General features: G+C 72.0%; 36 protein-coding genes and 1 pseudogene (1 of these 37 running past the window's edge). 26 read left to right on the forward strand and 11 right to left on the reverse strand.

Annotated elements, in window-relative coordinates; translation table 11 throughout:
• Positions 1 to 74 precede the first annotated feature (74 nt).
• The 12 genes and pseudogenes from FJ309_08295 to mtnA all read left to right on the forward strand — a co-directional run bounded on the left by FJ309_08295 (position 75) and on the right by mtnA (position 19,175).
• Positions 75 to 146, forward strand: a pseudogene (locus FJ309_08295) (single-stranded DNA-binding protein).
• Between the two features lie 806 nt (positions 147 to 952).
• Positions 953 to 2,608, forward strand: coding sequence for an L-aspartate oxidase (nadB, locus tag FJ309_08300; protein MBM3954598.1), 1,656 nt, complete (start codon positions 953 to 955; stop codon positions 2,606 to 2,608).
• A gap of 157 nt (positions 2,609 to 2,765) precedes the next feature.
• Positions 2,766 to 3,482: an ATP-binding cassette domain-containing protein gene (locus FJ309_08305; protein MBM3954599.1), complete on the forward strand. Its 717-nt coding sequence runs from the start codon at positions 2,766 to 2,768 to the stop codon at positions 3,480 to 3,482.
• Between the two features lie 112 nt (positions 3,483 to 3,594).
• A complete protein-coding gene (locus tag FJ309_08310; GenBank protein MBM3954600.1) occupies positions 3,595 to 6,336 on the forward strand; it encodes an ABC transporter permease in 2,742 nt (913 codons plus the stop codon).
• Between the two features lie 80 nt (positions 6,337 to 6,416).
• A complete protein-coding gene (locus tag FJ309_08315) occupies positions 6,417 to 8,366 on the forward strand; it encodes a DUF4340 domain-containing protein (GenBank protein ID MBM3954601.1) in 1,950 nt (649 codons plus the stop codon).
• A 180-nt stretch (positions 8,367 to 8,546) separates the two neighbouring features.
• On the forward strand, positions 8,547 to 9,542 hold the full coding sequence (locus FJ309_08320; GenBank protein ID MBM3954602.1) for a ketoacyl-ACP synthase III: 996 nt from the start codon (positions 8,547 to 8,549) through the stop codon (positions 9,540 to 9,542).
• A 64-nt stretch (positions 9,543 to 9,606) separates the two neighbouring features.
• A complete protein-coding gene (gene pepF, locus FJ309_08325) occupies positions 9,607 to 11,424 on the forward strand; it encodes an oligoendopeptidase F (protein ID MBM3954603.1) in 1,818 nt (605 codons plus the stop codon).
• 88 nt (positions 11,425 to 11,512) lie between these two features.
• Positions 11,513 to 14,074 (forward strand): hypothetical protein, encoded by a 2,562-nt coding sequence (locus tag FJ309_08330; GenBank protein ID MBM3954604.1) that lies wholly within the window; start codon positions 11,513 to 11,515, stop codon positions 14,072 to 14,074.
• Positions 14,016 to 15,455, forward strand: coding sequence for a ribosome biogenesis GTPase Der (gene der / locus FJ309_08335; GenBank protein MBM3954605.1), 1,440 nt, complete (start codon positions 14,016 to 14,018; stop codon positions 15,453 to 15,455). Before FJ309_08330 ends, der begins: the two co-directional genes overlap by 59 nt.
• A gap of 112 nt (positions 15,456 to 15,567) precedes the next feature.
• Positions 15,568 to 16,884, forward strand: a complete 1,317-nt coding sequence (locus FJ309_08340; GenBank protein ID MBM3954606.1) for a Gfo/Idh/MocA family oxidoreductase — start codon at positions 15,568 to 15,570, stop codon at positions 16,882 to 16,884.
• Between the two features lie 87 nt (positions 16,885 to 16,971).
• Positions 16,972 to 18,078 carry an alanine dehydrogenase gene (gene ald, locus FJ309_08345; GenBank protein MBM3954607.1) on the forward strand — a complete coding sequence of 369 codons (1,107 nt, stop codon included), beginning with the start codon at positions 16,972 to 16,974 and terminating at the stop codon, positions 18,076 to 18,078.
• Positions 18,079 to 18,113: 35 nt separating this feature from the next.
• Positions 18,114 to 19,175: an S-methyl-5-thioribose-1-phosphate isomerase gene (mtnA, locus tag FJ309_08350; protein ID MBM3954608.1), complete on the forward strand. Its 1,062-nt coding sequence runs from the start codon at positions 18,114 to 18,116 to the stop codon at positions 19,173 to 19,175.
• 1 nt (position 19,176) lies between these two features.
• Here the strand turns inward: mtnA and FJ309_08355 are convergent, their stop codons facing one another.
• Positions 19,177 to 20,682: a leucyl aminopeptidase gene (locus tag FJ309_08355; GenBank protein ID MBM3954609.1), complete on the reverse strand. Its 1,506-nt coding sequence runs from the start codon at positions 20,680 to 20,682 to the stop codon at positions 19,177 to 19,179.
• Entirely contained in the window at positions 20,682 to 23,036 is a 2,355-nt protein-coding gene (locus tag FJ309_08360) for a hypothetical protein (GenBank protein MBM3954610.1), read from the reverse strand. The genes FJ309_08355 and FJ309_08360 overlap by 1 nt, the downstream gene beginning before the upstream one ends.
• Before the next feature lie 365 nt (positions 23,037 to 23,401).
• On the opposite strand from FJ309_08360, the gene FJ309_08365 reads away from it, so the two are divergent.
• Complete coding sequence (locus FJ309_08365; protein MBM3954611.1) at positions 23,402 to 26,602, forward strand: hypothetical protein; 3,201 nt, start codon at positions 23,402 to 23,404, stop codon at positions 26,600 to 26,602.
• Between the two features lie 16 nt (positions 26,603 to 26,618).
• Here FJ309_08365 and FJ309_08370 read toward each other — a convergent pair whose 3' ends face one another.
• Both FJ309_08370 and FJ309_08375 read right to left on the reverse strand, forming a co-directional pair.
• Positions 26,619 to 27,992, reverse strand: coding sequence for a DUF1501 domain-containing protein (locus tag FJ309_08370; GenBank protein ID MBM3954612.1), 1,374 nt, complete (start codon positions 27,990 to 27,992; stop codon positions 26,619 to 26,621).
• A 39-nt stretch (positions 27,993 to 28,031) separates the two neighbouring features.
• The gene (locus tag FJ309_08375) at positions 28,032 to 30,815 is read right to left on the reverse strand and encodes a DUF1553 domain-containing protein (GenBank protein MBM3954613.1); all 2,784 of its coding nucleotides are present in this window, start codon (positions 30,813 to 30,815) and stop codon (positions 28,032 to 28,034) included.
• A 405-nt stretch (positions 30,816 to 31,220) separates the two neighbouring features.
• Here FJ309_08375 and FJ309_08380 point away from each other — a divergent pair, with 405 nt between their 5' ends.
• Together FJ309_08380 and FJ309_08385 are read left to right on the forward strand one after the other, a co-directional pair.
• The gene (locus FJ309_08380; GenBank protein MBM3954614.1) at positions 31,221 to 31,913 is read left to right on the forward strand and encodes an RNA polymerase sigma factor; all 693 of its coding nucleotides are present in this window, start codon (positions 31,221 to 31,223) and stop codon (positions 31,911 to 31,913) included.
• Positions 31,914 to 32,043: 130 nt separating this feature from the next.
• Positions 32,044 to 33,051 carry a hypothetical protein gene (locus FJ309_08385; GenBank protein MBM3954615.1) on the forward strand — a complete coding sequence of 336 codons (1,008 nt, stop codon included), beginning with the start codon at positions 32,044 to 32,046 and terminating at the stop codon, positions 33,049 to 33,051.
• Between the two features lie 49 nt (positions 33,052 to 33,100).
• Here the strand turns inward: FJ309_08385 and tkt are convergent, their stop codons facing one another.
• From tkt to FJ309_08410, 5 genes are all read right to left on the reverse strand, one after another.
• Positions 33,101 to 35,155 carry a transketolase gene (gene tkt, locus FJ309_08390; GenBank protein MBM3954616.1) on the reverse strand — a complete coding sequence of 685 codons (2,055 nt, stop codon included), beginning with the start codon at positions 35,153 to 35,155 and terminating at the stop codon, positions 33,101 to 33,103.
• 45 nt (positions 35,156 to 35,200) lie between these two features.
• Positions 35,201 to 36,754, reverse strand: coding sequence for a hypothetical protein (locus FJ309_08395; GenBank protein ID MBM3954617.1), 1,554 nt, complete (start codon positions 36,752 to 36,754; stop codon positions 35,201 to 35,203).
• Positions 36,754 to 37,755 carry a sugar phosphate isomerase/epimerase gene (locus FJ309_08400; GenBank protein MBM3954618.1) on the reverse strand — a complete coding sequence of 334 codons (1,002 nt, stop codon included), beginning with the start codon at positions 37,753 to 37,755 and terminating at the stop codon, positions 36,754 to 36,756. Before FJ309_08400 ends, FJ309_08395 begins: the two co-directional genes overlap by 1 nt.
• 86 nt (positions 37,756 to 37,841) lie before the next feature.
• Positions 37,842 to 39,026, reverse strand: a complete 1,185-nt coding sequence (locus tag FJ309_08405; protein MBM3954619.1) for a YjgP/YjgQ family permease — start codon at positions 39,024 to 39,026, stop codon at positions 37,842 to 37,844.
• Positions 39,023 to 40,381: a hypothetical protein gene (locus tag FJ309_08410; protein ID MBM3954620.1), complete on the reverse strand. Its 1,359-nt coding sequence runs from the start codon at positions 40,379 to 40,381 to the stop codon at positions 39,023 to 39,025. The genes FJ309_08405 and FJ309_08410 overlap by 4 nt, the downstream gene beginning before the upstream one ends.
• Positions 40,382 to 40,656: 275 nt before the next feature.
• Here FJ309_08410 and FJ309_08415 point away from each other — a divergent pair, with 275 nt between their 5' ends.
• From FJ309_08415 to FJ309_08440, 6 genes are all read left to right on the forward strand, one after another.
• Positions 40,657 to 41,292 carry a PEGA domain-containing protein gene (locus tag FJ309_08415; protein MBM3954621.1) on the forward strand — a complete coding sequence of 212 codons (636 nt, stop codon included), beginning with the start codon at positions 40,657 to 40,659 and terminating at the stop codon, positions 41,290 to 41,292.
• A 6-nt stretch (positions 41,293 to 41,298) separates the two neighbouring features.
• Complete coding sequence (locus tag FJ309_08420; protein ID MBM3954622.1) at positions 41,299 to 42,594, forward strand: phenylacetate--CoA ligase; 1,296 nt, start codon at positions 41,299 to 41,301, stop codon at positions 42,592 to 42,594.
• A 39-nt stretch (positions 42,595 to 42,633) separates the two neighbouring features.
• Entirely contained in the window at positions 42,634 to 42,987 is a 354-nt protein-coding gene (locus FJ309_08425) for a DUF971 domain-containing protein (GenBank protein MBM3954623.1), read from the forward strand.
• Between the two features lie 126 nt (positions 42,988 to 43,113).
• Positions 43,114 to 44,604: an HlyD family efflux transporter periplasmic adaptor subunit gene (locus FJ309_08430; protein ID MBM3954624.1), complete on the forward strand. Its 1,491-nt coding sequence runs from the start codon at positions 43,114 to 43,116 to the stop codon at positions 44,602 to 44,604.
• A gap of 32 nt (positions 44,605 to 44,636) precedes the next feature.
• Positions 44,637 to 45,866 carry a terpene cyclase/mutase family protein gene (locus FJ309_08435; protein MBM3954625.1) on the forward strand — a complete coding sequence of 410 codons (1,230 nt, stop codon included), beginning with the start codon at positions 44,637 to 44,639 and terminating at the stop codon, positions 45,864 to 45,866.
• 22 nt (positions 45,867 to 45,888) lie between these two features.
• On the forward strand, positions 45,889 to 47,322 hold the full coding sequence (locus tag FJ309_08440) for an MFS transporter (GenBank protein ID MBM3954626.1): 1,434 nt from the start codon (positions 45,889 to 45,891) through the stop codon (positions 47,320 to 47,322).
• Between the two features lie 25 nt (positions 47,323 to 47,347).
• On the opposite strand, the gene FJ309_08445 is transcribed toward FJ309_08440, so the two are convergent.
• A complete protein-coding gene (locus tag FJ309_08445; GenBank protein ID MBM3954627.1) occupies positions 47,348 to 47,914 on the reverse strand; it encodes an alkyl hydroperoxide reductase in 567 nt (188 codons plus the stop codon).
• Between the two features lie 104 nt (positions 47,915 to 48,018).
• Between FJ309_08445 and carB the strand changes: the two genes are divergently transcribed.
• Positions 48,019 to 51,285 (forward strand): carbamoyl-phosphate synthase large subunit, encoded by a 3,267-nt coding sequence (gene carB, locus FJ309_08450; GenBank protein ID MBM3954628.1) that lies wholly within the window; start codon positions 48,019 to 48,021, stop codon positions 51,283 to 51,285.
• 12 nt (positions 51,286 to 51,297) lie between these two features.
• On the forward strand, positions 51,298 to 52,224 hold the full coding sequence (locus FJ309_08455; GenBank protein MBM3954629.1) for a hypothetical protein: 927 nt from the start codon (positions 51,298 to 51,300) through the stop codon (positions 52,222 to 52,224).
• An 83-nt stretch (positions 52,225 to 52,307) separates the two neighbouring features.
• Here FJ309_08455 and FJ309_08460 read toward each other — a convergent pair whose 3' ends face one another.
• A complete protein-coding gene (locus tag FJ309_08460; GenBank protein MBM3954630.1) occupies positions 52,308 to 53,636 on the reverse strand; it encodes a DUF1080 domain-containing protein in 1,329 nt (442 codons plus the stop codon).
• On the opposite strand from FJ309_08460, the gene rlmKL reads away from it, so the two are divergent.
• From rlmKL to FJ309_08475, 3 genes are all read left to right on the forward strand, one after another.
• Positions 53,554 to 56,064, forward strand: a complete 2,511-nt coding sequence (gene rlmKL / locus FJ309_08465) for a bifunctional 23S rRNA (guanine(2069)-N(7))-methyltransferase RlmK/23S rRNA (guanine(2445)-N(2))-methyltransferase RlmL (GenBank protein MBM3954631.1) — start codon at positions 53,554 to 53,556, stop codon at positions 56,062 to 56,064. The two genes, FJ309_08460 and rlmKL, sit on opposite strands and share 83 nt — an antisense overlap.
• Positions 56,065 to 56,137: 73 nt before the next feature.
• The gene (locus FJ309_08470; GenBank protein MBM3954632.1) at positions 56,138 to 57,376 is read left to right on the forward strand and encodes a branched-chain amino acid ABC transporter substrate-binding protein; all 1,239 of its coding nucleotides are present in this window, start codon (positions 56,138 to 56,140) and stop codon (positions 57,374 to 57,376) included.
• Positions 57,252 to 57,671, forward strand: partial view of a branched-chain amino acid ABC transporter permease gene (locus FJ309_08475; GenBank protein ID MBM3954633.1) — the 5' end (the start) only. 639 nt of this gene lie beyond the right edge of the window; only the first 420 of its 1,059 coding nucleotides appear in the window; the start codon lies at positions 57,252 to 57,254; its stop codon lies beyond the right edge, outside the window. The genes FJ309_08470 and FJ309_08475 overlap by 125 nt, the downstream gene beginning before the upstream one ends.

Raw genomic sequence — 57,671 nt, forward strand, 5'->3', positions numbered from 1 at the left:
ACGGTCAACGCCGTGGCGACGATCGCCCCGGTCGGCAGCAGGGTGGTGGAGAGCAGCAAGGTGGTGGAGAGCAGCAAGGTGGTGGAGAGCAGCAAGGCGGCGGAGAGCAGCAAGGCGGTGGAGAGCAGCAGGGCGGTGGAGAGCAGCAGGGCGGTGGAGAGCAGCAGGGCGGTGGAGAGCAGCAAGGCGGTGGAGAGCAGCAGGGCGGTGGAGAGCAGCAGGGCGGTGGAGAGCAGCAAGGCGGTGGAGAGCAGCAAGGCGGTGGAGAGCAGCAAGGCGGCGGTCGAGATCCTGGTGGAGAAGGGGAGGGTGCGGGCGAACGCGAGGCGGGGCGTAAGCCCGATGAAAACGCAACGCAGCCCGGCCCCAGCGACGCGCCCGGCGGGAACCAGCAGGGACGTGACGGAGCAGCGGGTGGGAAGGCGGGCAATGGCGACCAACGTGACGGAGCCGGTTCACCGACCGACGCAGCGCCTCCCGGCGCCCCGCAGGCCTCCAAGTCGGGGGGGGGCGGTTGGATGCGGAGCGACGGACCGTCCGACCCACAGGGGGGCGCCCCGGAGGGATCCGCTCCCAACGCCGAAACCGAGTGGGGCCAGCAGGACACCTCCCATGCCCGCAATGCCGCCGACCTCGCCCTCGATCACCTCCGCCGGTCGCTCGCCAAGGGAGACGACAGCGTTCTCGACGCGCTGGGCTGGACCCCCGACGAGGCCCGCGCGTTCCTCGAGCGCTGGGAGGCGATGCGCCGTCGTGCGGCAGCGGGGGATCCGACGCAGAAGCGCGAGTTCGAGCGGGCCCTCCGTAGCCTCGGCCTCCGCGGCGGCACCGTCCGCAGCGCGCGTGACGTTCCCGCCGACGTGAAGGGGGGGCAGTCCGAGGGGCGGCGGACACGGCCCCCGAGCGAATACCGCGATCGGGTCAAGGCGTACTCCCAGGGAACCACTGGCGAATGAGCGGTTCCTTCCAGGGTCCGCGCTATCTGGTGCCGTTCGGTCCCAAACGGGTACCCCACTGCTTCACCGACGTGCTCGTCCTCGGCGGCGGTGTCGCCGGACTCCGGGCGGCACTGTCCGTCGATCCGCGGCTCCAGGTGACGGTGATCACCAAGACCGACCTGCGGGTGTCGAGCAGCCAGTGGGCCCAGGGGGGGATCGCCGGAGTCGTCGATCCGGAGGATCGGTTCGACAACCACGTCGCCGACACGCTCTCCGCCGGCTGCGGACTGTGCCATCCAGACGTCGTCACCGAGGTCGTCCACGAGGCTCCGGCGCGGATCGCCGAACTGATCGCCTGGGGCACCAATTTCGACGCCCGTGACGGGAGTCTCGAACTGGGGCGCGAGGGGGGCCACAGCCACCACCGCATCGTCCACGCCCTCGGCGACGCCACGGGGCGCGAGGTGATGCGGGCGGTGATCGAGCGGGCCCGCGGCTGCGAGAACGTCGAGTTCTGGCCGGAGACGTTCACCATCGACCTGCTCACCGACGACGGCGCCTGCCGCGGGGCCCTCGTCTGGAACAAGGGTCACGGCAAGACGCTCGTCTGGGCGCGGCGCACGATCCTCGCCACCGGCGGTGCCGGGCAACTGTATCGCGAATCGACCAATCCCGAGGGAACCAGCGGCGACGGCATGGCGCTGGCGTGGCGGGCCGGGGCAAAACTGCGCGACATGGAGTTCATGCAGTTCCATCCGACGGTGCTGTACATCGCCGGGGCGGCGCGGAGCCTGATCACCGAGGCGATCCGGGGGGCTGGTGCGCACCTGGTCGACAAGGACGGCAGGCGGTTCATGCCGGAGTTCGACGACCGGGCCGAGCTCGCCCCCCGCGACGTCGTCTCGCGGGCGATCACCGAGGTGATGCACCGCACCCACCATGCCAACGTCTACCTCGACCTGTCCCATCTCGATGCCGATACGGTCCGCACTCGGTTTCCCGGGATGGCGCGGATCTGTGCCGAGTTCGGGCTCGATCTTGCCCGTGACCGGATTCCGGTCCGCCCCGGGGCCCACTACATGATCGGCGGGGTGGCCATCGATCGCGAAGGGCGGACGAGTCTTCCCGGGCTGCTGGCCGCCGGTGAGGTCACATCGAGCGGTCTGCACGGCGCCAATCGCCTGGCGAGCAACAGTCTCCTCGAGGGGCTCGTGTACGGTGCCCGCTGCGGGGCCGTCGCCTCCGCCGAGGCGCTGTCGATGGGGGACCAGTTCCGCGTGCCCGAGTTGGCCCATCCGCGCGGCCGGGTGACGGGCGAGGGGCTCGACCTCGCCGACATTCGCAACTCGCTGCGCAGCCTGATGTGGCGCTCCGTCGGCGTCGAGCGGAGCGGTGCCGCGCTGGCCGAGGCCGCCGAGACGGTCGAGGCGTGGTGCCGCTACGTCCTCCCGCGCCAGTTCTCCGACCCCCAGGGATGGCAGCTGCAAAACATGCTCGAGGTCGCGCGGTTGATGGTCCGGGCCGCGATGGCCCGGCAGGAAACCCGCGGGGTCCACTGCCGCAGTGACCATCCCCGCCCCCTCGACCGGTGGCGGCGGCACATCGCCTGGCAGCGCGACCGTGACGAGGAGATCCCCGAGACGCTGCCGGGTGCGGCCGTTCCCGCCTGAGCCGCGCGTCGCGTGCGGTCGGCCGCCCCGCGGCGATCCGGCCGGGGATTGCCTGTTGTGGCGACGGGGCCTAACAATGGACAGTTTGCGTGCTCCCACCCCCCGCCCCCCTTTCGCACCACCCATGGCCCACGACCCCATTCCGGCCGGCGAGGCGATGATCGAGGCCGACGGGCTGACGAAGTACTACGGCCCGTTCATCGCCATCGAGAACGTCTCCTTCCGGATTCCCCGCGGGGAGGTCGTCGCCTTCCTCGGCCCGAACGGGGCCGGAAAGAGCACGACGATGAAGATCCTCACCGGCTACCTGGCGCCGACCGCCGGCACGGCACGGATCGCCGGCCACGACATGGCGACCGATCGGCTCGCCGGTGCGATGCGGCTGGGGTACCTGCCGGAAAACGGTCCTCTGTACCCCGACATGACCCCGCGCACGCTCCTCGAGTTCTTCGCTGACGCCCGCGGCATGCGCGGGGCGCGCCGCAAGGAGCGGATCGAGGCGGTCGTCCGCCAGTGCGAACTGGGCAGCGTGATCGGCAAGGCGATCGGCAAGCTCTCCAAAGGCTACCGCCAGCGGGTCGGGATGGCGCAGGTCCTGCTCCACGAGCCCGACGTGCTGATCCTCGACGAGCCGACCAGCGGACTCGATCCGAACCAGATCCGCGAGGTCCGCGAGACGATCCGCCGCCTCGGCAAGGACAAGACGATCCTCCTCTCGACCCACATTCTCCAGGAGGTCGAGGCCCTCGCCGACCGCGTGATCCTCGTGGCGGAGGGACGGCTGCGGTTCGACGGCACTCCCGCCGAGTTGCGGCGAAACGGCGGGAGCCTCGACGAACGGTTCCACGAGTTGACCAGGGCCGCCTCGGCCTGAAGGCGGTCGACGGAGGCTCCGGCCAGCCGAGGCCCACGGCGCCGGCGACTGCCGCGGCTGGCCGGGCCGCCGGTTCGGTCACGGGCGACGACACGACAACCCGATCGACAGGATGCCGACAGACATGAAATGGCACGTACTGGACGCGGTGTTCAAGCGAAACTTCGTCTCCTACTTCTCCAATCCGACCGGCTACGTCTTCATCTGCGTGTTCGTGCTGCTCGGGTCGCTGGCCGCGTTCTGGCCGCCGGAGTTCTTCAACTCCAACCTCGCCAACCTCGACCAGCTCAACCGCTACCTGCCCTACATCCTCCTCGTGTTCATCCCAGCGATCACGATGAGCGTCTGGGCCGACGAGCGCCGCCAGGGCACCGACGAGCTGCTGCTCACCATCCCCGCCAGTGACTGGGAGGTGGTGTTCGGGAAGTATCTCGCCACCGTCGGGATCTACACCGTGGCGCTGATGTTCTCCTGCATCTGCAACCTGATCATTCTCCTCCGCTGGGGCACCCCCGACGGCGGCCTGTTCTTCACCAACTACCTCGGCTACTGGTTCATGGGCCTGGCGATGCTCGCGGTCGGCATGGTGGCCAGCTTCCTGACGCCGAACCTGACGGTCGCCTTCATCCTCGGGCTGCTCCTCAACGCGCCGCTGGCCGTCGCCGACCAGGCCGGGGCGGTGATGGGACCACGCTGGGCGGAGCGGGTCCGCAGCTGGGGGCTGGCGGAGCAGTTCTCTGACTTCGGGCGGGGTGTCGTCAGCCTGTCGTCGATCGCCTACTTCCTCGGCGTCGTCGCCGTCTGCCTCTATCTGGCGATGGTCCTCATCGGCCGTCGCCACTGGACCGGTCGGCGCGACGGCCCGCGGATGGGCGTTCACTACCTGGCGCGGACCGCGGGGCTGGCGATGCTCGCCGCCGGGGCGGTCCTCGTGGCCCGGGCCACGGACGTCCGTCAGGATCTGTCCGAGGAACGGATCAGTTCGCTGGCCCCCGACACACGCCGCCTGCTGGCCGACCTCAAGCCCCAGCGGCCGATCGAGATCCGCGCGTACGTCAGCCCGACGGTGCCCGAGGACTACACGCAGACCCGCCTCAATCTCCTCAACACGCTCCGTCAGTTCCAACGCCTCGGCCGGGGCAAGGTGAAGGTCGAGGTCGTGCCGACCGAACCCAAGACCGATGCCGCCGCGCTCGCCCGGCAGCAATTCGGGATCGAGCCGGTCTCGGTACTGTCGCGGGTCCGCGGTGCGTACCGCGAGGAGGAGGTGTTCCTCGGGTGTGCGGTGACCAGCGGCCTGGAGAAAGTCGTGGTCCCGTTCTTCGACAAGGGGACGCCGGTGGAGTACGAGCTGATCCGTTCGATCGCCACGGCGGCTCAGGAGAAACGGCGCCGCCTCGGGGTCGTCACCACCGACGCCGACCTGTTCGGCGGCTTCGACATGATGACCGGCCAGCAGCGTCCGCGGCAGCCGCTGGTGGACGAGTTGGAGAAGCAGTACGACGTCGTCCAGGTCGACCCCTCGGCCCCGATCACCGAAACCTACGACGCGCTCCTCGCGGTGCAGCCCTCGAGCCTCGGTCCGGAGCAGCTCGGCAACTTCGTCGATGCCGTCCGCCGGGGGCAGCCGGTGGCGATTTTCGAGGACCCGCTCCCGGTCCTGATGACGGCCGTCCCTGGCACCGCCCAGCCGCGGCGCGGCCCCGGCGGTCCGATGGCGATGTTCCAGCAGCAGGGCCAGCCGAAGGGGGACATCGAACTGCTCTGGCAGACGCTCGGCCTCCGCCTCGGGGCCGGGGCCGCACGGCCGGCGATGGGGCAGATGGGATCGGCGCCGTTCGTGATCTTCCAGGATTACAACCCGCACCCCAAGCTCGAACTGCCGTCGGAGTTCGTCTTCGTCGACGCGAGCATGGATGCCAAGGACACCGGTTTCAACCAGGACGACCCGGTCACCAGCGGCCTGCAGGAAGTGCTGTTCCCGTTCCCGGGCAGCCTGTCGAAGGACGACGCGGCGGCGGTCGACTGGGTGCCGCTGGCGCGGACGACGCCGCGGTCGGGAACGATCGAGGTCGAGCGGATCCTCGCCAACCGCGACATGCGGATGCTGCGCAACTTCGAGAAGCCGGGGGATCAGTCGATGGTCCTCGCGGTCGCCGTCGAGCGCCAGCCGCCCGCCGCCGCCGACGGCCAGGCCGCCGCGCCCGCCAAGCCGATCCGTGCGGTCGTCGTCTCCGACATCGACCTCCTCGACGGCCGGATCTTCGGCCTCCGCAACCGCCCCGACGAGGTGTTCGGGCTCGACTTCGACAACGTCACGTTCGTGCTTAACATCCTCGATTCCCTCGCCGCGGACGATCGCTTCCTGCAGATCCGCAAGCGGAAGCCCCGGCACCGCACCCTGGAGCGGATCGAAGACGCGGTCGCCGACGCCCGTGAGCAGGCCGACGCCGAACGGCAGAAGTTCATCGACCAGTTCGACCAAGCCGAGAAGGAGGCCAACGAGTCGCTCCAGAAGGAGGTCGGCGACTTCGAGCGCAAGCTCAAGGACCTCGAGGCCAGCGGTCAGGCCGACCGGCAGGCGGCCATGCAGGCGATGCAACAACTTGCCAGCCGGCAGCGTCTCGCCCAACGGCGTCTCGACACGCGGATCGAGCAGCTGAAACGCACCCGGGATGCCGACGTCGAACGGGTCGAGCGCGATCTCGGCAAGAAAATCCGCGAGGAGCAGGACCGGCAGAAGTGGCTCGCCGTCCTTCTCCCGCCGATCCCGCCGCTCGTCGTGGCGTTCTTTGTCTATTTCCGGCGCCGGGCCCAGGAACGCGAGGGTGTGTCGCGGAACCGGTTGCGGTGATCGTGCTGCCGCCCCGCGGCACGGGTTCGGGATCGCGGTGGGGACGTGACGATCGATCGATTCGGAAGGAGCGTGAGGCGATGGCAGGCAGGGGTGAGCGAGTGAACGACGGCGGGCCACGCTCGTCGGGTTCCGGCCGGGGCGACGGCGGTGTGGCCGACGGCCGTTCGGGCCGCGGGTGGCAGGCACCGGACGGGACCGACAGGGCTGCCGAGCGCGGCGCCGGCCGGCCGGCGCCGGGGGCGCTGCTCAAGACCGGGGCATTCCTCGCCTGCGGCGCCGCCGCCCTGGCGGCCGGATTGTTCGCACAGCCTCGGTTCACCGCCAGCAGTGTCGCGCCGCGCGAGGAGCGGAAGCTGTTTCCTGAGCTCTCGGATGCCGCCAAGGCGACGAGCCTCGAGATCGTCCGCTACGACGAGGATTTGGCGACGCTCAAGCAGTTCAAGGTCGCCCAGACGGGCGGCGTGTGGGTGCTGCCCGCCTTCCAGAACTATCCGGCCGACGCCAAGGACCAGCTCGCCGCAGCGGCCACCGAACTGGTCGATCGTGAATACGTCGACATGGTCTCCGACAGCCCGGGCGACCATGCCAAGTTCGGCGTCGTCGAGCCCGATCCGGACAAGATCAAGCCGGGCGATACGGGCGTCGGCGAGCTGATCGATATCCGCGACGGCAACGGCGCCCGGCTGGCGCGGCTGATCGTCGGCAAGGAGTATGCGCGGGCCGGGGGAGCCAAACCGCTGCGCTACGTCCGTCGGGCGGGGCAGGATCCGGTGTACCTCGTCGAACTCGACATGTCGAAGTTCACGACATCGTTCGGCGATTGGATCGAGAAGGATCTGCTGAAGCTCTCGCCATGGGACGTCCGCAAGGTCGTGCTCGACGACTACAAGCTCGAGGCGGTCGACCAGGGAGGCCAGATCGGCGTCGAGCAGGTGCGCAAGGACCGGATCGAGCTGGCCTACGAGGACCGCGAGGCGAAGTGGAACCTCGTCGCCCTCGAGTCGTTCGCGGCGGGCAAACCCGAGCCGCAGCAGTTGGGGGAAAACGAGGAGCTCGCCAGCGCCCGCCTCAATGAATTGCGCAACGCCCTCGGCGACCTGAAGATCATCGACGTCGTCCGCAAGCCAGCGGGCCTGAGCGCCGAGCTCAAGGCCGAGGAATCGTTCACCGGCGACCGTGAGGCGATCCGATCGCTTCAGCAGCGCGGGTTCCTTCCCCTGCGCTCCGGTGAGATCCTCTCGACCGACGGCGAGACGATCGTGGGGATGCGCGACGGGGTCGAGTACGTGCTCCGGTTCGGGGCCGCGACCGCGGTCGGCGCTGCCGACGCCGCCGAGGAGGCTGGTGCCGCGGAAGGCCAACAGCAGCAGGACGGCCGGTATCTGCTCGTGATGGCCCGGTTCAACGAGGCGCTGCTGGAGAAGCCACGGCTCGATCCTGTTCCCGACGGTCCGATCGCGCCGGCGGCCGAGCCTGCAGCACCCGTCGCGCCGGCGACCGAGGCGGCACCCGCCGCGCCAGAAGCTCCGCCAGCGAACGATGCCCCTCCGGCAGCCGATGCACCGCCGGCGGCGGACCCCGCTCCACCGGCCGCGGATGCGGCCACGCCGCCGCCGGCGGCACCTGGCGAGCAAGGGGACCAGGGCGAGGCAGGGCAGAGCGGTGCGACCGCGGCGGAGCAGCCCGCCGCCCCTGCCGGCGAGGCGGCGACGGCTCCGGCCGCTCCCGGCGCCGCGAGTGCTGCCGACGCGCTCAAGGCCGCGGACGAAGCCGAGGCCAAGGCCCAGCAGCAACTCGAGGAGCGGCGCCGCATCGAGCGCGAAAATCGGCGCCGCCAGGACGAGTACGACGACAAGGTGAGGGGTGCGCAGAAGCGCGTGCGTGAGCTCAATGCCCGATTCGCCGATTGGTACTACGTCGTGCCGGCCAAGGAATACGCCCGCATCCACCTCGACCGCGTGGGGGTCATCCAGCCGAAGTCGAGCGCGCCGGCGGAGCCCGCTCCGCCCGGGATTCCGCCGCGGTGATCAATCGCGCGGCCCGGCCGGACCCTGTCCACTGGCTCCACCGGCGGCGGCCGAGACCGGTGGGAGGCCACGCGTTCTTCCGTGCGGCGGCGGAGGGCCGTACCATGGCCCGTCCCGCCGCGGTGGCCGCGTGAGAACCGCATGATCCCCGACATCCTCAGCACTCCACGTACCGCCCGGCTGGGCCGCGCCCTCGGCTTCCGTCTGCTCGGCACGGGCTCGTGGGTTCCTCCCGGCGTGGTGACCAACGCGGATCTGACGCGGCTCGGTTGCGATCCGGAGTGGATCGAGAGCCGGTCGGGGATCCTCGCCCGCCGCCACGCCGCCGCCGACACCGCGACCAGCGACATGGCGGTGGCGGCTGGCGCGGAGGTACTCCGCGCGACGAGAGTCGATCCGGCGGCGGTCGATCTGCTCGTCGTCGGGACGTTCACGCCGGACCACTCGCTTCCGTCGACGGCGTGCCTCGTTCAAGACCGTCTCGGCCTCACCGCCCCGGCGATGGACGTGACCGCGGCCTGCGCCGGGTTCGCCTACGCGTTGGTGACCGCCGCCCAGTTCATCGCCGCCGGCAATGCCCGTCTGGCGCTCGTCGTCGGTGCCGACACCAACACCCGATTCGTCGATCCGGAGGACGTCGGCACCTGGCCGCTGTTCGGCGACGGTGCCGGCGCCGTGATCCTCGAGCGCGTCGCCGACGGTTCCGGTCCGACCCCCGGCCTCCTCGCCCACGCCCTCGGCGCCGACGGCCGCGGTGCCGAGCTGCTCGTCTGCCCGATGGGGGGGTCGCGACAGCCGGTGTCCGTGCCGGGGATCGCCCGGCGTGAGCAATTCATGCGCATGGAGGGGAAAGCGGTCTTCAAGTGGGCGATCCGTCTGGTCGAGGACAGCGTCCGGCAGGTGGTCGCCCACGCCGGGCTCGGGCTCGACGACATCGACTGCTTCATCCTCCACCAGGCCAACGCGCGAATCATCGATGGCGCTCGCTCCGCGCTCGGCGTCACGGCCGACCGGTTCGTCGTCAACCTCGATCGCTATGGCAACACGTCGAGCGGATCGATCCCGCTGGCGCTCGACGAGGCGTTTCGCGCCGGCCGGGTCGGGCCGGGGAGCGTCGTGGTGGTGTGCGGCTTCGGTGGTGGCCTTGCCTGGGGCAGCGCCGTGTGGCGGCTGTGAAGCGGGGCGCGATCACCACGGCGGGGCGGACGAGCGCCGGAGAGGCGCGGAGGCGACGACAGCGATGACGGTTCGAAGCCTGCCCGAGCGGTGCGCCGTCGCCGCCGCCGACACATGGGACCTCGGCAGCCTGTTCCCCTCCGACGACGCCTGGGAGGCGGCGCTGGTGGCGTGGGAAGCACGGCTGCCGCAGTTCACCCCGTTCGCCGGCACGCTCGGGTCCGGTCCCGAGCGCCTCGCCGAGTGTCTGGCGTTCGACCTGGCGATCGACCGCGAGGGGGATCGCCTCGGGACCTATGCCCACCTCCGCGCCGCCGAGGACCAGACCGCAGGCACTGGCCAGCGGATGATGGGGCGCTTTCGCCACGTCGCCACCCGGGCCGGGGAGCTGGCGAGCTTCATCCGCCCCGAGATCGTCGCGCTGCCCGCGGAGACGCTCGGCGAGTGGCTGGCGACCGCGGCACTGGCGCCGTACCGGCTCCTCCTCGAACGGCTCGTCCGGACACGGCCCCACGTGCTCGGCGAGCGCGAGGAGCGGTTGCTGGCGATGCAGGGCACCTTCGCCGGGACTGCCGCCCGCGTGTTCCGGCAGTTGACCGACGCCGACATGCGGTTCGGCACCGTGACCGACGGCGCCGGCAACGAGGTCGAGCTCTCCAACGCGACGTTCGTCACCCTCCTCCACGACACCGAGCGGGCGGTGCGCCGCGACTCGTTCCACCGGTACTACGCCCAGTACCGGGCCCATGCCCACACGCTCGCCGCCACCCTCGCGGGGTCGGTCGAGCTCGACGTCTACCAGGCGCGCGTCCGCAATCATCCGTCGGCCGTCGCGGCAGCGCTGTTCACCGACAACATCCCGCTGGCGGTCTACGACGGCCTCGTGGCGGCGGTCCGCGCGCACCTGCCGACGGTGCACCGGGCCAACGAGCTGCGCCGCCGGTGGCTCCGGCTCGACGACCTCCACCACTACGACTGCTACGTGCCGCTCGTCCCGGAACTCGAGCGCCGGCACGGCTGGGAGGAGGCGGTCGGGTTGATCGTCGAGGCCCTCGCGCCGCTCGGGGACGCGTATTGCGATCGGCTCCGTCACGGATTGCTCGACGGACGGTGGTGCGACCGCTACCCCAACGTCGGCAAGCAGGCCGGGGCGTTCAGCTCGGGCACCTACGACTCGGCGCCCTACATCCTCATGAACTACCAGCCCGAGGCGATCGAGCACGTGTTCACCCTCGCCCACGAGGCGGGGCACTCGATGCACACGCGGCTCGCGGCCGAGGCCCAGCCCTACCAGTACGCCGGCTACACGATCTTCGTCGCCGAGGTCGCCAGCACCTTCAACGAGCAGCTCCTCGCCCGCCTCCTCCTCGAGCGCTGCCGCACGCCCCGCGAACGGGCCGCGATCCTCGTCCGCGAGGTCGATGCGATCCGGGCCACGATCGTCCGGCAGACGATGTTCGCCGAGTTCGAGCGCACGATCCACGCGGCGGCGGAGGCGGGGGAACCGCTGACGCTGGAACGGTTCCGCGCGTCGTACCGCGCCCTGCTCGAGGACTACTTCGGCCCGCGCTTCACCCTCGACGACGATCTCGAGCTGGAGTGCCTGCGGATCCCCCACTTCTACTCGGCGTTCTACGTCTACAAGTACGCCACCGGGCTGGCTGCGGCGATCACGCTTTCCGAGCGGGTCGCGGCGGGCCGACCGGGGGCGCTCGACGCCTACCTTGGCTTCCTCCGCGGCGGGTCGTCGAAATGGTCGCTCGACCTGTTGCGCGACGCCGGTGTCGACCTTGCGGGCGGCGAGCCGGTGGCGACCGCCCTGCGCCGCCTCGCCACGCTCGTCGACGAACTGGAGCGGCTCGAGCCGGAGGTCGTCGGCTGACTCCGCGCCCGGGGCGGCGCGCCGAAGGGTACAATCGCGGATCACCCCCGTCCGCCAGCCGAGTCGGCTTCCCCGAGCCGCAGCGCCGATGACCGAATCGACCCGCGTGCCGCCGTTGTTCGGCTACGCGGCCCCCCCCGGAGCGCACGACGAGTTTCTCGACGGCGCCGGCCATCCGCGGGCCCCGTGGAGCCGCGTCGCCGAGGTGATCGGCGGCTGGAGCCGCGAGGAGTTCGAGACGCGCTGGGAGCAGGCGCGGCGGTTGATCCGTGAGAACGGCGTCACCGCCAACGTCCACGATCCGGCGTCGGGCGAGCAGCGCCCGTGGGTCCTCGACCCGATTCCACTGGTGATCGCCGCCGACGATTGGGCGGTCGTCGAACGCGGCATCTCCCAGCGCCACCGGCTGCTCGACGCCCTGCTGGCCGACGTGTACGGCGCGCAGGCGATGGTCCGCGACGGCGTCGTGCCCGCCGAACTGGTCCTCGGGCATCCCGGCTACCTGCGCCCCTGCCACGGCATCGAGCCTCCGGGGGGGCGCTGGCTGCACCTCCACGCCACGATCGTCGCCCGCGGCCGGGACGGACGCTGGCTCGCGCTCGGCGACCGGACCGGCGTGCCCCGCGGCCTCGGCTACGCGCTGGAGAACCGGCTGGTCGTTTCGCGGCTGCTCCCCGAGGCCTTCCGGGACAGCCGCGTGGCGCGGCTGGCGCCGTTCTTCATCGCGCTGCGGGGGATGCTCCGCGGGCTCGTGCCGTCGCGCGACACGCCGCGGATCGCCCTGGCGAGCCCCGGCCCCGACAGCCCGACCTACTTCGAAGATGCCTCCCTGGCCCGCTACCTCGGCTACACGCTCGTCGAGGGGGGCGATCTCGCCATCCGCGAGGACCGTGTCAGCCTCAAGACGCTCGGGGGCCTGGTGCCGATCGACGTCCTCCTCCGCCGCGTCGACGATCGTGAATGCGACCCGCTCGAGCTCGACAGTGCCGCCCTGACGGGGACTCCTGGTCTGGTCCAGGCGGCGCGCGAGGGGCACGTGGCGGTGGCCAACGCGCTGGGCAGCGCCCTCGTCGAGTCCCCGGCGTTCGCCGAGTTTCTCCCGCAGCTCGCCCGGCGCCTGCTCGGCGAGGAACTGCTCCTGGAATCACCCCCGTCGTTCTGGTGCGGGATCCCCGGCAACCTGCAGCGGGTGCTCGACGGGCTCGACGGGATGGTGATCGAGCCGGTTGCACCGGACGGGGGGACGAAGCGTTTCGCCCCCGGGTTGCTCGACGGCGCGTCGCGCGCGCGGCTCGTCGCGCGGATCCGCCACCGGCCGGAGGGCTGGGTCGGGAGGCCGATGATCGAGCGCTCGGTCGCCCCCTGCTGGAACGGCAGCGCGATCGCGCCGGCGGCCGTCGTCATCCGCTGCTTCAGCGCCGCCGGTGCCGATGGTCCGACGGTGATGACGGGGGGGCTGGCGCGGATGAGCCTGGGCCGGTCGAGTGTCGAGGAATCGGTCCTCTTCGGCGACGGTTCCAAGGACGTCTGGGTCCTGTCGCCCGGCCCGGTGGCGGCGGTCAGCCTGCTCCGCGCACCGGGCCAGCCGGTGCCGCTGCGGCGCAGCGGGCATGATCTCCCCAGCCGGGTCGCCGACCATCTCCATTGGCTCGGCCGGCACGTCGAGCGCGCCGAGGGCACCGCCCGACTGCTCCGCGCCGCGGCGGTGCGGCTGTCGTCGGAGAGTAACCTCGACAGCGTCGGGGCCGTTGCCCACCTCCTGGCGACGTTCGGCGAACCACCGGTGCCGCGGCGCGAGTGGCTCGAGCCGGGACGGGCCGCCACCGCCGGCGAGATCGCCGTCGAGCTCGACGGTGCCGTCTCGGGAGCGGACCGCAGCGGGAGCGTGGCCTCGTCGATCGAGAGCCTGTGGCGAACCGCATCGGTCGTCCGGGACCGGCTGTCGATCGATTCCTGGAAGATTCTCGCCCGGGTCCGGCGGGAGGCCCTCGCTCGGTCGGCGGCGGAGTCGCCGGGGGCGCCCGGGCCCGGCCCGGACGTGCTCGCGCGCCTCGACGGCGTGATCATCGATCTGGCGGCCTTCGCCGGCATGGGCACCGAGAGCATGACGCGTGGTCCAGGCTGGCGCTTCCTCGACATGGGTCGGCGTCTGGAGCGCGCGGTGGGGCTGATCCGCCTTCTCCGTGCCACGCTGGTCAGCGCCGCCGCCGACGAGCCGCGGCTGCTGGAGATGCTGCTGGAGATCGCCGACAGCTCGATGACCTACCGCACGCGCTACCTTGGGGCCCTCGAGGCGGCACCGGTGATCGACCTGCTGGTGATCGACGAGACCAACCCGCGCTCGATCGGCTTCCAGGTCGCCGCCCTCGATGCCCATGCCGCCGCCCTGCCGGTCGACGAGGTCTCGCCGGTGCTGTCGGCCGAACGGCGCGCCACGATGGCGGCGCTGGCGGCGGTGCGGCTCGCCGACGTCGGCGAGCTCGCGCTGGTCGACGGCACCGGGAAGCGGGGGGCGCTCGGCCTCCTCCTCGGGCGGCTCGAGCACGATCTGCGTGCCTTCTCCGACGGGATCACCCACCATTACCTCGTCCATGCCGCGCCGCGCCGGCGCCTGGGCGACCCCCTGGATGCCGCCGATGTCCGCCTCTGACGCCATCGTGCCCCGGGTCGTCGTCGTCGGCCGCCCCAACGTCGGCAAGTCGAGCCTGTTCAACTGGCTCGTCGGCAAACGGATCGCGATCGAGGATCCGACGGCGGGGGTGACGCGCGACCGGCTCGTGCAGCGGATCGGTCTCGGTGGCCGGTTCATCGATCTGGTCGACACCGGCGGGATGGGGTTCGACGATCCCGACGGTCTGACCGGACAGATCGACGCCCAGATCACCGCCGGGCTGGCCGAGGCGGCGCTGGTGGTGATGGTCGTCGACGTCCGTGCCGGCCTGGTGGCCGACGATCGGATGGTGGCCGACCGCGTCCGCCGCACCGGGGCCACGGTGTTGCTGGTCGCCAACAAAGCCGACGACGCCGCGCTCGACGCCCATGCCGCGGAGTTCGCCGCCCTGGGATTCGGCACGCCGGTGGTGACCAGCGTCCGCGGCAACCGCGGGCGCGATCGGCTCGAGGAGGAGATCCTCGAGCGGATCCCCGAGGCGTGGCCGGAGGAGGCCGAAGCGGGGTCACTGCCGGAGATGAAGCTGGCGATCGTCGGCCGGCGCAACGTCGGCAAGAGCACGTTCGTCAACGCCCTGGCACGGGCCGAGCGGGTGATCACCAGCCCGGTGGCCGGCACCACCCGCGACAGCATCGACGTCCGCTTCGAGGTCGACGGCCACTCCTTCCTGGCGATCGACACCCCCGGGCTGCGCCGCGCCAAGAGCCGGACCAGCGACATCGACTTCTATTCCACCCACCGCGCCCAGCGCGGCATCCGCCGGGCCGACATCGTGCTGCTGTTCTTCGACGCCACCGAGCCGATCGGCAAGGTCGACAAGCAGCTCGCCGAGACGATCGTCGAGGAGGCCAAGCCGGTGGTGTTCGTCGTCAACAAGTGGGACCTGTACGCCGCCGACGTCCGGCGCCGCGAGTGGATCCAGTACCTGCGCGACACCTTCCGGACGATGCCCTGGGCACCGGTGGAGTTCGTCACGGCGACCGCCGCGCGGAACGTCAAGGCGACCGTCGACACCGCCCAGCGCCTGTTCCGGCAGGCCGGCACCCGCGTGCCGACGGGCCGGCTCAACGCCCTGATCCGCGAGGCGGTCACATCCAATCCGCCGCCGTCCGATCGGCGCGGCCGGCCGACGCGCGTGTACTACGCGACGCAGGTCGAAGTCCTCCCGCCGACGATCGTGCTGGCGACCAGCGGAACCGCCGGACTTCCCGAGACCTACCAGCGCTACCTGATCGGCGCCCTCCGGGAGCGGACGCCGTTCCGCGAGGTGCCGATCCGGCTGGTGGTCCGCGACCGGGGCGCGGCGGCTGCGGAGGGGGGGGCGTCGGCCGACGAATCCGTCGGGCCACGCGGGGAGTGAGCCCTGTGCGGCGCGGTCTGAAGCCGGGGGGAAGAGGGTGTTTTTCGACGCCGCGGTCGGGTAGTCTCTCCGCCGTCCACCGTCCCGCGTCGTCCCTTCCGGAGACTCCGAGATGCCCGCTCCCGTCATCGTGACTCCTGCCCTGTCGCGCCGTGATGCCCTCCGCGGAGCGGGGCTCGGGGCCGCTGGAAGCCTGGCCGGTGCGCTCGCCGCGGCCCGCGCCGTACACGCCCAGTCCCCGTCGACCGACACGATCCGCATCGGCCTGATCGGCGCCGGTGGCCGCGGCACCGGTGCCCTCCAGCAGGCCCTGTCGGTGCCCGGGTCGAACGTCAAGCTGACGGCGGTGGCCGACGCCTTCAAGGATCGGATCGAGGGGGCCCTCAAGGCCGTCGATTCGATGAAGGACAAGCTCGACTGCCCGGAGGACCGGCGTTTCGACGGCCTCGACGGCTACCAGAAGGTCCTCGACCACTGCGACCTGGTGATCCTGGCGACACCCCCCGGCTTCCGTCCGTTCCACTTCCAGAAGGCGGTCGAGGCCGGCAAGCACGTGTTCATGGAGAAGCCGGTGTGCGTCGACTCGTTCGGCGCGCGGCTGTGCCTCGAGGCGGCGAAGATGGCCGACGAGAAGAAGCTCAAGGTCGTCGTCGGTCTCCAGCGCCGCTACGAGCGGAAGTACCGCGAGACGGTGGCCCGGATCCGCGAGGGGCTCGCCGGCGACATCATCGGCGGCCAGGTCTACTGGAACGGCGCCGGCATTTGGTACCGCAACCGCCAGCCGAACCAGACCGAGATGCAGTTCCAGGTCAACAACTGGTATCACTTCAACTGGCTGTGCGGCGATCACATCTGCGAGCAGCACGTCCACAACATCGACGTCGCCAACTGGTTCCTCGACAAGCTCCCGGAGAGCGCCTACGGCACCGGCGGCAAGCAGAACCGCGTGCCCGGTCAGCCGAGCGAGATCTACGACCACCACGCGGTCAACTTCACCTACCCCGGTGGGATCCGGATCGCCAGCCAGTGCCGCCAGTTTCCCGGTGGTGACGGCCGCGTGAACGAGGAGTTCCAGGGCACCAAGGGCTACGTCAAGATCGGCGAGATCACCGACTACGCCGGCAAGGTGCTGTGGAAGTTCGAGGGGGAGAATCCCAACCCCTACCAGGTCGAGCACGACGAACTGCAGGACGCGATCCGCAACGACCGGCCGCTCAACAACGCCTACTACGGCACGACGTCGAGCTTCTCGTCGGTCCTCGGGCGGTTCGCGACCTACACCGGCAAGCAGTGGGGCTACAAGCAGGCCCTCGAGCTCAACTACCGGACGATGCCGGAGAACCTCTCGTGGGATGCCGAGCCGCCGGTGCAGCCGGACAAGGACGGCAACTACAAGATTCCGATGCCGGCCGACTACCGGATCGCCTGAGCGCGACGGTGGGCCACCACGCCCGGACGGCATCGTGACCGGGTGCGGCGGTGGGATCGTGATGGCCAGCCAGCAGGGAGGCAGCGGATGATCGTCGGCGTTCCCAAGGAGACGAAGCGCGACGAGTACCGGGTGGCGCTGCTCCCGGTCGGAGCCGAGGAGCTCGTCCGCGGCGGCCACCGCGTCCTCGTGCAGGCCGGTGCCGGGGCGGGCTCGGGGTTGGCCGACGAGGCCTACGCGGCCTGCGGGGCCACCGTCGTCGACGGTCCCGAAGAGGTCTTCTCCGCCGCCGAGTTGGTGGTCAAGGTCAAGGAGCCGCAGCCGGCCGAGCTCGGGCTGCTGCGCGCCGGCCAGGCGCTGTTCACCTATTTCCACTTCGCCGCCGACCGCGCGCTCACCGAGGGGTTCCTCGCCACCGGTGCCACCGCGGTGGCCTACGAGACCCTCCGTGACGACCGCGGCCGGCTGCCGCTGCTGGTGCCGATGAGCGAAGTCGCCGGCCGGATGAGCATCCAGGAGGGGGCGAAGTACCTCGAAAAGCCGCAGATGGGGCGCGGGATCCTCCTCGGCGGGGTGCCGGGGGTGGCGCCGGCGAGCGTGCTGGTGCTCGGGGCGGGAACGGTCGGGGCCAATGCCGCCAAGGTCGCCGCCGGCTTCGGCGCCAACATCGCCCTGCTCGACACCAACCTCGAGCGGCTCCGCTACCTCGACGACGTCACCGCCCCCAACGTCGACTGCCTGTACTCCGACCGGCACACGATCCGCGAGCATCTCGGCCGTGCCGATCTGGTGATCGGCAGCGTCCTCATCCCCGGGGCACGGGCGCCGCACCTCGTCGAGCGCGACGACCTGAAGCTGATGAAGCCGGGGGCCGTGATCATCGACGTGGCGATCGACCAGGGAGGGTGCGTGGCCACCAGCCGTCCGACCACGCACGCCGAGCCGACCTATCTCGTCGACGACATCGTCCATTACTGCGTCACCAACATGCCCGGCGCCGTGGGGCGGACGAGCACCTATGCGCTGTGCAACGCCACGCTCCCCTACGTCCTCGAGTTGGCTGCCGCCGGGGTCGACGAGGCGGCGCGGGCGAGCAGCGCGATCCGCTCGGCGATCAACGTCCACTGCGGTCGGCTCGTCCAGCCGGCGGTCGCCGCCGCTTTCGGGCTGCCCTGCGAGTGGTACCAGCCGTGAACGTCGGGGCATCCGCGCCGGGCGCGCCGGTCGCGATCCGCTGGGAGGGTGACGACGGCCCCGCCGGCCGGCTCCTCCTCCTCGACCAGACGCTCCTTCCCGGCCGGGCGGAATGGATCGCCTGCGGCGACGTCGCCGCGGTCGTCGAGGCGATCCGCAGCCTGCGGGTCCGCGGTGCGCCGGCGATCGGGATCGCCGGCGCCTACGGGATGGCGGTCGCCGCCGGTGAGGCGCTGGCGGAGGACCTCGAAGGCGTGGCCCTCCGCGACCATCTCGCGGCACGCGCCGAGGCCCTGGCCACGGCGCGCCCGACCGCGGTCAATCTCCGCTGGGCGGTCGAGCGCTGCACCGCGGCGCTCGCGGGGCTGGCCGCCGGCGCCACGGCGCGCGACTGCCGGGCGCGGCTCCTGGCGGTCGCCCGGGAGATCCACGACGAGGACCGCCGGCTGTGCGCGGCGATCGGACGGCACGGCGCCGCGATCCTCCCCGCCGGCGACATCCTCACCCACTGCAACACCGGCTGCCTCGCGACCGGCGGGGCGGGTACGGCGCTGGCGGTGATCACCTCGGCCTGGGACCTCGGCCGGCGGTTCACGGTCTTCGCCGACGAGACCCGGCCGCTGCTCCAGGGCGCGCGGCTGACCGCCTGGGAATTGGTGCAGCGCGGGATTCCGGTGACCGTGCTGGTCGATGCCGCCGCCGGCCATCTCCTCTCCACCGGCCGGATCGGCGCCTGCATCGTCGGTGCCGACCGGATCGCCGCCAACGGCGACACGGCCAACAAGATCGGCACCTACTCGCTGGCGCTCCTGGCGGCGGCACACGGCGTGCCGTTTTTCGTCGCCGCGCCGTCGAGCACGTTCGACCTGGCGCTGGCCGACGGCAGCGGGATCCCGATCGAGGAGCGGTCGGCGGCCGAGGTGCTCGCGCCGCTCGGGGTGCGGGCGGCCCCGGAGGGCGCCGCCGCCTACAACCCGGCGTTCGACGTCACCCCCGCGCGCCTGATCCGGGGGATCGTCACCGAACGGGGCGTGATCACGCCGGTGACCCGTCAGACCGTCGCCGCCACGCTCGGCGCGGGCTCATCGTCGCCGTGAATCAGCCGAGGCCGCGGGCGAGCTCGACGAACGCCCGGACCATCGCCCCGCTGCCCCCGCCGTCGGTCCAGGGACGCGGCTTCTCCGCGAATGCCGGACCAGCGATGTCGACATGGGTCCAGGGGATCGCGCCGACGAACCGCTCGAGGAACTTCGCCGCCGTGATCGCGCCCCCCCAGCGGCCGTCGCCGATGTTCTTGATGTCGGCGACCTCGCCCTTGATGAGGTCGTCGTAGATCTCCGGGTACATCGGCAGTTGCCAGACAGGCTCGCCGACCGCGCGGGCGGCGGTGGCGACGCGGTCGCACCAGGCCTGGTCGTTGGTGAACAGCCCGGCGACCTCGGTGCCGAGGGCCACGACGCACGCCCCGGTGAGCGTCGCGGCGTCGACGATCCCCGCCGGCGCCAAGCCGCGGACCACGTCGAGCACGTCGGCCAGCACGATCCGCCCCTCGGCGTCGGTGTTGTGGACCTCGATCGTCGTCCCGCTCCGCGCCCGGATCACGTCGCCGAGCTTGTAGGCCGCCGGACCGGTCATGTTCTCCGCCAGGCCGAGCGCCGCGACGAGACGGATCGGCAGTCCGAGCCGGGCGATCGTCGCCGCCGCGGCCAGCGTGGCGGCGGCGCCGGCCATGTCGCACTTCATCGTCAGCATCCCGTCGGGCGGCTTCAGCGACAGCCCCCCCGAGTCGAACGTCACCCCCTTGCCGACCAGCGCCAGATGGGGCGGTCCCTCGGGTACCCCGGGACCGCGATACGTGAGCAGGACGATCCGCGGCGCGCGGTGGCTCCCCTTGCCGACGGCGAGGATCGCCCGGCAGCCCTCGCGCACGAGCCTGGCCTCGTCCCAGATCTCGCAGCCGAGACCGGTGTCGGCGGCGACGGCGGCGGCGGTGGCCGCGAAGCTCGCGGGGTAGATGTCGTCCGGCGGCATGTTGACCAGCCGCCGCGCGAGGTTGACCCCGGTGCCGATCCGTGCGCCCCGTTCGACCGCGGCGGCGTCGGCCCCCAGCCAGACGACCGGAAACGGCGTGCGGCGCCGTTCGGCACGGAACAGATCCTGGCCGACCATGCCGACCGCGGCCCCGGCGACGGCCTGCTCGGTCTGCCGCGCCGTCCAGTCGGGATCGGCGACGAGCGCCACCGCCGTCCGCGGCTTGGCGGCGAGGTGGCGGGTGGCGGTCGCCGCGGCCCGGTAGAACGCTGCCGGATCGGACAACGACGCCGCGCCGGTACCGACGACGACCAACTGGCCGACCTGGAGGCCGGAAGGGGCGAGGAGCGCGAGGCACTCCCCCGGCTTGCCGTGCAGTTCACCGGCGGCCGCGAGACGGGTCAGCAGGCCGCCGGTGGCGGCGTCGATCGCCGCGGCCGGGCCGCGGCCGAGGTCGGCGCGCCCGTCGCGGCTGCCGACGAAGATCACCAGCGCGTCGGCGGTGACCGCGGCGACCTTCGTCGTGGCATCGACGGTGATCGGGGGCTGCGGGGGCATCGCGTCGGGGGTCATCACGGCGTCTCCGGGGTGGCGGGAGCGACAGTGTAGGGGGCGGGTGCCGGTCCGGAAACCGTGCCGCCGTCGGACGGCATCGACCGGGGCGGCGTGAGCCACGGCGCCACCAGCGCCAGGAGCACCGGGAGGACGACGAGGTTCCCGGCCAGTCCACCGGTCAGCGTCAGGCAGCAGAGGGCGCCGAACGACACGGTGGGGATGAACGAACTGGACAGCAGCGCGAGAAACCCGACGACGAGGGCCAGCGTCGCGAACACCATCGCCCGCCCGGCCGTCTCGTGGGCCACGCCGAGGGCCGCCTCGACGGCGCCGTCGAGGGCGAGCCGGCGACGGAAGGCGACGATGTAGTGGATCGAGCTGTCGACCGACAGCCCCATCGACACCGCCGCGATCATCGCCGTCCCCATGTTGACCGGTTCGCCGATCCAGCCCAGCAGGCCGAGCACGAGGAAGATCGGCAAGGCATTCGGCACCAGGGCCACCAGCGCCAACACCACGCTCCGCAGGCTGACGGCGAGGAGGAGGAGGATCCCCGCGGTGGCGACGAGAAACGCCGCCCACTGGTCGGCCAGCAGCCGGTCGACGAGCTGGGCCAGAAGCACGAAGAACCCGGTGACTTCGCCCCCCGGCCGATCCGGGGCGGCGGGAAACTCCTCGGCGACGATCCGGCGGACCCCGGCGATCACGGCGTGCTTCACCGCCGCCGGCTGCCGCTCCCGGGAGCGGAGCATGACCCGCAGCCACGCCGACCCGTCGGCGGGATCGCGGCCCCACAGCGCCGCGGTGAGCCGCGGCTCGCGCTGCCGCAGCAGCGCCAACGCCCCGCCCACCACCCACCCCCCGACCCGGCTCCTCTCCAGATCGGCGAGCTTCACCGGCGACAGGGCGTCGAGGAGATCGGCGAGGCTCATCACCTTCGTCAGCCCGGGCGCCGACCCGCCGTCGGCACCCGGCACGACGACCTCCTCGCGCAGCCGGCGCTCGAGGCGGGCCACGGCGGCGAGCGTCGCCGCGTCGGGGGGATCGGTGGAGGGCACGAGCACGTCCCACACCCCCGCGCCCCCGAGCCGCGTCTCGACCATCTCGTAGGAGCGGACGACCGCGCTGCCCCGGCGGAAGTTGCGGATGTAGTCGGTCTCCACCTCCAGCCAGCGCATCCCCGAGACCGCCACCGCGACGACGCCGGCGGTGACGGCGAGGATCGTCCACGGCTGGGCGACGATCCGCTTGACGAGCCGGTCGAGCCCGAGGTCGAGCAGCCCCTCGCCCCAGGCACGGCGCGGGTCGGAGGAAAACCGACCGGCGAGGGCGAGGAACGGCACCAGCGCCGCGGCGGCGAGGAGCACCATCACGGCGCCGATCGCGGTCATCAGCCCGAAGTCGTGGACCGGCCCCACCCGGCTGACCAGCAACGAGCCGAAGCCGATGCAATCGGTGGCGATCGCCCCGACGATCGGCCACATCAGGATCGACAGCGCCTCGCGCAGGGCCGCCTCGGGGGACAGCCCCAGCGACCGCTGCCGGCGGAACTCCACGATCAGGTGCACGACCGTGCCGATCGCCACCACCGTGACCATCGCCGAGAGCATCGTCGAGACCATCGTCAGCCGCAGGCCGAGCAGGGCCAGCACGCCGCGCGTCGTCCACAGGGCGAGGAGGACCACCGCCAGCGGCGCCACCAGCCAGCGGAGGCTGCGGAACGAGACGAGGAGGACGGCCGCCGCGAGCAGGCCGGCCGTCGTGCCGAGGAGGTCGCCGTCGCGTTCGAGCATCGCGAACCCGTCGCGGAGCATCACCGGCTCGCCGGCGACGGTGCCCTCGGGCAGGTCGGCGACCAGCGTGCGGAGCGTGTCGATCGTCGCCCCACGCCCCGACTGGGTCCCGTCGCCGGCCGCCGGGGCGAGGACGCAGACGACCGCTGCCGTCCGGCGGTCGGTGCCGACGACGTAGCCCTCGAGGAGCGTGACCAGCGACGCGGCGGCGGGATTGCCGGCGACGTCGACGATCCCGTCGCCGAGCGGAGTGGTCGCGAGGCTCGTGGCGGCGGCGATCCCCGGCAGCTTCGCGATCCGGTCGGTGAGCGTGCGGAGCCGGGCGATCCCGGCGGTGGAGAACAGGTCGGCGTCGTCGTAGGCGACGACGAGCACCTCGCCGGAGCCGAACGTGCGGGCGACCCGGTAGTAGGGCACGAGGGCCGGGTCGGTGCGATCGAACATCGCGTCGATCGACCGGGAGAACTCCAGATGCCGCGCCCGCTCGACGGCCACGACCCCGGCGAGCAGCGCCAGCCCGGCCAGCACGACGCGCCGGGCGATCAGCCACCCCGCGACCCGCTGGCTCAGCGTGGGCATCGGGCGGGGCTCTTCTGGCAAACGGGGCGGGCCGGGGCGACGGCGGACGGACGGTGGACCACGTCCTTCTCCGCTCCCGGGGCAGGCTGGGAAACGTCGTCATCGTAGCCGTCGGCCGACGCGGGTCACCAGTCCCACCCAATCGCCCGCGCGGGGAGCGCCGTGGCGAAGGTGACGCGAGGGCGCTCCCCGGGGACGCGACCTTCGAGCTGGCCACCGCGCGGCGGGATAACCCCAATCGCGACGCGGACTTGGGGGCCGTCGGCGGGGTCCGCGATGCCTTGACCCCCTGCGCGCGGCACTCCTATAACCCCGCGGATTTTTTCAAGTCCGTCCCCTCCCGCGCTTCCGCGCGGACTCCACGCGTGCGCTCACACGGCATCCCTCCACCGCTCCGCCGCCATCCCCGGTCCGCCCGCGGGAGCGCCCTCGCCGTCGCCTGTCTGGTGGTGATCGGGCTGCCGCGCGCCGGCGCCCAGACGGTGCCCGAGCCCGCGCCCACGGCCGGCGTACTCGCCGCGGTGCCGGCGCGAGGCCTGGCCGCTGCGATCGCCGAGGCAGGCAGGATCGAGGTACCGGCCGTCGATCCCGGCGAGGGGCTGTCGATCGGCGCGGGCCAGGCGGCGCGGTGGACCGAGGGCTCGTACGACGTCTGGCATCTCACCGGCGGCGTGCGGATCGAACAGGGCACGACACTGGCCACTGCCCACGAGGCCGTGGTCTGGATCGAGCAGGATCCCGGTGCACCGCCTCCCGACGCCGATCCCGGTGCCGATGGCCCGCCGCGGCCGCCGCTGCGCGGGGTGCTCGTGCGGATGGCCGGAGACGTGCGCGTCGCCTCCGGCGACGACACGGGGAACGCCACGGTCCGCGGCCCGCAGTGGACGGGGCGCTTCTGGACCTGCCGATCCCCGACGCTCGCCTTCACCAGCGTCGTGCCGGCGGCGGGCACGCCGGCGGTCTACGACCGGCCGCCCGAAGGCGCCCCGCCCCCGGTGACCGAGCGCGCGGGTGACGACGGTGCGGTGACGCTGGCGCAGTACAGCGAGTTCGGCGGCCGCGCTCCGCCCGCCGTGGCGGCCGTGCCGGGGCGGCGGCTCCGCGCTTTTCCGCGGTCGAGCGTGCCGCTCGCGATCCGCTGGTTCCCCAGCCCTGCCGGCGGTGAATGGGTGGCGGTGATCACGTCGGGGGTGAATCTCGTCGTCGACGGGGTCGACCCCGCCGGGCCGCTCGACATCTCTGCCGACCGGCTCGTGATCTGGACCCGGGGCGCGGGCCAACCCGACCTCGACGGCAGTGCCGCGCAGGCCGCCGACGTACCGCTCGAACTGTACATGGAGGGCAACGTCGTCTTCCGGCAGGGGCAACGCGTGGTCGAGGCCACGAGCATGTTCTACGACGTGCCGCGCAGCTCCGGCGTAATCACCGGCGCCACCGTACTGACGCCGGTCGACAACTACTCGGGCCTGGTGCGGTTGCGCGCCGATGTCCTCCGCCAGGTCGACCGGAGCCGGTTCGTGGCCGGCGGGACCGGGCTGACGAGCAGCCGCCTCGGGGTGCCGACCTGGGAGTTCCGCTCGCGGCAGATGGAGTTCACCGACGATCAGGTGCCGCTGGCCGGGCCCGACGGTGCCCCGGCGGTCAATCCGCTCACCGGCGAGCCCGCCGTCGAGCACCGCCAGTTCATCGTCAGCCGGGGGAACACCGTCACGCTCGGCGGGGTGCCGGTCCTGTGGTGGCCGATCCTCGCCTCCGACGCGCGCAAGCCGACCTTCTACATCAATAACGTCCAGGTCCGGAACGACCGGATCATGGGCGCGCAGGTGCTCACGAGCTTTGACCTGTTCCAGATCTTCGGCTGGCGGCAGCCCCCCGACGGCGTCGACTGGGATCTGAACATCGATTACCTCAGCTACCGCGGCCTCGGCTTCGGCACCGCGCTGCTCTACAACCGCCCTGACTTCCTCCGCATCGGCACCCCGGCCAACGGCGTGCTCGACGCCTGGTTCATCAACGACCACGGCATCGACAACCTCGGCCTCTACCGCCGCGACTTCACCTACCCCGACGACTTCCGCGGCCGGGCCTTCTGGCGTCACCGCCAGGATCTCGGTGGTGGCTGGCAGGCGCGGGGCGCCGCCGGATGGATCAGCGACATGAACTTCCTCGAGGAGTACTACGAGGCGGAGTGGGAGGAGGGCTACGAGCAGCGCACCTGGCTCGATCTCCGGCGGCCGATCGACAACCGTGAACTGCGGCTGCTGACCAGCGTCCGCGTCGATCCGTTCTTCACCCAGAGCGAGTGGTGGCCGCGGCTCGACCACTACACGATGGCGCAGCCGCTGCTCCGCGACGCCCTCTCGTGGTACGAGCACAGCGGCGCTTCCTACGTCCGCCAGGCGCTGCCGCAGACGCCGACGCCCGGGCAGGGGCTGCAGTACTGGACGACGCTCCCCTACGAGGCCGACGTGATCGGCGAGCGGCTGGCGACGCGCCACGAGATCGACCTGCCGTTCCAGGCCGGGCCGGTCAAGCTCGTGCCCTACGCGCTCGGTGAGCTGGCCCACTGGGGACAGGACCTGTCGCAGTCGCCCCTCGACCGCGCGTACGGTCAGGTCGGGATCCGTTCCAGCCTGCCGATGTGGACCGCCGACAACTCCGTCGAGAGCACGCTGTGGAACGTGCACGGGATCGCCCACAAGGTGGTCTTCGAGCTCGAGTATGCCTACGCGGATTCGACCCAGGACCTGTCCCAGCTCCCGCTCTACGACCAGATCGACGACGACACGATCAACCAATACCGGCGCAACATCCCGTATTGGGACTACGGGGCGATCCCCGGCCAGGCCACGCCGCTGCCGCCGGGGGTGGTGTTCGGCCCCGACGGCAAATACGACCCGCGCTCCTACGCCGTCCGGCGCGGCCTCGCCAGCTGGGTGACCGGGCCGACGGAGATCGCCAACGATCTGTCGGTGTTCCGGCTCGCCGCCCGGCAGCGCTGGCAGACGAAGCGCGGCCCGGCGGGCAACCGCCGGATCATCGACTGGATCACGCTCGACATCGACGGCGAGGTGTTTCCGGTGACCGGGCAGAACTTCGGCCAGCCGCTCGGACTGTGGCAGTACGACTTCCGCTGGCACGTCGGCGACCGGACCACGGTCCTGTCGAGCGCCGACGTGGATTTCTTCACCGGCGGCCAGCAGCTGTACACCGTCGGGGCGCTGCTCAACCGCACGCCGCGCGGGAGCTTCTACATCGGCTTCAACGAGTTCGGCGGACCGATCCAGGCCAGCGTCCTGACCGGGTCGTACACCTACCGGATGAGCCCCAAGTGGGCGAGCTCGTTCGGCACGGCGCTCAACCTCCGCGGGATGAACATCGGCCAGAACTTCCAGCTCGTGCGGATCGGTGAGTCGTTCCTGATGACCTTCGGGTTCAACGTCGACTACAGCCGCAACAACGTCGGCGTGACGTTCAACCTCGAGCCGCGTTTCCTGTCGCGGACGCAATTCGCCAGCCGTTCCGGGCTCGACGTGCCGATGGCCGGCGCCTACGGGCTCGAGTAGCCGGCGGGGCCGTGCTTCAGGCGAGGATCGGCTCGACCACCGTCCCTTCGAGGTCGGTGAGCCGGTAGTCGCGGCCGGCGTAGCGGTAGGTGAGCCGCGTGTGGTCGAAGCCGAGGAGCCGGAGCATCGTGGCATGGAGGTCGTGGACGCTGACGGGGTCGTGCACCGCCCGGAACCCGAAGTCGTCGGTAACGCCGTGGACCGTGCCCCCCTTCACGCCCCCTCCGGCGAGCCACAGGGAGAATCCCCAGTGGTTGTGGTCGCGGCCGAGTGACGCCCCGGAGCCGTTCTGCCCCAGCTCCACGCTCGGCGTCCGGCCGAACTCCCCGGTGCACAGCACGAGCGTGTCGGCGAGCATGCCGCGCGCCTTGAGGTCGGCCAGCAGCGCGCCGAGCCCCTGGTCGCACTCGCGGGCGACCCGGGAATGTTCGGCGCGGATGTTGGAGTGGCTGTCCCAGGGCTGGAGATTGCCATGCCAGGTCTGCACGAACCGGACCCCGCGTTCGACGAGGCGCCGGGCAATGAGCAGCTGGCGGTTCTGGAGCCCGTCGCCGTAGGCACGGATGACGTGCTCCGGCTCCTGGCGGACGTCGAAGGCCTCGGCCGCCTCGCGCTGCATCCCGTAGGCCAGTTCGAAGGACCGGATCCGCGCCTCGAGCGCCTCCTCGCCGGGGCGCTCGAGGGCGTGCCGCGCGTTGAGGGAGCGGAGGAGGGCGAACTGGGCCGCCTGGCGTTCGGCGGGGATCCGGCTGTTTCGCACGTGGTCGACCAGTTGCGAGGGGTCCGGTTTCGAGGTGTCGACGTGGGTCCCCTGGTAGGCGCCGGGAAGGAAGGCGCTGCGCCAGTTGCCGGCCCCGCCGACGGGCATCCCGCCGGGAACCAGCGCGACGAAGCCGGGGAGATTGTCGTTCTCCTGCCCCAGCCCCCACGTGAGCCACGACCCGAACGATGGCCGCACCTGCCGCATGTGGCCGGTGTTCATCAGCATCAGCGACATCTCGTGGTTCGGCAGCTCGACGTGCATCGAGCGGATCACCGCCAACTCGTCGGCGTGCCGGGCGAGGCAGGGAAAGATCTCGCTGATCGGGATCCCGGACTCGCCATGGCGTTGGAAGGTGAACGGCGAGGGGAGGGCGACCCCGGTCTTGCGTTCGGTCTGGAGGTTGTCGAAGGGGAGCATCTGCCCGCCGCGTGCCTGCAGCTCGGGTTTCGGGTCGAAGGTGTCGACCTGTGACATGCCGCCGTTCAAGAACACGTGGATCACCCGCTTGGCCCGCGGCGGGAAATGAGGCGTGGCGGCGGACGCCGATCGCCCCAGGAGCCCGGCCAGCGCCAGCGAGCCGAACCCCAGACCCGTCGAACGGAGGATCTGCCGGCGGGAGCGATTCATGGGGCCATCCATCATGCCGCGACCTCGCGCTCGGTCGGCTCAATCGACGAAGTGGAACTCGTTGCCCGCCAGCAGCACGTGGGCCAACCGCGCCCAGGGAATCTCCGCGCCGCCGCCGTCGGTGAGGGCGCCCTGCTCCGCGGCGAGGTAGCCGAGGGCGTCGGCGGTCTCGTCAGGCGCGGGATCGCGTGACACCACGCGCCGGAACAGCCACGCCACGCGCTCCGCCCCCCCCGCGGGCACGGCCCGCGCCGCCGCCACGGCCAGCGCCGCCGCCCGGTCCTGGACGAAGTCGGAGTTGAGGGCGAACAGGGCCTGCTGCGGCACCGTGGTTTCGGGGCGGACGGCGGTGCAGGCGGCCGGATTGCTGCCGTCGAACGTCGCCATCAGCGGGGCGACGACGTCGCGGTTGACGAACCCGTACACCGTCCGTCGCGGGATCGTCGGCACGGCGGCCAGATCGATCGGCGGGCCTCCGGGGGTGGTGTCGAGCTCCTCCGACACGGCGAGCATCGCGTCGCGCATCGCCTCGAGGTCGAGGCGCCTGCGCGGCATCCGCCACAGCGTCTCGTTGTCGGGATCGAGGGCGCGGGCTGCCGGGTCCTCGACCGGGGCGGCGCGGTAGGCGGCGCTCGACATGATCCGCCGGTGGAGGGCCTTGAGAGACCAGCCGTCGTCGCGGAACGCCTCGGCGAGCCAGTCGAGGAGCTCGGGGTGCGTCGGCGACCGGCCGCGCGTCCCGAAGTCGTCGGGGGTCCGCACGAGGCCGACGCCGAAATGATGCTGCCAGGCCCAGTTGACCAGCACGCGGCGGACGAGCGGGTTGTCGGCCGAGACCAGCGCCGTGGCGAGGTCGAGCCGGCGTTGGCCGGGCGTGAACGGTGCGGCATCGGGAGGGGCGAGGATCGTGGGAAAACGGGCGGCGACGGCTTCGCCGCGATCGAGCGGGTTGCCGCGCCGGAGGATCCTCGTCGGCGGGGCGTTGGCCCGCTCGACGAGCGTCATCGCCCGGGGGGGCGACCCGGGCGAGGAGAGGTGGAGATCGTGGATCGCCGCCGCCTTGCCGGCCAGCGCGTCCTGAACGGTGCGGTTGAGGAGTTGGCGGCCGAGGTCGGCGTCGAGGACGGTGGGCGTGCCGGGGGCGAAGAGGTGGTGGCGGAGCTGCCGGCGGATCGGGCTGTTGACCACCAGATGCCGCGGGTCCTCGTCGGTCACGACCCCGTCGCCGACCGCTTCCTCGGCCGCGAGCCGCTGGGCTTCGAGCCACTCGCGGTGAATGCTGCGGAACAGGTCGCCGTAGGCGTCGGCGACGTCGGACAGCGTGGCACACGAGCGGTCGGCGAGGGCGGTGAGAACGAGCGGATTGTGGCGCGGGGCGTCGTCGGACAGACCGTTGCGGGCGGCCGCGGCTGCCGCGTCGCCGTTTTCCGCCCCCAGGGCCGTCACGATCTCGGCGCAGCGCTCGCGGAAGCCGTCGGCCGGCAGGTCGCGGAGCCGGACCCAGGGGCCGAACACCGGATCGTCGGGGCCGATGGCGGCGAGGTACTCGCGCCACCGGTCGAGCAGATGGGGGCGCACGTCGTCGGTGCGGAACGAGAGGAAGGCGCTCGACAGATCCTGCTCGGGCGTGCCCTTGGCGAGCTCGCGGAGGTAGAGGCCGACCTGCATCCGCAGCCGCCCCTCGAGGACGGCGATCTGGTCGCGCGCCATGTCGTCGCGCACCGTCCGCCGCCGGTCGAGCTCGCGTTCGTAGTCGGCGAGTGCCGGGGAGGGGGGCGGCGTGCCGATGACGGGAGGCAGTTCGGGCGGCTTGCTCGGCGCGAACGTGGCGACGAGGGCGTGGTAGTCGGCGGTCGAGATCGGGTCGTACTTGTGGTCGTGGCAGCGGGCGCAGGCGACCGTCAGCCCCATCAGCCCGCGGGTGACGACGTCGACTTGGTCGTCGAGGAGGTCGAAGCGGTTGCGGAACTGCATGCCGACGGTGAGGAACCCGAGCCCCGCCAGCGCCGGGTCGTTGGCTGAAAGGTCCATCTGGTCGGCGGCGACCTGCTCGGTGACGAACCGATCCCAGGGAACGTCGTCGTTGAACGACCGGATCACGTAGTCGCGGTAGGTGAACGAGAAGGGGAACCGCGTGAAGCCGATCGCGCTGCCGCCCTGCGTGTCGGCGTAGCGCGCGATGTCGAGCCAGTGCCGGCCCCAACGTTCGCCGTAGCGGGGCGAGTCGAGGAGCCGGTCGACCACGCGGGCGAAGGCCTCGGCGTCGGGCGCCGGGTCGGCGACGAACGCCACCACCTCGTCCCAGGTCGGGGGGAGGCCGGTGAGGTCGAAGGTCGCCCGCCGGAGGAGCCGGCGGCGGTCGACGAGCGGAGGCTCGGGCAGCCCACGTGACTGCCGAGCGGCAGCGAGAAAGGCGTCGATCGCGGTCGCACCCGGCTGGTCGGTCGCCGGGGGATCGGAGCGGGCGATCGGGCGGAATGCCCAGTGTCCCTCGAACGTCGCACCGGCGGCGATCCAGCCCCGCAGTCGCTCCACCTCGGCGGCCGCGAGACCGGGGCCATGCTCCGGCGGCGGCATCCGCAGGTCCGGATCGGTGGCGGCGACCCGGCGGATCAATTCGCTGTCGTCGGGGCGGCCCGGGGCGATCACCGTGCCGTGGGTGTCGGCGGCGGTGTCGAGCCGCAGGTCGCCCTGCCGGGCCGCGGCATCGGGGCCGTGGCACCCGAGGCAATGCTCGGCGAGCAGGGGGCGGATGTCCCGGTCGTAGTGCGGCTCTGCGGCCGTGGCGGCGGCGAACGCCACCATCGTCGTGATGCCGGCCACCAGTGGGATGCGTTGCGTCTGGGCTCCACGGCACGGGTGCGGGCGAGCGTTCACGGGTCGTCGCCTGGAAGGGAGGGATTTAGTGTACCCTCCGGTCGAGGGCGTCCGGTTGGCGACGGCATCGGCCGAACGACGGTCCGGGACCGGATCTCACGAAGGCGAATCGGAGGCTCCGGAGCCGCGCTGCACAACTTCGCGGGGGCTGACGCGTTGCGTTTATACTCCCTGGCCTCACCGGTGGGGGGCCCGGGCCGAACCGACCACCGCTGGCTTGCGTAGCCACCGATGTCGAGTCACGATTCCCACGCCGCCGCCGACCACGGCCCCGGGCCCGCCCGAGGTCCGGTGCGCCGTCCGAGCGGTTCGGGGAAACGTGGCGAGCAGGCCCTGCCCGCCACCGGTCCGGTGGAGAACGGTGCCCAGCACGACGACGATGCGCCGGCCGCCGCCGGCCCTGGAGGGGACGGCGACGGCGGGCGTTCGTGGGCCGCTGATGACGGACCGGGGCGTCGCGATGGAGATGCGGACGAAGACCTGTTCCGGCGGTTCCGCACCAGCGCCGACGAGTCGGCCTTCGAGCGACTCGTCCACCGGTACGAAACGGAGTTGTTCGGGTACCTGAAGCGCTACCTCGGCAGTGCCGAGATGGCCGAGGACGTGTTTCAGGCGACCTTTCTCCAGGTCTATCTCAAGAAGGAGGGTTTCGACGAGGGCCGACGGTTCCGACCGTGGCTCTACACGATCGCCACGAATCAGGCCATCGACGCCCAGCGCCGCAATCGTCGGCACCGCATGGTCAGCCTCGACCAGCGGACCGGCGACGACGACGTCGGGGCGCTGGTGGAGATGCTTGCGGGGCGGGACGAGACGGCCGACGAGCGGCTCTCCGGGGAGGAGGCCAAGCAGTGGGTCCGCACGGCGGTCGAGGATCTTCCCGACACGCTCCGCGGGGCGCTGCTCTTGGTCTACCACCAGGGGTTGAAATACCGCGAAGCGGCCGACGTCCTCGGTGTGCCGGTGGGCACGGTGAAAAGCCGGCTCCATGCGGCGCTGCTCAAGCTCAACCGTTCGTGGCAGGACAGTGGCAACACTCCATGACCCGCCGTCGGCACCCGGGGCAGGACGAGCACGGTGATCGGGGAATCCCGATGACCGGGCCTCCGCCCCGGTGTTCCACGCCGGCGAACGGGACCGAAGAATCCGCGGCACCAGCTCATCGGACACCAGCATGCGAGACGAACTTGTCGGCTATCTCCTCGAAGCGCTTGACGACGACCAGCGGCAGCGGGTGGACGTGGCGCTCGCCGACGCCGTGACCGGTCCGCCCCTGCGGAAGGATCTCGACCGGCTGCGCCGCGCGGCGACGGTCCTCGAGGCCGACGCGGGCACGGAACGGCCTCCCGAGGGGCTCGCCCGGCGGACCCTGCGGTTCATCGAGAATCACCGTGAAGACGGCCGTCGCCTGAGGCCCCATGCACCTGCGGCGGGTGGCCCGCTGCCCCGGCCGCGGATCTTCAGCGAGGAGCGGGTGCCGCCGCGTGTCCGGTCGCCACGGGTTTGGATCGACCGGGCGATCCTCGCGGCGACCGCGATCGCCGCCAGCGTGTTGTTGATCCCGCTGGTGCTCGACGGGATCGACCAGTCGCGTTCGTTACGCACCCAGCGCAACGTGCAGTCGATCGCCGGCGGACTGGCAGGCTATTCCGAACACCACCGGCGCTTCCCCACTCCCCCCGACTCCGGACCACTGTCGCGTGCCGGCCTCTACGCGCCGACGCTCGTCTCCGAGCACCGCCTCCGCGCCGACGACGGCACGTTCCTCGTGCCCGGGTCCGACCTGGCCAAGCGGAGCCTCGTGATCCCGTCGCTCGACGAGGTGAAGCGCGCCGCGGCAGTGGGCGATGCCGAGGCATTCGATCGGATGGTCCGGTCGATGGGCGGGGATTTCGGCTACACGCTCGGCCATCGCGATCCCACCGGCCGGCTGCAGCCGTTGGTCAACCTGGGTCGCGCCCACCATCCGATCCTTGCCGATGCCCCCGACGACGACGGGCATTGGAGCGGCAACCATCCGCGGCGCACGCACCATGTCCTCTACGAGGACGGCCACGTCGAACGGATCGGTCCCCACGCCCTTCACATCGACGACCATCTGTATCGCAACCACCGTGGCGAGGTCCGCGCCGGTGTCGATGCCGAGGATGCGGTGATCGGCGATTCCCACCATCAGCCGTGATCATGGCGGCAGGCCGAGAGGGCGGCCGAGCCGCTCCGCGATCGTCGCGTCAGGTCAGTTGGGCACGGGCGGCGTCGGCCACTGCCGCGGCGGTGATCCCGAAGTGGGAATACAGTTTCGGGGCCGGAGCCGAGGCACCGAAGCCGTTCATGCCGACGAAGCGGCCGTGGCGTCCGAGCCACTTTTCCCAGCCGAACCCGGCGGCCGCCTCGCAGGCGACACGGGCGCCCACCGCCTCGGGCAGGACCGTCTCGCGGTAGGCCTCGTCTTGGGCCTCGAACAGGTCCCAGCAGGGCATGCTCACGACCCGCGCCCGGATGCCGTCGCGCTCGAGCATGGTCGCGGCCTCGAGGCAGATCCCGACCTCGCTCCCCGTCCCGATGAGGATGCACTGCGGCTTGCCGCCGGTGGCCTCACGGAGAACGTAGGCCCCGCGTGCCGTGCCCGTGGCCGGTCCGAAACCGGTCCGGTCGAGCGTGGGAAGGTTTTGCCGTGAGAGGACGAGCACCGCCGGCCGGTGTGGATCGCGGAGGATCACCCGGTAGGCCTCGGCGACCTCGTTGGCATCGGCGGGACGGAACACGCTGATCCCCGGCACCGCACGGGCGCTGGCGAGCTGCTCGATCGGCTGGTGCGTGGGGCCATCCTCGCCGAGGCCGATCGAGTCGTGCGTCAGCACGTAGATCACGCCGAGGCCGCCGAGCGCCGAGAGCCGAAGGGCCGGCTTGAGGTAGTCGAAGAACACGAAGAACGTCGCGCAGTAGGGTCGCAGCCCCGACAGCGCCATGCCGTTGACGGCCGCGGCCATGCCGTGCTCGCGGATCCCGAAGTGGAAATTGCGCCCCGTGGGATCCTCGGCAGAAAAGTCGCCGGCCCCCGGGACGAGCGTCATCGTCGACGGGGCGAGGTCGGCCGAACCGCCGAGGAACCAGGGAATCGCGCCGCTGAGGGCCTGGATCACCTTGCCGCTCGACACCCGGCTGGCGAGACCCTTGGGATCGGCGGGGAAGACAGGGATCGCCGCTTCCCAGCCGGCAGGCAGCTTTCCGGCCAGCAGCGTGTCGAGCTCGGCGACCAGATGCGGAGCGTGGGAGCGGACCTGGTCGCGTGCCGTGTTCCAGGCGACGCGGGCCGCGGCGCCGCGGCTTCCCAACGTGGCGGCGAACCGCTCGGGGACCTCGGCAGGCACGTGGAAGGTGCCGTCGACGGGCCACCCGTAGGCCGCCTTGGCGCCGCGGATCTCGTCGGCACCCAGCGGCGCGCCGTGCGCCTCGTGCGAGCCCGCTTTCTTCGGCGCACCGTAGCCGATCACGCTCTTGACGATCACCAGCGTCGGGCGTTTGGTCTCGGAGCGGAACGCCGTCAGGGCCCGGTGGATGGCCGCGGTGTCGTTGGCGTCGGCGACCCGTTCGATCCGCCAGCCGAGGGCCGCGAATCGCCCCGCCACGTCCTCGGTGTAGGCGAGGTGCGTCTCACCCTCGATCGTGATCGAGTTGTCATCGTAGATCCAGCACAGGTTGGCCAGGCCGAGGTGCCCGGCGAGCGACGCCGCCTCGGCGGCGACGCCCTCCATCAGGTCGCCGTCGCTGCACAGCACGTAGGTGTCGTGGTCGAAGAGCCTCGCGCCGGGGACGCCGTACCGGCTTCCCAGCCAGCGCGCGGCGATCGCCATCCCGACCGAGTTGCCACAGCCCTGGCCGAGCGGCCCGGTGGTCGTCTCGATGGCGGCGATGAGGTGGTGCTCGGGATGGCCTGCACAGACGCTGTCGAGCTGGCGGAAGCCGCGGATCGCCTCGAGGCTGACCGCCGGCTCCGCGCTGCCGGCCGAGCGGCGGACACCGGCGAGGTGGAGCAGCGCGTAGATCAGCATCGACGCGTGGCCGCAGGAGAGGACGAACCGGTCGCGGTCGGGCCAGGCGGGATCGTGCGGATCGTAGCGGAGGAAGTCACGCCACAGCGTGTAGGCCACCGGGGCCAGCGCCATCGGCGTGCCCGGATGGCCGCTCTTGGCGGCCTCGACGGCGTCCATCGCCAGCGTCCGGATCGTGTCGATGGCGAGCCGGTCGGTGGCGTCGAAGGGGAGCGGCCGAGTGGGGGTGGCCATCGATGTCGGTCCTCCGGGGTGGATCGCGCGCAGGGAGTGTACCACTCACCGCACCGCGGCCGCCGCCGAGTCGGCCGCGGCGAGGTGGCGACGGAACTGCTCGTCGAGCTCGGCGTGGCTCGAGTCGCAGAGCTTCTCGAGGCTGTCGGCCGTGGCGGTGCCGGTGTAGACGCGCACCAGATACTCGATGAACGCCGCGCGGTAGCGGCCGTCCCGTCCGTTCATGAAGAAGTCGGCGAGGCCGGAGATCTGGCTGTAGATCGGTGCCAGCCGCTGATCGGCCTGGAATTCACGCCGGCCGAGCGCCGCCAGCTCGCCGAGCGGCACCTGGAAGCCGTCCTCGAGGACGCGCTCGCGGGCCGCCGGCATCCGCCCGGCGTCGGGGCCGCCGAGCGTCCAGCCGTACGGCGTCGCCACGAGGCTCTCCATGTAGCAGGCGGCGGCCTCGATCGCCCAGAACCCGACGCGCTCGCCGGCCAGTCGGCTGATCGGCCGCGTCTCGGCGAACAGTTGGTGCGTGCATTCGTGGCGGACGGTACGGGCCGTCTCCGCGGCTGTGTCCGCGTCGGCGGCGGTGATGAACCACGCGGTCTTCGTCGGCGCCCAGTACATCCCGTCGGTGCGGCCGACGGCCGGCTCGACCGACTCCAGGCCCCGGACGTATTCGTCGCGGTCGCGGACGAGGGTGGCGGCGAAACCGTCGAGCACCGGCGGTCGCCCGCGCCCCTCGAACCACCGCTCCCGTTCCGACGGCTCGGCCCGGTACGCTCCGAACGCCTGCTGCCACGCCGCCCATGCCTCCTCGACGGTCCGCGCCAGGTCCGCCGCCGCGGTGAGGTCGGCCGTCGTCGCGATCCGCCAGTGGTCGCTCTCGAAGCGCAGCGGCCGTTGCAGCGACCTCTCGCGCTGCTCGGCCGCAACGGCATCGACCCAGCGGCCGAGATCGTAGCGCTCGCCGGCGCGGTAGCGGGCGAGCCGGCCACGTGGCAGCCAGCCGAACGCCGGGTCGTAGTCTTCGCCACGGTCGAGCCGTCGGTCGACCTCGACGAGCACCCAGCGGCCGTCGCGCTCGACCCAGCCGCCGGCGCGGCGGGCGCGGGCGTGGGACGGATCGTCGCGGAGCGCGAGATGGAGCAACCGGACCGCTTCGCAGCCCTGGTCGGGCCAGGGGGGAGCGGCGGCGGTGTCGGTGCCCCGCCGGGGCGTGGCGGCATGGGCGCGGGCCGCCGCGGCGGCCACGGCGAACAGGGCGTCGGCGTGGGCGCGGCGCGCGGCGATGAAGTCGTCCCACAGGCCGCGGGACAGGTCTCCCTCGAGCCACTCGGGCACCACCAGGGACTCGGCGATGGCGACGATCTGCTGGCGCCCCGCGGCGGCGGGCAGCGGCCAGGCGGCGACGAGGTCTGCCAACCGCTCCTGGCCGACGCGCCGGCAGCGGCGCACGAGATCGTCGAGCGCCGCCGCGAAGCGCTCGTCGAGTTCCGGCAGCGAAGCCGGGCGGTCGGCCGCGCCGCCGCCGCGGGCCACGAGCGCTCCGGGGAGCAGGGCCGCCGCCCGCAGGGCGTGGCGCCGGGACCGAAGAGACCCGTGGTCCGGCATCACGCCTCCCGGCTGAAAGCGGCGTCGAAGGCACGACGGGCGGTCGGGAAGTCGAGCGTACGGACGAAACCGGCCGCCTCGGCGGCGCCATGCTCGCGGTCCATGCCGCTGTCCTCCCACTCGACCGACAGCGGACCGCCGTAGCCGATCCGATTGAGCGCGCGGATGACCGCCTCGAAGTCGATCGCACCCCTCCCCGGCGAGCGGAAGTCCCAGCCCCGGCGTGGATCGCCGAAGGGAAGATGGCTGCCGAGGATCCCGCTGCTGCCGTCGAGCGTGGTGGCGGCGTCTTTGACGTGGACGTGGTGGATCCGGTCGGGGAAGGCGCCGATGAACGCCACGGGATCGACTCCCTGCCAGTGGAGGTGGCTGGGGTCGAAGTTGAATCCGAATTCGTCGCGGCGCCCGATCGCGTCGAGCGCCCGGGCCGCGGTCACGGTGTCGTAGGCGATCTCGCCGGGATGGACCTCCAGTGCGAAGCGCACGCCGCACTCGGCGAACACGTCGAGGATCGGATTCCAGCGTTCGGCGAACGCGCGGAATCCCTCCTCGATCCACTCCGGGGGCACCGGGGGAAACGAGTACAGCAGCGGCCAGATCGACGAGCCGGTGAAGCCGCAGACGACCGCGACGCCGAGCCGGCGCGCGGCCCGGGCCGTCTCCATCATCTCGGCGGCGGCGCGGCGGTTGACCCCCACCGGGTCGCCGTCGCCCCAGACATGGGGCGGGAGGATCGCCCGGTGGCGGTCGTCGATCCGGTCGCAGACGGCCTGGCCGACGAGGTGGGAGGAGATCGCGTGCACGCACAGCTCGTGGCGCTCGAGCGTGTCGCGGATCGCCGCGCAGTAGCCGGTCTCGGCGACGGCACGGCGGACGTCGAAGTGGTCGCCCCAGCAGGCCAGCTCGAGGCCGTCGAAGCCGAACGACCGCGCCTTGCGGGCGAGATCTTCCAGCGGCAGGTCGGCCCACTGGCCGGTGAACAGGGTGACGGGGCGGGGCATGGGGGCGGGTCCGGTGGATGAGAAAACCAAGTCTGCCAGCTTCCCAGGGGCGCGGAAAAGACCGCCAGCGGCCCCGGGGTGCCGGCTCAGGTGCGGAGCACGCGCCGCAGCAGCCACGCCCCCCACAGGCAGACCAGCACGTTGCCCGTCCAGACGGCCACCGGCGGGACCGAGCCCGACTTGGCCTGCGAGACCCCGAACATGAACACCGGGTAGTAGACCAGGAGGATCGGCAGGAAGCAGAGGAAGAAGCTCGTGAGGAAGTCGGCGTTGCGCAGCCGGATCGCCATCGGCGCCCCGACGAGCACGAAGCACAGCGCCGAGAAGCCGTTGGCCCACCGGCGCCACGGCTCCATCACGATCCGGTGGTAGCGGCCGCGCTCGGCGGCGGCGACGCCGCGCTCGTGCTCCACCGCGCGCGGCAGCGTGCCCTCCAGACGCCCCTCGAGGAGGGCCAGGGCGCGCTTGCCGGCGGCCAGTTGCTCGATGCGGCTGATGCGCTCCGCCTGCTCGACGCGCGCCGCGGCGAAGTCGGCCATCGCGATCTCCGACGGGCTCGTCGAGCCCCCGCCCTTGCGGCTCACGGCGTCGAGGGGCAACTCGCGTTCGATGGTGTCGGGGAACACCGCCTTGACGTCGCCGACATGGAGGGTGCCGTTGCGGCACAGCACGGTGAGCGTGCCGGCGTCCGGATTGGCGCGGAGCTCGGCGGCCGCCGCCGAGATCGTCACCGCCGGGCCGCCGCCCGACGGCTGGATCGAGAGCGTCGGCCGGACCAGCGTCCGCCCCTCGACGGCCTTGACGTTGATCGAGACCTGTGCGGTGGCGTAGGCGCGCTGCTGCCGCAGCCGCCCGTAGATGATGTCCTCGACGCTGGAGACGATCACGCGGCGGACACCGTCGCGCCCCCACGACACGGCCACGTCGTTGAGCCACACCGACACCAGGCTCACCGCCACCGCCAGCCCGAGCGCCGGGCGGATCGCCGCCAGCGGGGTGATGCCCGCCGCCTTGAGCGCCGTGATCTCGTTGGCCGCGGACATCCGCCCGAACACGCTGGCGACCGCGAACAGCATCGTCCCCGGCACCGCGAACCGCATCGCCTCGGGGAGGATGTACGGCACCAACGCCACGATCTGCACCAGCCCCAGCCCCTGCTGCTGCGCCTCCTTCACCAGCCCGACGACGAGCATGAACAGCGTCAGCGCCCCGAGGGCCACGAGGAACACCCGGAGCAGCTCGCGGAGCACGTAGCGCGTGATGATCGTCATGCCGGCCCCCGCGGCATGGGTGGCGTGCCGATCCCCGTCGTCCCGCCGGTGGTGTCGCCGCCCCGCGCCGCCTCGAGCGACCGCATGTAGATCGCGACCGCGGCCGCGATCTCCGCCAGGGCCTCGCCGACCGCCTGCCCGGCGCCGCGCTGGCGGGCCCGGGCGAGATGCTCGAGGGTCCGCAGGCGCTGCGGTTCGTCGAGGCCGTCGGAGGCGGACTCGATGCTGCCCACGATCCCCTCGAGGAGGGCCGGGCGCGGGCTCGAGTCGTACGACCGGTAGGGTGCGCGGCCGAGGCGCCCGCCGGGCTGGAGGACGAAGCGACCGCCGACGTCGGCCGGGAGGAAGCCGAGGATCGCCACCGCCAGCGCGCCGAACGCGACGACCAGCGCCAGCGCGCTGATCGCCCAGCAGACCGGTCGCCACGGTTCCGGAAGCCGCGTCGTGAGGTCGCTCCACGGGCTCACCAGCAGCGACACGAACAGCCCCACGGCCGACGCCGCCAGCGGCCACCAGGCCGGGCGCGTCGGCTGCCGCGGGGTGGGGTCCTCGTCGGTGAGCGGCCAGTCGTCGGCGCGGCGGTGGCGTGGCGACACCTCCTCCGCGCCGGCCCGGGCGACGATCACCGTGACGTTGTCGGGACCGCCACGGATCAGCGCCAGGCCGAGGAGCGTGGCGGCCGCGGCACGCGGCTCGAGCCCGGCCGCGAGGAGGCCGATTTCCTCGTCGGCGACCTGGCCGGAGAGGCCGTCGCTGCAGAGGACGAAGACGTCGCCGGCCTCGACCCCGAACGGGCCCTCGAGGTCGACGTCGACGCACGGATGCGGGCCCATCGAGCGCGTGATGATGTTGCGCGGTGCCGCGCCGGCCTGCACGCGCGACAGTCCGCCGCTGGCCTCGAGATCCCAGACGAGCGAGTGGTCACGCGTCAGTTGGTCGATCGTGCCGCGCCGGACGCGGTACACACGGCTGTCGCCGACATGGGCCACGAGGGCCCCGCGCGGAAGGAGGACGAGCACCGAGCAGGTGGTGCCCATCCCGCGGAACTCGGCGGCGTTCTCGCCGCGCTGGTGGATCTCGCCATTGACCTGCTCCAGCGCCCGCCGCAGGGCCAGGGGGGGCGAATGCTCGGCGGTCTTCTCGTAGACCAGCGGCACCTGGCGCGCGGCGATCGAACTGGCCAGTTCACCGGCGGCATGGGCCCCCATCCCGTCGGCGACGAGGAACAGCCACCCGCGCGCCTGGTACTGCTGGGGGTCGGCGGGGGGGAGAACGGCCCGGGAATCCTGGTTGGAGGCGCGGCGGCGGCCGACGTCGGACAGGTCGTGACAGACGAGGCTCGTGCCGTATCCCACGCCTTGTCCCGCCTGGGTGTACCGTCAGGAATTGGGGAACGGCGGGATTCTAACCCCGGCGACCCGGCCGTCGCGATACGGCTCGACGGACGAACTGTCCGTGGACAAAGCCCTCCATGGCCTTTGTCCACTGAGGCGACCGCGGGAAACGCCGAGGGTTTCCCGGGTCGCCGTCGGCCGCATCCGGCGGCCGATCACTTTTTTCCACGGGCTGCTAACCGGGTCCGGCCCGGATGATCTGGTGGGGTACCGCGGCGCCTGCTAGGGTCCGCGCCATGGCCATCCCCTGCCCGCCGCCGTCCGCCGCTGCCCGCCGCCCGTTTCCGGCCCGTGCCCTCGCGGTCGCTGCGGTGCTGGGCCTCCTCACCGGTGCCGGTGGCTGCGTGCAGCGGCGGATGACGATCCGCAGCACTCCCCCGGGGGCACTGGTCTACGTCGATGATTATCAGCTCGGCCAGGCGCCGGTATCGACCGACTTCATTTATTACGGCACCCGCAAAATCCGTCTGGTCAAGGATGGCTACGAAACGCTCACCGTCCGCCAGCCGTTCCCCCATCCGTGGTACCAGGTGTTCCCCCTCGACTTCGTCACCGAGAACCTCTGGCCATGGGAGATCCGCGACGAGCGCGTCGTCGATCTGACGATGGTTCCCGCCGCGGCGATCCCCGCCGAGGACGTCGCCGCCCGTGCCGAGCAGGCCCGGCTCGCCGCCGGTAGCCTGCCGACTCCGCCACCGCTGGCCCCACGGCTCGCTCCGGCCCCGGTGCCCGCGCCGAGCCCGGCGTTCGGCCCGGCAGGTTCGCCGCCTCCACCACCGCTGTCGTTCCCGCAGCCGGCCCTGCAAGCGCCTCTGCAAAACGCCCCCGGGCAGGGGCTACCGAGCCTCGGCGCTCCGCCGCTCATGCAATAATCGGGCATGCGGCCGCTGCCCACGCCCCCTTCCCGAGATCGCGCCGACCTCGACCGGGTCAAGCTCGCGCGTCTGCGGGAGCTCCTCGGGACGGTGCTTCCCGCCAACCGCTTCTACGCCAGCAAGCTCGGCGCCCGCCGAGCACCGACAGCGCTTGCCGACCTGGCCGACTGGCCGTTCACCACCAAGGAGGAGCTCGTCTCCGGCGCCGCCGACTCCGGTCTCCCCGCCAACCTCACCTGGGATCCCGACCGGTATGTGCGCTACCACCAGACCAGCGGCACGCACGGCCGGCCCCTGCCGATCCTCGACGCGGCAGCCGACTGGGAATGGTGGATGGCGTGCTGGCAGACGGTGCTCGGCCGCGGCGCGGTCGGCCCCGGCGACCGCGTGCTGGTCGCCAGTTCGTTCGGGCCGTACCTCGGGTTCTGGAGTGGGTTCGAGGGGGTGATCGCCGCCGGCGCCCTGGCGATCCCGGCGGGGGGGATGTCGTCACAGGCGCGCTTGGCATTGGCCCGGAGCACGAACGCCACCGTGCTGCTGGCGACCCCCAGCTACGCGCTGCACCTGGCGGAGGTGGCCGGCGTTACGGGCGACGACCTGACAACGCTGGCGGTGCGGCTGGTGGTGGTCGCCGGCGAGCCCGGGGGATCGGTGCCGGCGGTGCGCGCGGCGCTGCGGCGCGCGTGGGGGGCGGACGTGCTCGATCACGCCGGTGCCAGCGAGGTCGGGCCGTGGGGCGTCGGCAGCACCGGCGGAGCCATCAACGCGACGCCCGACCTCGAGGTGATCGAGGAGTGGTTCCACCCCGAGTTCATCCCCCTGCCCCCCGCCAGCGCCGACGATCCCGGCGGTCTGGCCGAGTTGGTCCTCACCACGCTCGGCCGTGCCGGGGCGCCGGTGATCCGCTACCGCACCGGCGACATCGTCCGGCCGCGCTGGCCGACGGCGACCGAGGTCGAGGCGGGGGCGTCGCCCTGGGTGCGCCTCGCCGGGGGCGTGCTCGGACGGACCGACGACATGCTCGTCATCCGCGGGGTGAATGTCTTCCCGTCGGCGATCGACGGGATCGTCCGCGCCTTCCCCGACGTCGTCGAGTACCGGCTCACGGTCGATCGCGACGGCGCCCTCGACCGGCTCGCCGTCGAGATCGAGGACCGGCTCCACGCGCCGGCGCGCGTCGCCGACGAGCTGCACATCCGTCTCGGCCTGCGCGTCGACGTCACCGAGGTGCCGGCCGGGGCGCTGCCGCGCTGCGAAGGGAAGGGGCGCCGGGTCGTCGACCGGCGCCGGCACCGCTGACCGTCCGGTCTGTCCCGACCCCATCCCCGAGGAGCCGAGATGGCCAGCCCGTTTCCCACGTCGGTCGCCCGCACACCGCGCGGCGACATCGCCATCGAGTGGTCCGACGGCCTCCGCGCCGAATACTCGCCGCGCTTGCTCCGCGACGCCTGCCCGTGTGCCACCTGCCGCGAGCGGCGCGGGGCGGCGCCACCCGCGGCACCACTGCTCCCCGTGCTCGCGCCGGCCGATCTGGTCCCGTTGGCGGTGGCCACGATGCGTCCGGTCGGGCAGTATGCCTACGGAATCGAGTTCACCGACGGTCACGCCAGCGGGATCTACACGCTCGACTACCTCCATGAGCTGGGGGGTGGGGCGGCGCCGGGGCGCACCTCGACGCCGGCCGCCGACTGAGCCAGGCCCGCGGGCAGCGGCGTTGACTCCGTGGTACGCTCGGCGACCGGCCGCGGCCATACGGCTGCCCGGTGCACCCGGAGGGAAGGGTGCGGGGCCGGCGAACGGACGATCACGGGGGGAGCGATGCGAGTGGTGCGAAACGGATTCGGCCTGGTGAGCGCAGGGAGCGTGGCCCGCGTCGTCGTGGCGGTGCTCGGCACCGCGGCGACCGCCGCCGCGGCACAGCAGCCCCCGGCGGCTGCCGCCGATGCCGCCCCGGCCAAGGCGCCGGAAACGGTGACCGCCGAACGCGGTCGGTTCGAGGTCGCGCTCGAGGCCAAAGGCGACGTCGTTCCCCTCGACGCAGCGCTGATCGACTTCGACCCCCAGGCCTGGCAGCAGCCGCTGCGGATCGTCTCGGTCGTGCCCCATGGCTCCAAGGTGAACGCCGGCGACGTGATCATCCAATACGACACCAAGAAACTCGACCAGGCGATCGCCGACGCCGAGAGCGCCGCGGCCGTCGCCGAGAAAGCGCTCGAGATCGCCCGGCGCGAACTGCCGGTGAGCGAGGCCCTCCATCCCCTCGAGCTCGCCGCCGCCGAACGTGCCGGGCGGATCGCCGCCGAGGATCTCAAGCGCTGGCAGACCGTGGAGCGGAAGCAGACCGAGGAGCAGGCGCGGTTCGGCCTCAAGGCGGCGGAGGAGTTCCTCAAGTACGCCAACGAGGAGCTCCGCCAGCTCCAACAGATGTACAAGGACAAGGACCTCACCGAGGAGACGGAGGAGATGATCCTCCAGCGGACCCGGTTCGAGGTCGAGCAGGCGGAGTTCCGCCTCAAGAACTCGCGCCTCAACGCCGAGGAGCAGTTGTCCGTCGAGGTGCCGCGGCGCGACGAGGCGGTCGCTGCCGCCGCGGCCCGTGCCGCGCTCGACCTCGAGAAGGCCCGGGCGACGCTGCCGCTGCGCCTCGACCAGCAGCGCCTCACCGTCGCCAAGGAGGAGCTCGAGCGGGCCCAGGCGGCGCGCAAGCTCGCCGAACTGAAGGAGGACCGCCTCAAGACGACCCTCCGCGCACCGCGTTCCGGGATCGTGTACCACGGCCGGTTCCACGACGGCGCTTGGTCGACCGCGGCGGTGAGCAGCAAGGCGGCGGCCGGCCAGGACGCGCCCCCCGGGGAGATGATGTTCACCGTCGTCGATCCGGCCCGCGTCGGGTTCTCCGCCACGATCGAGGAGAAGGACCTGCACCTCGTCACCCCCGGGATCGCGGGCCGGGTGACGCCCGACGGCTACCCCGAGGCCGAGATCCCGGCGACACTCGCCGCTTTCAACGGCGTCCCGAAGAACGGCCGCTACCACGCCCAGTTCGCCGTCGCGCCCCCTGCCGGCGGGCCGGCGCTGCTCCCCGGGATGGGCGGCCGCCTCCGGGCCATCGTCCATGCCCGTCCCGACGCGGTGACGCTCCCGACCAGCGCCGTGTTCCGCGACGACGACGGCAGCCGCGTCGTCTACCTGCCGGGGCAGCCGGCGGCGCTGAAGCGCGTGGTCAAGGTCGGCCGGACGGCGGGTGATCGGATCGAGATTCTCGAGGGCGTCGCGGCTGGCGAGGCGGTGCTCGCCAAGCGCCCCTGAAGGTGATTGGCCAGGCGCCGAGGAGGGATCGAATGACGCGCGCGGGAATCGTCGTCGGCGTGCTCACGGCCATGGTCGGCCAAGCGTGGGCGCCGTCACGGGCAGACGAACCAGCGGCGGTGACGGCGCCCGAACGCCGCGCGCCCCCCCGGCCGGCGGCGGCCGAGCGCCTCTCGCCGGCGGAGCTCGACGGCGCCATCGACCGCGGGCGGCGGTTCCTCGTCGCCGTCCAGAACGACGATGGCTCGTTCGGCACGCCCGAACGCACCAAAGACCTCAATATCATCGCCGGCGTCGGCTCGCACCACGGCTTCCGTGCGGCGACGACCGCGCTGTGCGTGCAGGCGCTGATCGAGGAGACCGACGGCTCGCCGGAGGTGCTGCGCGCCATCGAACGCGGCGAGGCGTGGCTCATGGACGAGCTGCCCACGGTCCGCCGCGACGACCCGATGCTGATCTACAATGTCTGGTCGCACGGCTACGGCATCCAGGCCCTCGTGGCGATGCACGGCCGGCTCCCCGACGACGCCCAGCGGCGCGAGCGGATCGCCGGGCTGATCCGCGGGCAGTTCGAGAAGCTCGTCCGCTACGAGTCGGCCGAGGGGGGCTGGGGCTACTACGACTTCACCGCCGGCACGCAGCGCCCCGCGTCGAGCTCGACGAGCTTCGTCAACGCGATGGTCCTGATCGCCCTCGCCGACGCCCGCGCGATCGGCATCGAGCCCCCCGCGCGGATCACGCAGCGCGCCCTGGAATCGACGCGCAAGCAGCGGCTTCCCGACTACAGCTACCTGTACGGCAGCTACCTGCGGATGGAGCCGCGGATGGGGATCAACCGCCCCGCCGGCAGCCTTGGCCGCAGCCAGGCCTGCAACCTCGCCTTCCGGCTGTGGGGCGACCAGACGATCACCGACGGCGTGCTCGCCGAGTGGCTCGACCGTCTCATCCAGCGCAACGGTTGGCTCGATCTGGGGCGGAAGCGCCCCGTGCCCCACGAGTCGTTCTTCCAGGTGGCGGGCTACTTCTACTACTTCGGCCACTACTACGCGGCGCGGGTGATCGACATCCTCCCGGCGGCGGAGCGGCCGTTCTACCAGGACCACCTCGCGCGGATCCTGCTTGCGGTCCAGGATGCCGACGGCTCATGGTGGGACTATCCGCTCTACAACTACCACCAGCAATACGGCACGGCCTACGCGCTGATGTCGCTGCACCGCTGCCGCCGGGCGAACGACGCGCTGCCCGTGCCCGACCAACGCTGACGACCGCGGGAGGGACACCGCCGTGCCGACCGAAGCGACGCCCGGCGCCCTCGACAGGGCGCTTGGCAAGGCCTACCGGCGGCTCCTGCCGCTTCTCTTCCTCTGCTACGTCATCGCCTACGTCGACCGCACCAACGTGGCGATCGCGAAGCTGACGATGGCCAAGGACCTGCCGGCGTTCACCAATGACGTCATCGGTCTGGGCGCCGGGATCTTCTTCCTCGGCTATTTCCTCCTCGAGATCCCGGGGTCGATCATCGTCGAGCGCTGGAGCGCCCGGAAATGGATCTGCCGGATCATGGTCACGTGGGGGATCTGCGCGGCGCTGACCGCGTTCGTGAAGACGCCCTTGCAGTTCTACGCGGTGCGTTTTCTCCTCGGCCTCGCCGAGGCGGGGTTCTTCCCGGGGATCATCGTCTACCTGACGCACTGGTTCCCGGCGAAGGAGCGGGCCCGGGCGCTGTCGATCTTCCTCGTCGCCTCGCCGATCGCGATGATCGTCGGGCCGGCGCTGTCGCGGCTGCTGCTGCCGATCGGCACGGAGGAGGTGATCGACGGCGTGACGGTGGCCCATCCGCATCTCCTCGGCATGGCCGGATGGCAGTGGATCTACATCGCCTGGGGGATTCCGGCGGTGGTCGTCGGCCTGCTCGTGCTCGTGCTCATGCCCGACCGGCCGCACGACGCGGTCTGGCTGTCGCGCGACGAGGCCGACGCGCTCGAGGAACAGCTCGCGGCCGACACGCGCCGCCAGAAGGCGGCCCACATGCCGGTCTGGCAGGCGCTCACCAACCCGCGCGTGCTGCTGCTCGCACTGGCCTACTTCGGGATCGTGACGGCCAACTACGGGATCGAGTTTTTCCTCCCGAGCATCCTCGAAAAGACCTATGCGCTGAAGCTCGAGGAGGTCACGGTGCTGGTCATGCTCCCCTCGCTACTGGTGATCGTGGGGCAGATCTTCGTCGGGCGGAGTTCCGACCGCACCGGGGAGCGCCGCTGGCACGCGTCGGTGCCGGTGTTCATCGGCGCGGCGGCGCTGGTGGCGGGGGCGCTGGTCCGCGGCAACCTGCCGCTGACGGTGGCCTGTTTCGTGGTCGCTGCCGCGGGGATGAAGGCCTACATGCCCGCCTTCTGGGCGCTCCCCAACCTGTTCCTCGCCAGCACGGCGGCGGCCGGGAGCGTCGGGCTGATCAATTCGGTGGGGAACCTCGGCGGCTTCCTCGGGCCGACGCTCCTCGGGTTCGTCGACAAGACGACCGGGTCGTTCACGATCGGCCTGCTGATCACGGCGCTGACCGCCACGCTCTCGGCCTGCCTGATCGCGTCGCTACCGTTCGCCGCCGCGCCGCGGGAAGAGGATGCCGGCGGGGCCGACGACTCCGATCGGCACGACACCGGCCCCGTGCGCGTCGATGACGACGGCAATCCGTATCGCCGGCCGTTCGCCGACCAGTGAGCGTGCCGCCGTGCCGGATCTGGCCTCAGTCTCCACCGGAGGCATCGAGCCCGCAGGCAACCCCCGACATCACCGCCGCGATCCGCACCGCGTCGTGACAGGCTTCTTCGCTCGCGCCGAGGTGGACGAGACTCGCCTCGTGGCTCTGGATGCAGGCCTCGCACCCGGCCAGTGCCGCACAGCCGAGGCTCATCAGCTCGAAGTCGAGTTTCGACGTCGCCGGCTGCGCCATCCGCCCCATCCGCAGGCGCGCCGGCCGCGAGGCGTAGCTCTCCTTGCCCTCGCGGCCGTGGGCCACCATGTGGCGGAACCGGAAGTAGACCGTGTTCATCGCCATCAGCCCGGCGGCGGCGGTGGCGTCAGACACGACGGCGGCCGCGTCGCCCCCCAAGCTCGCGCGGAGATCCGCCTCCAGCGCCGCGGCGAGCGGCCCGCAGCGCAGGAACCGGGCCGCGGCCAGGGCCGTGCCGAGGGCCTGGGCGGGGGTGAGGTTCTCACCGGAGAGCACCGCCTGGGCGTTGAGGCGCAGGTCCTTGAGGTCGTCGGGGAGGCGGTCGCGGAGGGCATCGAGGGCGTCGAGCACGAGGGGCATGGGAACCTCACGAAAACGTGGCCCGCGGGATTCCCGCGGTGCGTTGAACGATCAGGCAGTCAGATGGTAGTGTTGGGGTGTTTGCCCGCACCGCGAAGGCCTTCATGCCGCGCCGCGACGATCTCCACACCATTCTGCTCATCGGATCCGGGCCGATCGTCATCGGGCAGGCCTGCGAATTCGACTATTCCGGTACCCAGGCCTGCAAGGCGCTGCGCGAAGACGGCTACCGCGTCGTCCTCGTCAACTCCAACCCGGCCACGATCATGACCGATCCGGGGACGGCCGACCGGACCTACATCGAGCCGTTGACGCCGGAGTTCATCGAAAAGGTCATCGAACTGGAGCGGCCCGACGCCGTCCTGCCGACGCTCGGGGGCCAAACCGCCCTCAACCTGGCGATGGATCTCCACCGCCGCGGCGTCCTCGACCGCCACGGCGTGGAGATGATCGGCGCCGACGCCGAGGCGATCCGCCGCGGCGAGGACCGCGAGATCTTCAAGGAGACGATGCGCCGCATCGGGCTGGAGACCTGCCGCGGGCGGATCGTCCGGAGCCTGGCCGAGGCCCGCGAGGTCCTCGGCGAGATCGGCCTGCCGGCGGTCATCCGCCCGAGTTTCACGCTCGGCGGGTCGGGCTCGGGGGTGGCCTACAACCGCGACGAGTTCGACTCCAAGGTGCAGCGCGGCCTCGATCTGTCTCCCGTCGGCGAGGTGCTGGTCGAGGAGTCGATCCTCGGCTGGAAGGAATACGAGATGGAGGTGATGCGCGACGCCGACGACAACGCCGTCATCATCTGCTCGATCGAGAACTTCGATCCGTGCGGCGTCCACACTGGCGATTCGATCACCGTGGCACCGGCGCTGACGCTCACCGACCGGCAATACCAGCGGATGCGCGACGCCAGCTTCGCGGTGATCCGCGCGATCGGCGTCGCCACCGGCGGGTCCAACATCCAGTTCGCCGTCGACCCGCGCACGGGGCGGATGATCGTCATCGAGATGAATCCGCGCGTCAGTCGGTCGTCGGCGCTGGCCAGCAAGGCGACCGGCTTCCCGATCGCCAAGATCGCCGCCAAGCTCGCCGTCGGGTGGCGACTCCACGAACTGGCCAACGACATCACCCGGCGCACGAAGGCCTGCTTCGAGCCGGCCATCGACTACGTCGTCGTCAAGGTGCCGCGCTTCGCGTTCGAGAAGTTTCCCGAGGCCGACAGCCGGCTGACGACGCAGATGAAGAGCGTCGGCGAGACGATGGCGATCGGGCGGACCTTCAAGGAAGCGCTGCAGAAGGCGCTCCGCGGTCTCGAGGTCGGCGCCTTCGGCCTCGGCTGCGACGGCAAAGACCTGTGGGGGACGGCCGCGGAGCCGACGGTCGACGACATCGTCGCCCGGATCTCGACTCCCGATCCGGACCGGATCTGGTGGCTCCGGTATGCCGTCAAGGCGGGGCTCTCGATCGACGAGATCCACGGCCACACCGGGATCGATCCCTGGTTCCTCGACCAGATCGTCCAAGTGGTCGAGCTGGAGAGCCTGCTGCGGACGGTGGGCAGCCTCGCCGAGATCGACACCGGCCTGCTCCGGGCCGCGAAGCAGGCCGGCTTCTCCGACCGGCAGCTCGGGACGCTGCTCCACGCCGCCGAGCTCGACGTGCGCCAGGAGCGGCTCCGCCGCGGCATCGTCGCCACCTACAAGGCCGTCGACACCTGCGCCGCCGAGTTCGAGGCCTTCACCCCCTACTACTACTCGACGTGGGAGGAGGAAGACGAGCTCCCGCCCCCCGAGCCGGGGCGGCGGCGGGTGATGATCCTCGGCGGCGGCCCCAACCGCATCGGCCAAGGGATCGAGTTCGACTACTGCTGCTGCCACGCCAGCTTCGCGCTCCGCGAGCTGGGCATCCAGAGCATCATGGTCAACTCCAACCCCGAGACGGTGAGCACCGACTACGACACCAGCGACATCCTGTTCTTCGAGCCGCTGACCTGCGAGGACGTGCTCAACATCGCCGATCGGATCGCCCCCGACGGCGTCATCGTCCAGCTCGGCGGGCAGACGCCGCTCAACCTCGCCCGCGCCCTCCACGGTGCCGGGCTGCCGATCATCGGCACGAGCGTCGACACCATCGAGGTCGCCGAGGACCGGGAGAAGTTCCGCGCCCTGCTCGACCGGCTCGGGCTCGCGCAGCCGGCCAGCGGCATCGCCCGGACCCTTGCCGGGGCCCGTGCCGAGGTCCAGCGGATCGGCTATCCGTCGCTCGTCCGCCCGAGCTACGTCCTCGGCGGCCGGGCGATGGAGATCTGCTACGACCAGCAGCAGTTCGACCGCTACGTCGCCGAGGCGTTCGCCGTCGCCCAGGGCCAGCCGGTGCTCATCGACCGGTTCCTCGAGGATGCCGTCGAGGTCGACGTCGATTGCATCGCCGACGGCAGCCGGGTCGTGATCGCCGGGGTGATGGAGCATATCGAGGAGGCGGGGGTCCACTCCGGTGACTCGGCCTGCTGCATCCCGCCCCACGGGCTGCCCGACGAGGTGGTCGCGGAGATCCGGGAGGCGGCGGCGGGCATGGCCCGGAGCCTCGGCGTGGTCGGCCTGATGAACGTCCAGTTCGCCGTCAAGCGCGAGGATGGCCGGCCGACGATCTACGTCATCGAGGCCAACCCCCGCGCCAGCCGCACCGTGCCGTTCGTCGCCAAGGCGACCGGCGTGCCGGTGGCGAAGGTGGCGGTGAAAGTGATGGCCGGCCAGTCGCTGGCGGAGCAGGGGATCGTCGCCGACCCCGTTCCGGTCCATGTCAGCGTCAAGGAGAGCGTGTTCCCGTTCGTGAAGTTCGCCGGCGTCGACATCGCCCTGGGGCCCGAGATGCGCTCCACCGGCGAGGTGATGGGCGTCGCCGACCGGTTCAGCATCGCGTTCGCGAAGAGCCAGATCGCCGCCGGGACCGTCCTGCCGCGCTCGGGGCGGATCTTCATCAGCGTGGCCAGCCCGCAGGCGAAGGAGGCGATCGTCGAGCCGGCTCGGCGCCTGGTGGCCCTGGGCTTCGAGCTGGTGGCCACGTCGGGCACGGCGCGCGTGCTGGCGGCGGCCGGGGTGCCGGTGGAGTCGGTGAAGAAGCTCCAGGAGGGCCACCCCAACCTCCTCGACATGCTCATCGACCGCCGCGTCCAGCTGATCTTCAACACCCCCCGCGGCAAGGGTGCGCGGACCGACGAGGGGCGGATCCGGGCGGCGAGCGTGCTCCACGGCGTGCCGTGCATCACCACGCTGCCGGCGGCGGAGGCCTGCATCCGCGCCATGGAGGCGATGCGGAGCGAATCGCTCTCCGTCCAGGCGCTCCAGGACCGGTTTCCGCAGACCGTGCCGGCCGGCTGAGCGGGGGCGTCGATGGTCGTCGCCGCCGGATTGTCGCCCGCCTGGCAGGCGATCATGCGCTTCCGGGCGCTCGTGCCCGGCGAGGTCAACCGCGCCACCGACGTGTGGCGCGGTGCCAGTGGCAAGGTGGTCAACGTCGCGATCGCGCTCCACTCACTCTCCTGCCCGCACCGCGCCGTGACGGTCCTCGGCGGCGCCGCGGGGCGGATGGTCGCCGACGACTGCGCCCGTGCGGGCGTGACGCTCTCCGCCGTCCCCACGGCGACCGCGACGCGGACCTGCACGACACTGCTCGACGAGGCGTCCGGCCGCACGACCGAGCTGGTCGAGAACGCCGCGCCGATCGCCGCCGACGAGCTCGCGGCCTTCGTCGCCGCTTTTGGAGCGGCCGTGGACGTTGCCGGCGCCGCCGTCCTTTCGGGGTCGCTGCCCGCCGCGACCCCGGCGACGCTGTACCGCGACCTGCTTGCGCGCACACGCTGCCCGGCGATCCTCGACGCGCGCGGGCCGGAGCTGCTCGAGGCGCTCCCGCTGCGGCCCCTGCTCGTGAAGCCCAACCGCGAGGAATTGGCGCGGACGGTGGGCCGGGAACTGGCCACGGAGGACGACGTCCGCGGGGCGATCGCCGGTCTCGTCGCCCGTGGCGCGCGGTGGGTGGTGGTCACCGACGGCCCGCGGCCGGTGGTCGTCGCCGGTCCCGACGGCGGCCGGTGGCGGATCGCGCCCCCGTCGCTCGACCGGATCGAGAACCCGATCGGCTCGGGTGATTGCCTTGCCGCCGGGTGTGCCGCGGCGCTCGTCGCCGGTCGGGAGCCGCTGTCAGCGGTCGTCCACGGCATCGCCTGTGCCGCGGCCAACTGCGGCACGCTCCTGGCCGGTCGCCTCGACCCGGCCGACGTCGCCCGCCTCGAGAGGCTCGTTGCAGTGGAGACGCTCTGAGCAGTGGAGACGCTCTGAGCAGTGGAGACGCTCTGAGCAGTGGAGACGCTCTGAGCAGTGGAGACGCTCTGAGCGGAGCAGCGTCAGGGCAGCTTCGTGAACCTGATCCGCCGGTACTCGAGCTGCCCCGAGTCTCCTTCGAGGCCGATCGGCCCGGTGGCGGGCACCGGCAGGGCCACTTCGAGGAGCTCGTCGTGGCAGCGGCACAGCGCCTTGCCGTCGATCACGGTGACGATCAGTTCGTTCCAGTCCTGCGGCTTGTAGTGCTGCAATTGCTTGTACGGGCCGGCGAGGCGGTAGTCGCGACACTGCAGCTGCGGGGCGCGGATGAAGACGCCGCTGTCGGCCGTCGGCGTGGCGCGGAACTCGAGCTTGAGGATGAAGTTGCCGGGGATCTCGCGCGTCGTCCACAGCTGCTCGACGCGGCGCCCCTCGGGAGGCGTGGTGACGACGATCCGGCCGTGCCGGACGACGTAGCGGCCATCGGGGCTGCTCGTACGGCCGTCGAGGTCGAGTTGCTTCTCGAGCGACTTCTGTTCCCGGTAGCCCCAGCCGGTGAGATCACGGCCGTTGAACAGCAGCTCGAACCCGGCTTCCGGCTGGAAATCGTCGGCGGGTACGGGCACGACGTCGAGCGTCTCGAGCACCGGGCGGATCGCCGCGACCCACTTCGCGTAGCCGGCGTCGTTGGGGTGGAGGAGGTCGGGAAACTCCTCCGGCGTGGCGTCGCCGGTCGGGCCGGCGAACAGGTTCCAGGTGTCGACCAACCGGACGCGCGGGTCGTTCTTGACCGCCGCGGCGACCAGGGCGTTGACCTTTTTGATCGCGTCGGCGGGGCGCTTCTTCTCGGCGGCGCTGGGAAACACCTGGCAGACGACGATCGGCGTCCGCGGATTGTGGGCCTCGATCCGGTCGATGATCGCGCGGACGTTGGCGGCGATCTGCTCCGGCGCGGCCCCTTCCTCGAGGTCGTTGGTGCCCATCAGCATCACGACCGCGGCCGGCTCGAGGGCGAGGACGTCGTCGGCGAGGCGGAGGAGCATGCCGCGGGTGGTGTCGCCGCTGATCCCGCGGTTGGCGAGCTTGGCGCCGGGGAAGGCCCCCTTGAAGTCGTCGGCGAAACCCTGCGTGATCGAGTCGCCGAGGAACACCACGGCCCGGGCATCGGCGGCACGGCGCGACGCCCAGGTGCCACGGCGCTCGTTCCACAGGTTCTTGAACCAGTCGTAGCGGCGGATCGGCCCGACGCCCGGGAGCCCCTCGTCGCTGTCGGGCAGGACGAGCGCCGCCGGCTCGTCGGCCCGGGGCGCGGCACCGGGCCGGCCGCCGATGGCAACCAGGCCGGTGAGGACCGCCACGACGAACCGGGGCAGGGCATGGCCACGAAGCGGGAGCGGGGACGGCGCGATCATGGCGGGGCTGGCTCGTGAGGGAATGGGGTCGATCGAACGTGCGGGAGGAATACGAACCGGGAAGCTGGAAACAGGATACAACCGCCACGTCGGTCCGGCGCGCGGCAGCGCCGGTGACGGAGCCTCCATGACGATCCCGTTTCCTCCCGTCATCCCCGTGCCCCGCCCGCTCCCCGCGCCGGTCGCCGACGAGCCGCCGCGGCTCACCGCCCGGACGCTCGAGGGGCTGGAGCGGGTGCTGGCCGGCGAATTGGCCGCCGTCGGCGCACTCGACCTGCGGATCGGCCGGCGGACGATCGAGTTTTCGGCGCCGCCGGATCGGCAGCGCGAGACGCTGTACCGCGCGGTCCTCGAGTGCCGGACGGCGATCCGCGTGCTCGAACCCCTCGGGCGGTTCCCGGTGACCTCGCCGGAGGAGCTGTATGCCGCGGTGGCGACGATCGACTGGCGCGAGCAGCTCCGTATCAAGGACACGCTCCGCGTCGACGCCGCGATCCACGACACGTTCACGACCCACTCGCTGTATGCGGTGCAGGTCGTGAAAGACGCGATCGTCGACCAGCTCCGCACGCCGAGCGGGCGGCGGCCGAGCGTGGAGCTGCGCGGGGCGACGCTGCGCGTCGGCCTGCACCTGGTGGGGAACGTCGCCACGGTGTTCCGCGACGCTGCCGGCCGCTCGCTCCACCAGCGCGGCTGGCGGACCGGGGAGGTCGAGGCGCCGCTCTCGGAGGTGCTCGCCGCCGGGATCCTCGCGATCGCCGGCTGGGAGCCCGGCGAGGCGCTCCTCGATCCGCTGTGCGGGTCCGGGACGCTGGTCGTCGAGGCGGCGACGCGTGCCGCCGGCATCGCCCCCGGACTGTGGCGCGCCCGGCGCGAGGGGCACGGCTTCTTCCGGTTCCGCGACTGCGACCGGGACTTGGCGGCGCGGATCGTCGCCGATCTCGAAGCCCGGGTGAGGCCGCCGGCCGGGAGCTTCCAGGCGAGCGACCTCGATCCGCGCGCCGTCGAGGCGGCGCGGGCCTGTGCCACGGCGGCCGGGGTGGCGGGGGCGATCGTGATCGAAAGGCGGCACTTCGAGGAGGCGCGTCCCGCCGCGCCGGCGGGCCTGGTGGTCACCAATCCGCCGTATGGCGAGCGCCTCCCGGTGCCGCGGGCCGGGGCGCTGTTCCGCCGGCTCGGCGATTGGCTCGTGCAGCGATGCGGCGGCTGGCGCGCGGCGATCCTCGCCCCCGATTCCCCCGTCGCCGGCCACCTCGGCCTGCGGCCGGTGCACCGCGTGGCGCTTGCCAACGGGCCGATCGCCTGCCGGCTGCTCGAGCTCGAGATCCGCCCCCGGCCCGCCCCGTCGCCGGCAGAGCCGACCACTGGCGCGCCGGCGGATGGCACCGCGGGCCATCCGCCATCCCCCGGCGCTGCCGCTGGCCAGGCGCCGGCAGCGCCCGCGGGCCCGCCGCGGAGCGGCGGCCGGCCCGTTGAAGACCAGCTCGGCGACTTCCGCCGCCGGCTCGCCAAGCGCTTCAAGCACCTCGCGCGCTTCGCGCGGCGCCAGGGGACCGACGCGTTCCGCGTGTACGACCGCGACATCCCCGAGGTCCCGCTGGTGATCGACTGGTACGCCGGTTGGCTGCACGCCGCCGAGTACGAGCGGCCCCACGAGCGGAGCGAGGCCGAGCACGAAGTTTGGCTCGATCGGATGGTCGAGGCGGCGGCGGCCGAGCTCGGCGTGGCCCCGGCCCGCGTGTTCCTCAAGCTGCGGCGCCGGCAGCGCGGCGGCGAGCAGTATGAGAAGGTCGATGCCCGCGAGGCCCTCCTCGACGTCGCCGAGGGGGGGTTGCGCTTCCGGGTGAATCTCTCCGACTACGTCGACACCGGGCTGTTCCTCGACCACCGCACGACCCGGGCGCTGGTCCGCGGCGAGGCGACCGGCAAGCGATTCGCCAACCTGTTCTGCTACACCGGCGCGTTTTCGGTCCACGCCGCCGCCGGCGGCGCGGTCGAGACGACGAGTGTCGACCTCTCCAACACCTACCTCGACTGGACGCGCACCAACCTCGCCTTGAACGGCTTCAAGGACGCCGGTCGCCACCGCACCGTGCGCGACGATGCCCGCGCCTTCCTCGAGCACCGCGCCCGGCGCGGCGAGGCGCCGTTCGACCTCGTGGTCGTCGATCCGCCGACGTTCTCCCGGTCGGCACGCTCCGAAACAGACTGGGACGTGCAGCGCGACCACGCAGGGTTACTCGACCTGGTCGCCCGGAATCTCGTCTCCGGAGGGGTGGTGTACTTCTCGACCAACTTCCGCCGCTTCCACCTCGCCACCGCCGATCTCGAACCGCTGTACACCCTCCGCGAGATCACCCAGCGGACGATCCCCGAGGACTTCCGCAACCAGCGGATCCACCGCGCCTGGCGGCTGGTGCGCCGGTGAGGCGGGGGTGGTCAGCGGCCGCCGAGGAGGGCCGGGGCGTTGCGGCGGCGCGGCGGTCGTTTACCATCTCTCCATGCCTGTCCCGCGCTTCTCCCGCCGCGCGTCGTGCCTGCTCGCGGCCGCGGTCGCGGCCGGCTGCCGTCCGGCCGACCCGAACGTGGTGCGGATCGTGTCGAGCCTGCCACGGACCGGCAGCGCGAAGCAGCAGTCCGACACGATCGTCAACGGCATCCGGATGGCGATCGAGGAAGCCGGAGGGCGCGTCGGGCCGTTTCGGATCGAGTATCTCGATCTCGACGATTCGACTGCCGCCGCCGGCCAGTGGACCAGCGAGGCGGAGGCCGCCAATGCCCGCCGTGCGCTGCAGGATCCCGACGTCTGCGCCTACATCGGCACCTACAACTCCGGTGCCGCGAAGGTGGCGATGCCGATCCTCAACCAGGGCGATCTGCTGATGGTGTCGCCGGCCAACACCGCCGTCGGCCTGACCAAACCGGGGCTCGGGGAGCCGGGGGAGCCGGAGGTCTACCGGCCGACCGGCGCGCGCAACTACATGCGCGTCGTCCCCGCCGACGACATCCAGGGGCCGCTGTCGGCCGACTGGGCACACGCCAAGGGGTGGCGCAGGGTGATGATCCTCGACGACAACGAGGTCTACGGGAAGGGGATCGCCGACCTGTTCGACGAGCGCTGCCGGGAGCTGGGGATCGAGGTCCTCGGCCACGACTCGATCGACTCGCGGGCCCAGGAATTCAAGTCGTTGATGGCGAGCATCAAGGCGGCCGAGCCCGATCTGGTCTATTTCGGTGGCACGACGCAGAGCAAAGGGGGCCAGCTCGCCAAGGACCTCGCCGGGGCGGGGATCACCGCCAAGCTCCTCGTGCCCGACGGCTGCATGGAGCAGGCGTTCATCGACGCCGCTGGCGCGGCCACGCTCGAGGGGCGCTGCTACGTGACGTTCGGCGGCCTCCCGCCCGAGCGGCTCACCGGCAAGGGGGCCGACTTCGTCGCCGAATACAAGCGCCGCCACGGCACGCTGCCCGAGGCCTACGCCGTCTACGGCTACGAGGCGACCTGCGTCGCGCTCCACGCGATCCGCACCGTTGGCGCCAAGGACCGGCGCGCGATCGCCGACGCCGCCCTCGCCCTGCGGAATTACGAGGGAGCGCTGGGCCGATGGAGCGTCGATGCCAACGGCGACACGAGCCTGCGCACGCTCACCATCAGCGCGGTCCGCGGCGGTGCGTTCGTGTTCGAGGCGGCGATCGACGACACCGCGGCGGCCGAACCGGCCGCCGGCGCCGCACCCTGACCGGCCCCCGGAATCCGCCGCCGTGCAGTTCTTCCTCCAGCAGTGTCTGATCGGGCTCACCAACGGGGCGCTGGTGGCGCTGGTGGCACTGGGCTACACGATGGTCTACGGGATCATCGGCCTGATCAACTTCGCCCACGGCGACCTGATCATGCTCGGGGCCTGCCTGGCGCTGTCGCTGGTCGGGCTGCTGGGGCTGGCGGGCGCCGGGGTGGCAGGCTCGATCGCCGGGATCGTGTTTCTCGTCGTCGCCTGCGGCACGTTCTGCGGACTGCTCAACGTCGCCGTCGACCGG

The organism is Planctomycetota bacterium (genome assembly GCA_016872555.1).
GTDB lineage: Bacteria > Planctomycetota > Planctomycetia > Pirellulales > UBA1268 > F1-20-MAGs016.

Bases quoted from the DNA above. Each gene is read 5' to 3' on its own strand.
- FJ309_08355 (MBM3954609.1), bottom strand. From the start codon at position 20,682: ATGACCCCCGACGCGATGCCCCCGCAGCCCCCGATCACCGTCGATGCC.
- FJ309_08420 (MBM3954622.1), top strand. From the start codon at position 41,299: ATGCGGCCGCTGCCCACGCCCCCTTCCCGAGATCGCGCCGACCTCGAC.
- FJ309_08455 (MBM3954629.1), top strand. From the start codon at position 51,298: ATGGTCGTCGCCGCCGGATTGTCGCCCGCCTGGCAGGCGATCATGCGC.
- FJ309_08445 (MBM3954627.1), bottom strand. From the start codon at position 47,914: ATGCCCCTCGTGCTCGACGCCCTCGATGCCCTCCGCGACCGCCTCCCC.
- FJ309_08315 (MBM3954601.1), top strand. From the start codon at position 6,417: ATGGCAGGCAGGGGTGAGCGAGTGAACGACGGCGGGCCACGCTCGTCG.
- ald (MBM3954607.1), top strand. From the start codon at position 16,972: ATGATCGTCGGCGTTCCCAAGGAGACGAAGCGCGACGAGTACCGGGTG.
- FJ309_08360 (MBM3954610.1), bottom strand. From the start codon at position 23,036: ATGCCCACGCTGAGCCAGCGGGTCGCGGGGTGGCTGATCGCCCGGCGC.
- FJ309_08435 (MBM3954625.1), top strand. From the start codon at position 44,637: ATGACGCGCGCGGGAATCGTCGTCGGCGTGCTCACGGCCATGGTCGGC.
- der (MBM3954605.1), top strand. From the start codon at position 14,016: ATGCCGCGCCGCGCCGGCGCCTGGGCGACCCCCTGGATGCCGCCGATG.
- FJ309_08310 (MBM3954600.1), top strand. From the start codon at position 3,595: ATGCCGACAGACATGAAATGGCACGTACTGGACGCGGTGTTCAAGCGA.
- carB (MBM3954628.1), top strand. From the start codon at position 48,019: ATGCCGCGCCGCGACGATCTCCACACCATTCTGCTCATCGGATCCGGG.
- FJ309_08395 (MBM3954617.1), bottom strand. From the start codon at position 36,754: ATGCCGGACCACGGGTCTCTTCGGTCCCGGCGCCACGCCCTGCGGGCG.
- FJ309_08330 (MBM3954604.1), top strand. From the start codon at position 11,513: ATGACCGAATCGACCCGCGTGCCGCCGTTGTTCGGCTACGCGGCCCCC.
- FJ309_08400 (MBM3954618.1), bottom strand. From the start codon at position 37,755: ATGCCCCGCCCCGTCACCCTGTTCACCGGCCAGTGGGCCGACCTGCCG.
- rlmKL (MBM3954631.1), top strand. From the start codon at position 53,554: ATGGCAACCAGGCCGGTGAGGACCGCCACGACGAACCGGGGCAGGGCA.
- FJ309_08430 (MBM3954624.1), top strand. From the start codon at position 43,114: ATGCGAGTGGTGCGAAACGGATTCGGCCTGGTGAGCGCAGGGAGCGTG.
- FJ309_08305 (MBM3954599.1), top strand. From the start codon at position 2,766: ATGATCGAGGCCGACGGGCTGACGAAGTACTACGGCCCGTTCATCGCC.
- tkt (MBM3954616.1), bottom strand. From the start codon at position 35,155: ATGGCCACCCCCACTCGGCCGCTCCCCTTCGACGCCACCGACCGGCTC.
- FJ309_08425 (MBM3954623.1), top strand. From the start codon at position 42,634: ATGGCCAGCCCGTTTCCCACGTCGGTCGCCCGCACACCGCGCGGCGAC.
- FJ309_08460 (MBM3954630.1), bottom strand. From the start codon at position 53,636: ATGATCGCGCCGTCCCCGCTCCCGCTTCGTGGCCATGCCCTGCCCCGG.
- pepF (MBM3954603.1), top strand. From the start codon at position 9,607: ATGACGGTTCGAAGCCTGCCCGAGCGGTGCGCCGTCGCCGCCGCCGAC.
- FJ309_08405 (MBM3954619.1), bottom strand. From the start codon at position 39,026: ATGACGATCATCACGCGCTACGTGCTCCGCGAGCTGCTCCGGGTGTTC.
- FJ309_08415 (MBM3954621.1), top strand. From the start codon at position 40,657: ATGGCCATCCCCTGCCCGCCGCCGTCCGCCGCTGCCCGCCGCCCGTTT.
- nadB (MBM3954598.1), top strand. From the start codon at position 953: ATGAGCGGTTCCTTCCAGGGTCCGCGCTATCTGGTGCCGTTCGGTCCC.
- FJ309_08470 (MBM3954632.1), top strand. From the start codon at position 56,138: ATGCCTGTCCCGCGCTTCTCCCGCCGCGCGTCGTGCCTGCTCGCGGCC.
- FJ309_08340 (MBM3954606.1), top strand. From the start codon at position 15,568: ATGCCCGCTCCCGTCATCGTGACTCCTGCCCTGTCGCGCCGTGATGCC.
- FJ309_08385 (MBM3954615.1), top strand. From the start codon at position 32,044: ATGCGAGACGAACTTGTCGGCTATCTCCTCGAAGCGCTTGACGACGAC.
- FJ309_08370 (MBM3954612.1), bottom strand. From the start codon at position 27,992: ATGAATCGCTCCCGCCGGCAGATCCTCCGTTCGACGGGTCTGGGGTTC.